The following is a 55,057-nucleotide window of genomic DNA, read 5'->3' as shown; positions in this document are numbered from 1 at the left end:
GGCCTGCAGCTCATGGCCGGAACGTCCGGCCACCTCCGCGACCGCACCTACAAGCCGGGCGAGAACGCCAGCTACGGCACCCGGCTGGAGCAGCTCGCCGTCATCGCCGCCCTGGCGCTGTGGGCCTCCCGGTGGGCTCTCACGCCACCCGGGGAGCCCGCCGCGGAGACCGTCGCCGGCGGCGCGCCGGCCGGCCGGGGCCGCGGCCTGCTGTTCCTGGGCGTGCTCGGGATCTGCTGCATGATCGGAGAGGGGGCGGCGGCGGACTGGAGCTCGGTCTACCTGCGCGACAACCTCGGCAGCTCGGCCGGGTTCGCCGCGGCGGCCTACGCCGCCTTCTCCGTCATGATGACCGCCGGCCGCCTCGCCGGAGACCGGCTGACCATGCTGCTGGGCCCGGTGACGCTGGTGCGCGGCTGCGGCCTGCTGGCCGCCTCGGGGTTCGGCGCCGCCCTGCTGATCAACCATCCGGTGGCCGCGGTGATCGGGTTCGGCTGCTTCGGCGCGGGCCTGTCGTGCATCGTCCCGCAGGTCTTCTCCGCCGCCGGGCGCCGCGATCCGGCCCGTGCCGGGCAGGCGCTGGCCCGGGTGGCGAGCCTGTCCTACGTGGGCTTCCTCAGCGGCCCGGTGCTGATCGGCGGCCTGGCCGAGCTGGTGGGCCTGCCACGCGCCCTGGCCGTCCCCGTGCTGCTGGCGGCCTTCGTGGCGCTGGCGGCGTCCGCGCTCCGGCCCGGTCCCCTTACAAAGTAGATCAGCTCAGCGGTGCGTGGTCAGGCGACGAACCGGTCGTAGCCGAGCTTGGCCACCATCGCGATCACCACGCACAGCAGGACGGCGCGCACGAACCCGGCCCCCCGGCGCAGCGCCATCCGGGCGCCGACCTGGGCCCCGGCGATGTTGCAGACGGCCATGGCCAGGCCGAGCAGCCACAGCACATGCCCCTGGTAGGCGAAGACCAGCAGGGCGCCCAGGTTCGTGCAGGAATTGATGATCTTGGAATGGGCCGAGGCGCTCACGAAGTCCATGCCGAGGACGGTCGTGAAGGCGATGATCAGGAAGGTGCCGGTGCCCGGGCCCAGGATGCCGTCGTAGAAGGCGATCCCGGCACCGGTGACGGCGATCGCGGCCAGGATCCTCTCGCGGGTGCGCAGATGAGGCTGGGGGTGGGTGCCGAACGCCGGGCGGAAGGTGACGAACAGCGCCACGCCCACCAGCGTGACCATGACCAGCGGGATGAGCGCGTCCTTGGAGATCGCCGCCGCCGACGCCGCGCCCAGCCCGGCGGCCACCACCGCGCCCAGCCCGGCGGGGACCACCACCCCGGTGTCGAGCTTGGTGGTCCTGGCATAGGTCACCGCCGCCGAGGCCGTGCCGAAGATGGCGGCGAACTTGTTGGTGGCCAGCGCCTGCACCGGCGAGAGCCCTGCCATGAGGAGGACGGGGAGCTGCAGCAGCCCTCCCCCGCCGACCACGGCGTCGATCCATCCCGCTCCGGCCGCCGCCACAAGCAACAGGATGATCTGCACCATATCCATGCCAAGCCCCCGAATTACGTGTCCGCCGGGCAGAGCGTACCGACGCCTCCCCCGCAGCGGGGAGACGGTCCCTCCCCGGCGGGAGGCGAGCGCCCTGGCGGGCTGGGAGGATCGGGGCGTGAGACGCATCCTGACCCCGCTGACCAGCCCGTCCACCTACCTGAGGTGGACGTTCCTGATCCTGGGCGGCGCGCTGGCCATGCCGTACGTGATGGTCGGCACGGTGGTCTCGGGGCTGCTGGGCCTGCCGGAGGCGCAGAGCTACACGCTGGTGTCGGCCCAGCCGGTCGTCTTCGCCGGCGTGCTCCCCCTGATCGCGCTGACCGGGCTGTTCCTGCCGGTACGGGCGCTGGAGCTGACCGCGGCGCGGGGCCTGCTGGACGCCCGGATCGACTCCGGCCCGGACCGGCGGGCGCGCACCTGGGCCGAGCGGCGCCGTACCGCGGCCTGGTTCACCCTCCACCTGGGGATCGGCGCGGTGCTGGCGGGGGCGACTCTCGCGCTGGTGCCGTTCGTGGTCTGGCTGTGCCTGCTGCCCCTGCTGGGCGACCGGCTCGGGTTCTTCGGCACCGCGCTGGAGGCCGGGTGGAGCAGCGCGTGGGGACCGGCGGCGGCGGTGGCGACGTCGGTGCTGCTGGTCCACGCGGTGGCGGGCGCGGGGGCGCTGCTGGCGCGGCTCGCCCCGGTGCTGCTCGGCCCCACCCCGGCCGACCGGCTGGCGGCGCTGGAGGAGCGGACCCGGCGGCTGGCCACCCGCAACCGGCTCGCCCGCGAGCTGCACGACTCCGTCGGGCACGCGCTCAGCCTGGTGACCATCCAGGCGGGCGCGGCCGGGCGGGTGCTCGACCGCGACCCGGAGGCGGCGCGCGCCGCGCTGGCGGTGATCGAGGAGTCGGCGCGGTCGGCCCTGGAGGACCTGGACCACGTGCTCGGGGTGCTGCGCGAGGAGGAGAGCGGCGGGCGCGCCCCGGCCAGGACCCTGACCGACCTGCCCGAGCTGGTCCGCTCGACCGGCGCCGTCGCCGAGGTCACCGGCGACCTGTCCGCGCTGCCCGCGCTGGTGTCGCGGGAGGCCTACCGGATCGTCCAGGAGGCGCTGACCAACGCGATCCGGCACGGCTGCGGGACGGTCCGGCTGGCGGCGGCCGTATGTGACGACCATCTGGAGCTGGAGGTGCGCAACCAGATCAGGCAGCGGTCGGGGCGGAGCGGCGGACGGGGGGTGGCGGGCATGCGGGAGCGGGTGACCCTGCTGGGCGGCCACCTGGACGCCGGGGCGGCGGACGGGGAGTGGCGGGTGGCGGCCCGGCTCCCGCTGCGCGGCGCCCAGGAGCCCGTCCGGCACTCCCTCCGTGGATCGTGACCAGCTTGCCGAAGCGGGTGGGACGGAGCTCCTCCGATCCCCGCTCCCGCGCCGTCCGCCCCGCTCATCTCAGGGCTCTTTCGAGGAAGTCCAGGACGGTCGTGGTGTAGATCCCGGGGTCGGTCTTCAGCCCCGTCAGGTGGTCGGCGTCCGGCAGCACGTGCGTCTCGGCCCGGGGATAACGGCCCGCCAGCGCCTGCACCGACGAGGCGGGCAGGATGCGGTCGCGCCCGCCCGACATGAACAGCAGCGGGACGTGCGCGAGCGGGCCGTCCGCCGGTGGCGGCCAGGAGGCGCCGAGCATCGCGGTGGCCAGGGAGCCCAGGGTGCCGGCCACCGCCGCCCGGGGCCGCGGACCGCGCAGCGGGGACGGCAGTGGCAGCCCGCCCGCCTCCAGGAAGTTGCCGAACAGCTGCGGGAGGTCGTCTCCCGGGCCGCTGTCGCAGACGACGGCGTCCACGCCGAACCCCTCACGGGCCAGGGAGTACAGCGACGGGAAGGTGGAGAAGGAGAAGCCGTAGACGGCGAGGCGGGCCGAGCCGTACCCCTCGGCCCGCCTCAGGTGGGTCACCGTCGCGGTGATGTCGTCGGTGAACCGCTCGCCGAGCCTCATCCGGGCACGGTCGTGCCCGCTGGCCCCGTGGTTGCGATGGTCGAACAGGCAGACCGTGAAACCGGCGTCGTGCAGGAACTTCGCGTGCGCGAGGCTCGCCGATTTGCTCAGACCGATGCCGTGTCCGAGCACCACCACCCGGTCCGGCGCCCCCGGGCAGAGCCAGGCGTGCAGCCGCCCTCCCCCGCCGAGCGGGATCGCCAGCACCGTGGCGGCCAGCCCGAAGTCCTGCGGCCGCCGGTGGTGCCGCCGCCGTGGCGGGTGGAAGAGGCGGTAGGCCAGCGCGGCCCCGTACAGCGGCGCGACCGGCAACACCGCCGCCGACAGGACCCGGGCGGCGGGCGACGGACGCCCCGCCGCGGCAGGCCGCCCGGAATCCGGCGCCGGCGCCTCCCGTCCGGGCCGCCGCGCTCCGGCGCGGCCCATGCCGCGGACCACCATGTAGTGGAAGGGGCGGATGACGGCGAAGTAGAGAGGTCCCGTCCAGTGGAGGTGCTTGACGACGGTGACCATGCGGAACCGCCTGCGGCCGGGCCCGGCTGTCTCGGCGAGGATCGCCAGGTAGGCCGCCAGGTGCGAGTCGGTCGCCTCCAGCAGGAGATAGCGGTCCTCCACCCCTTCGACGACGGTGAAGAACCCGATCTTGCGTCCCGGCGTGAACGGGATCTCCGCCGGCGCCAGGTCCGAGCCTGGCACGACATCGCGATGGGCCAGACGGAGCAGGCGCGCGAAGACCCTGCGTGCGAGATAGAGGGCCCGCAGCCACCCCGGCTCCCATCCGATGGAGTGCGCGACGAACTCCCGCAGGGTCACCTCTCCCTCGACGCTCTGCACGTCCACGAAGTCCGCGTCGTCGAGCAGGGATCGCAATGCGGGCGGGTCGATGGGCTCAGACATGATCCTCCTTGACCGGCGGGGATGGGCCCCGGCCGCACCGGTGGCCCGGTGCGGCACAGCCGAATAATAGAGATCATAATCTAGAATTAGTCCCCTATTACAGGAGGGGGCATGTGTCGGGGCTTGAGCAGCAACCGAACGGCCGGTCACGTCACGGGGCGGACCGACCAGGCCGGAAAGGGGCAACGGCCGGTACGACGGGGCCCGTTCCGCCGTTCGGAGAAGGCGGGTTTCGGCGCTCCGCCGTCGAACGGGGGTCGCCTGAGCAATGGCCGTGAATCCAACGAAGTACCGTCCGACCTGCGCTGCTCCATACGGGGTGGCATGGGCGGTTGATCCCAGGGGGTGGCCTGCGCCGGACGGCGGGCCACCCCCTGACGCTTACGGCCCGGTCCGGGTGACCGGCCCGGCCAAGCCGTACGTGCCGGACGACGCCACCGCGGCGCGGGTGAAGACCGCGCCCCCCGGACGGCCGCCGACAACGAGCTACTCGCCGAGCGGGGCCGCCGCCGGCGCGCCGGGCCCGGCCTGGCGGGCGCGCAGGGCGCGGAGCTTGTGGCGGTTGCCGCAGCGTTCCATCGCGCACCAGCGGCGGGCGCCGGGGCGGGAGGTGTCGACGAACACCAGCGGGCAGTTGTCGCCGGCACACTCGCGGATGCGTTCGGCGAGCGGCCCGGACAGCAGTTCGATCATCTCCCGTGCCAGGGTCGACAGCGCCTGCGTGGCCCGCACCGGCGGCGCCCATCCGGCGGTGGTGCCGTCGGCGGCGAGTTCGGGGGTCAGCGGCGCCGCGGTCGCGGCCCGGTTGATGGTCGCGACCGCCCTCGCGGGAAGCGGGCGGCCCGCCGCCCGGGCGTGGGCCGCGTCCCAGATCGCCTGGCGCAGGGCCTTGGCCGCAGTCAGCTCGCGGGCGGTCACGGGAGCCGTCATGACTGCCGCCAGTGGCGGCTGGGTCAGCCATTCAGCGAGGTCGGCAGGCTCGTGGAGGCTCTCGAATATCGCGTACCGACCCTCGCCGCCCGTGTGGGCGAAGTCCAGGCAGACGGCACCGGCGTCGAACCGGAACGACCCGCCCTTGGGGTCGCGCAGCACCCGTCCGGTTGCATTCACTCGCATGACACCACTATAACTGGTGTCTCAACGAAACCTCTATAACCGGTTTCAGCATCCAAGGAGGAAGTACATGGGCGTACGGCACATCAACCCCGAGGGGCTTCATCGCAGCCCGGCCTTCAGCCAGGCCGTCGTGGTCGAACAGCCGGCGAAGACGATCTACATCGGCGGGCAGAACGGCGTCGGCGCCGACGGCAAGGTCGTCGGTCCCACAGTCGGGGATCAGGCCAGGCAGGTATTCCGCAATCTCGTGACCATTTTGGAGAGCGAGGGGGCGAGCCTGGCGAACATCGTGCACTGGCGCATCGCCGTGGTCGACGGTCACACGTTCGACGAGGGCGTGGCCGCCTTCCAGGAGGTGTGGAACCGGGCCGACCCACCGCCGGCCATCACGGTCCACGTCGTGGCCGGCCTGGGCCCCGGGTTCCTCGTCGAGGTCGACGCCGTCGCCGTCGTGTGACGTCCCCTGAGGGCGGGGGCTACTTCCAGGGGCGGGACCATCCACCGATCGCCGGCCTGGCGGGCGGGCTCGCCAGCACGCCGGAGCTGCTGATCGCCGCACGGGCGATCCAGGGCTTCGGCGCGGCCGTGGTCGCCCCGGCCACGCTGACGATCCTCACCACCACGATCCCCGCCGGGCCGGCGCGGGCCAGGGCCATCGCCACCTGGGGCGCGGTCGGGGCGGTCGGCGGGGCGGCGGGGCGGCGGGATCGCTCGCCGGCGGGCTGCTCACGGACTACCTGTCGTGGCGCTGGATCCTGCCGATCAACGCGCCGATCGGGGCGGTCGCGATCATCGCCGCGCTGCGCCTGCTCGCCGAGAGCCGCGACGTCGGTACCCGCGGGCTCGACCTGACCGGGGCGATCACGGTGACGGTGGGACTGTCTGCGCTGGAGTTGGGGATGCTGCAGACCCCCGCGTACGGCTGGGGTTCGGCGCGCGCGCTGATCCCGATGGGCGTGGGCGTGCTGGCACTTGCCACGTTCGTCCTGGTGCAGGCCAGATTCGCACGGGCGCCGCTGATGCCGCTGCGGATCTTCCGAGCCCGCTCGGTGCCCGGCGCGCTCCTCGTGCAGTTCCTGCTGGGCGCCGCGGGCTTCGCGGTCTGGTACCTCCCGTCTCTCTACATGCAGCAGGTCCTGCGCTACAGCGCGCTCCAGGCGGGCCTGGCGTTCCTGCCGCACACCCTCGCCATCATCGTCGCCTCCAAGGCCACGCCGTGGCCGGCCGGGTCGGCCTGCGTCCGCTGCTGGCCACAGGCGCGCTGAGCTCGGCTGCGGGTTTCGCCTGGCAGGCCACCATCACACCAGAAAGCGGCCTGCTCACCGGCATCGTTCTGCCGGGTGTGCTCATCACCGGCGGAATGGGACTCGCCTCCGCCCCGATCGCCATGGCCGCCACGGCCGTCGTCGGCCCCGGCGAGCACCGTGGCGATGGGGCTGAGCATGAGTTGTCCCCCTCGACGGCAGCGCTCCACTAACGGCGCTAGTTATGGTAGCGACGATATTTCTATCATAGACATGATGTCTAGCGTTGCTATGATGCTGCCATGTCCGCCATCACCAAACGCCGCGAACGTGAACGCGCCCAACGCCATCAGCTGATCATCACGGCCGCCCGCGAACTGGCCGAGGCCGAAGGGTGGGAGGCGGTGACAACGCGAAGGCTGGCTGAGCGCGTCGAGTACAGCCAGCCCGTGCTCTACAGCCACTTCAACGGGAAGGAGGCCATCCTTCGCGCCGTTGCCATCGAAGGCTTCGATGAACTCGCGGCCCGCCTGCGCCGTGCCCGGCTGGCCACCCCCGAGCCGCCTCAGGCACTGCACGCCGTCTGCCGCGCCTACCTGGAGTTCGCGACCGAACAGCCCGCCCTCTACCAGGCCATGTTCGTCCTGCCGACCGATGTGAAGTTCGCGCACGCCGAGACGCCGCCCCCACTGCGCGCCGCCTTCGACGAGTTCGTGAGCTGCTTCCGCCCGGACGACCTGCGACGCGAACTGTTCGCCGAAGTCACCTGGAGCGCGTTGCACGGCATGGCCGCCCTGTCGGAAAGCGGCCGCATCCCCCCGAACGGCCAAACGGAGCGACTCGACTTCCTCGTCACCCAGATCGCCGGCACACCAGGTGGACCGGCCACGCTGTGAGGGGCGATCGAAAGGCCAAGGATCTGAGCCGAGCCACTAACTGTCCCGTAAGGGGATCCCCCGCCGGAACACCGGGCGATCAGACTGGACGCTCAGGTCAAGGTGTTCCGGATAGCTGTTCCGGTGCTGGGGGCTGTACGGAACACTTGAGGGCGTGAGTCGCCGAGTTCGAGGCCGGCCTCCAGCGGGGATTCTTTCGGCGACGTACCGGACGACGGTCAGGCGCTCATCCTGCAGACACGCCCTCGGCACCGCCCATCGGACGCCCGCGCACGGCCGGCGGCGCATACCCGACAGTGCGGCCCTTCGAAGATCACGATACGGTCTGCTGATGAGCGAGCCCGCAGAGGCCCTGTCGCTGTGGCAAGTCGGTGACGTCATCGACGGCCGGTACGAAGTGACGCGGGTGCACGAGCACGGCGGGATGGGGCTGGTTTACCGGGTCCGGCACCTGCTGTGGGGCACAGATCTCGCGGTGAAATGCCCCCGCCCGGAGCTGTTCCGCGGCGCGGCCGACCGCGAGCGGTTCATCACCGAGGCCGAGGTATGGGTGTCGCTGGGGCTGCACCCGAACGTGTGCGCCTGCCACTACGTCCGCACGATCGGCGGTATTCCCCGGGTATTCGCCGAGTACGTGCCTGGCGGCAGCCTGCGTGACTGGATCGACGACCGCAGGTTGTACGGAGGCACCGAACGCGAAGCACTCACCCGCATCACGGACCTGGCGATCCAGATCGCGTGGGGCCTCGAGCACGCGCACAGCCGTGGCCTGGTACACCAGGACATGAAGCCCGCCAACATCCTGATCGACGAGGAGGGCACCGCGAAGGTGACCGACTTCGGGCTGGCCAGGGCTCGTGCGGTCGCCATGACGATGCCCGCACACGAGAGCACGCCCGGCGTCAGCGTGCTGGTCCCCACCGGTGGCCTGACACGTGCGTACGCCTCGCCGGAGCAGAGCTCGGGCGAGGCGCTGGGCCGGCGCACCGACATCTACAGCTTCGCGGTCTCGGTGCTGGAGATGTTCACCGGCGGGATCACCTGGATGGCCGGGCCGGTCGCGGGAGAAGCGCTGTCGGCCTACCGCGCCGACGGGCCGGGGGAAGCCGGACTGCCTGCCATGCCCGGCGAACTCGCCGACCTGCTGGAGCGGTGCCTGCGCCTCGATCCGGCCGATCGGCCGCGCTCGATGGCCGAGGTCGCCACCGGCCTGGCCGAGGCCCATCAGCGGGTCTCAGGTAGCCCGTATCCGCGGGCCGTTCCGGTCGCGGCGGACCTGCGTGCCGATGAGCTCAACAACCGAGGCGTGTCGCTGCTCGACCTCGACCGCACGGACGAGGCGCGGCAGGCATTCGCGGCGGCGCTGGCCGTCGACCCGCAGCACCTGGAGGCCACCTACAACACGGGCCTGCATCGGTGGCGCCACGGTGAGATCACCGACGAAGAACTCATCACCGGGCTCGAGGCGGTCCGCACCGACGCAGGAGACTCCTCGCAGGCGCGCCACCTGCTCGCCCAGGCACACCTCGAACGCGGCGACCTCACCTCGGCCGGCGAGCTTCTCGGTGAGTCAGGAGCCGAGGCCACCGGGGAACCCGAAGCCCAGGCGGTCCTGCGGACCATCCGGTCCGGGCGGCTCACCGACGCGCGCTGCGTGGAGGCCAGGGCGATTCCGTGGGCGTTGTATCGGGACGACGAGCTCACTGATCCGGATGGTCCGTACAAGATGGGCCCTTATGTCCTGACCAGCCTCACCCCCGACGGCCGGCTGCTGCTGACCGGGGGCCGCGACGGCATGCTGAAGTTGTGGGACCTGCGCGGCGGGGAATGCCTCCGGTCGATCGAGGCGCATGTCGAGAACGGGTACCGCAAGGAGCTGTGCTCGATCGCCCTCACCCCGGACGGGCGCTTCGCCGCCTCTACCGGCAAGGACCACGTCTTACGGCTGTGGGATCTCGGCACCGGCCGATGCTTGCGCGGGTTCGCCCTCAAGCAGCCGCCCCAGTTCGGCTACGTGACCCATCCGGTCGCGCTGAACGCCGACGCGAGCGTCGTGTACGTTTCGAACGCCGACGGGCCGATCCAGATCTGGGATGTCGACAGCGGGCAGATCACTCGGACCCTCAAAAGGCACACCGGCGGTGTACGTTCGATCGAACTGTCCGCCGACGGCCATTTCCTGCTCTCCACCGGCAAGTCCAACGGGGAGGTCCGGTGCTGGGACCTGCGCGCGCCGTTACCGGCAGATCCGCGCGGAAGACACCTCGACGGCCACCGCCAGCTGCCTCGACCCCGCCGGGCGTCTCGCGGCCATCGGCGCCAAGGACCGCACGATCAGCCTGTGGGACCTCCGCACCGGCCGTTCCCTGCTGACCATGAAGACCCCGCACGAGGTGGAAACCCTTTCGCTGAGCGCCGACGCGCGCTTCGTGCTCTCCGGCTCGTCCGACAAGACCGTCCGCGTCTGGGACATCGCCGGCGGGCGATGCCTGCGGACCTTCCGTGGCCACCGATCCGCGGTGCGGGCGGTCCGGCTCAGCGCGGACGGCCGCTCGGCGACCTCCGCAGGCCAGGACAACGCCGTCCGCCGGTGGGACCTCCCTCTCGGCTGGACCGCCGCTCCGCAGCCGAGCAAGCCGAGGCGGCACGCCGAGCTCAGCCGCCTCGGCGACGAGGTCGAGGCTCTGGTCAACGAGGCGGCGCAGGAGATCGCCGCCGCCCGCTATCCCCGCGCGCTCGACGTGCTCACCCGGGCACGGGTGATCCCCGGCTACGAGCGTTCGCCTCAGGTGCTGGACGCCTGGCGGGCTCTGAGCCGCCACGCGGTCCGCACCGGCCTGCGGGCGGCGTGGCCCACGACGACCTTCCCCGGATACGACGTCGCGCTGTCCGCCGACGGCACGATCGCGGCCGTCAAGGACTACGACGGGAGGATCCAGATCTGGGACGTCGCCGGCGGAACCTGCCTGCGCGTCATGGACGGACCTCCGACCGCGACGAACGACATCGCCCTGAGCGCCGACGCCCGGCGGGTGCTGTCCGCCGGGCACAACGGCAAGCTTCAGCTCTGGGACACCGGCACCGGTGAGTGCCTGCATGTCATGTTCGCGAGCACTCACGGCGCGACCTCCGCGCGCTTCTACGACGGCGGGCGACGCGCGCTGGCCGCGGTCAACGAGAAGCTGCAGTTCTGGGATCTGGCCAACGGCCGCCTCCTGCGAACGATCGAGAAATGCGGCCTGGCGCACTCGATCTGGGTCAGCCCCGACGAACGGGTCGCCGCCACCGTTGGCCGGAGCAACAAGATCATGCTGTGGAATCTCCGCAGGGAGCGACGGCTGCGAGCTCTGGAGGGGACCGACGAGCGGGTGACGTCGGCGTCCATAAGCGCCGACGGGCGATCCGTGGTCGCCTGCGCCCGCGGGAACATCCGATTGTGGGAGATCGCGTCGGGGCAGTGCGTACAGGTCCTCGAGCACCCCGGCCATCCCATGCATGCCAGGCTCAGCCCGGACGGGCGCTCCGTTCTGTCGGCGGACGACGACGATCGTCTCCGGGTCTGGGATGTCCCCAGCGGGCAGCTGCTGCGCGCCCTGGAGACACACCAGGGACGTCCGGTGGGTCTGGCGTTCGCACCCGATGGCGACTTCGCTCTGTCAGCAGGGAGCGACGGGACCGTCCAGCGCTGGGAATTCGATTGGGAACTGTCGGTCCCGGCCGACAGCGGGAGCGACAGACATCGGGCGCGGCTCGGCACGGTGTTGAGCAGGATGTGGAGACGATGACGCGACCGGCAACCATCACGCTGAAACTCGTCAGGGGCAAGCTCGCCCGCACCGAGTACATCTTCGACGAGCGAACCACCTGCGTGCTCGGCCGCGCCGACGACTGCGCGCCGCGACTGCCGGACGACGCCGATCACCGTACCGTCTCCCGGCATCACTGCCTGCTCGACATCAACCCCCCGGACGCGCGCATCCGCGACTTCGGCAGCCTCAACGGGACCTATGTCAACGGCGAGAAGATCGGCCAGCGCGCGGCACACCAGACCCCTGAGGAAGCCGCGGCGCTGCCGTTCCCGGAGCACGACCTGTCCGACGGCGACGAGATCCGGATCGGCGAAACAGTTTTCCGGGTCGGTGTCCAGCCCGCCGCGGGTGGCGTGCAGCGCACGCTGGAGCTGCCCCGGTGCAAGGTCTGCGACCGGGAGGTGGGCAGCGAGGTCGGCGCTCGGTCCGGTGAGTACGTCTGCGCCGCCTGTCAGGCCAGACCGGCAGCGGTGGCCGCGATGTTGCTGAAGCTCGCGTACGCCGGTCGCCGCGATCTCTCCTCCATCGCCGGGTACACGATCCTGCGCGAACTCGGCCGGGGCGGGATGGGCGCGGTCTTCCTCGCCCGCCACCAGGGCACCGGCGAAGAGGTGGCGCTGAAGGTGATGTTGCCGAAGGTGGCCGCCGGCGCCGACGTACATGCCCGCTTCCTGCGCGAAGTGGACCTCACCAGGGCGCTGCGCCACCCGAACGTCGCCGCGCTGTACGACGCCGGATCCGCCGACGGCACGTTCTACTTCACCACGGAGTTCTGTACGGGAGGCAGCCTCGACCACCTCCTGGAGCGCAGAGGTGGGCGGCTTCCGGCCCCGGAGGCCGTCCGCCTCGCGTTGCAGGCTTTGGAAGGCATCGGGCACGCACACGAGCAGGGCGTCGTCCACCGCGATCTCAGTCCCCAGAACATCCTGCTGAGCGAGGCGGCCGACGGCTCGCCGGTGGCGAAGGTGGGCGACTTCGGGCTCGCCAAGGCCTTCGACCAGGCCGGTCTCAGCGGCCTGACCCGGACCGGCACTGCCGCGGGCAAGCCTTGGTACATGCCCCGCCAACAAGTCATCAACTTCCGCAACGCCGCGCCGGCGGTCGACGTCTGGGCGCTCGCCGCCTGCCTCTACCACGCGCTGACCGCGCGGTACCCGAGGGATTTCCCGGCCGGCAGGGACCCGTGGCAGGTCGTCCTACAGTCACCGCCCGTCCCGATCCGCCGCCGCAACCCGGAAGTCCCGGCGGCATTGGCCGCCATCATCGACAAGGCGCTCCAGGAGAAGCCCGCGATCGGCTACCAGAGCGCGGCCGAGCTCCACGACGCGCTCCGCACCATGACTCCGTGACCTCACGCCTCTGACTTCCCTACCTCGTGGCATCCGGGGCGCCTGCGCCGGTGGGGCGTCGCCTTGCTTGGGGTGCCGTTAAGAGTCGCCTTGCTTGGGGTGCCGTTAAGAAACGTGTCACCAGCCGCAGGCCATTCGGAACCAATCCTTCGCTGGGGGGAAGGAGAATCGGTGGATCGCCATGTCGGATGGCGCAGAGGTATGCGTGATACATATGCATGAGGATGGGACGAGGAGCTACGGGGCCATAAGAGTTTCCAGGGTGGACGCCGATTTCAGACGCCGGTGAGTGGGTGATCGGCGGCCTGCTGCCGCAGCGCGGGCAGGGTGCCCCCGCGCCCCCTCGGGGGCACTCCAGCGCGATCATCGCCTCGAACAGCACCGGCGTCCGTCCTTGATCCCGCGCGTACGCAACTCCCGCCGGAGCGGATCGCCGCCTGCGGCACCGTCGGCGCCAAGCGCGTCATCACGCTGCCGGCTCCGGTCGAGGCCCGCAGGTTCCGGGTGCGCGTGCTCCGGTCGCGCACCCTTCCGCCTGAAGGAGATCCGCCTGTTCGCGTAGTGCGGTCAGCGGCGGTAGGCGACACCGAGGTGGTCCAGGCGGCGGCGGTGGGCGAGCAGGCGTTCGGTGAACCCGGCGTACTCGCCCGCCGTGCCCCAGGCGACCTCGGCCAGGGCGCACAGCCGGGGGAAGGCCATGTACTCCACGTGGGCCGGGGTGGGCAGGTATTCGCTCCAGAGCTGGCCCTGCGTGCCGAGGACGTGCCCGGCCGCCTCGGCGTCCAGCCCGGCGGGGACCGGCCGGTAGGCGTAGACGTGTTCCAGGGTGGTCAGCCCGCCGATGGCCAGCGGTTCCCCGTCCGGTCCCGCCTGGTAGAAGTCGAAGTAGGTGTGCGTGTGCGGGCACATCACCGCGTCGTGCCCCGCCCGGGCGGCGTCGATGCCGCCCTGCTCGCCCTGCCAGGACATCACGGTCGCGCCCGGCGCGAGGCCGCCCTGCAGGATCTCGTCCCAGCCGATCAGCCGCCGCCCGCGCTCGGCCAGGAAGTCGGCCATGCGGCCGATGAACCAGCTCTGCAGCGCGTGGGCGTCCGACAGGCCCAGTTCGCGCAGGCGCGCCTGCGTCCACGCGGACTCCTCCCACTCGCGTTTGGGGCACTCGTCGCCGCCGATGTGGATCCACTCGCTCGGGAAGACCTCCAGCACCTCTTCCAGCACGTGCCGGCAGAACGCGATGGTCTCCTCGGACATCTTCAACACCTGCTCGTGCACGCCCCAGGCGGTCGCCACCGGCAGCGCGCGGTCCGGGTCGTCGCCCAGTTCGGGGTAGGCGGCGATGGCGGCGCGCATGTGGCCGGGCATGTCGATCTCGGGGACGATCGTGATGCCGCGCGTCCGCGCGTGGGCCACGAGGTCGCGCAGTTCGCTTTTGGTGTAGAAGCCGCCGTGCGGGACGCCGTCGTAGCGGCCCTCGGAGTAGTGGCCGAGCATCGACTCCGCGCGCCAGGCCCCCACCTCGGTCAGGCGCGGGTAGCGGTCGATCTTCATCCGCCAGCCCTGGTCGTCGGTCAGGTGCAGGTGGACGACGTTGAGCTTGTGCAACGCGGCCAGGTCGACCATCCGGTGCAGGAAGGCCACCGGGTACCAGTGGCGGGCCACGTCCAGCATCACACCGCGCCAGCCGAAGCGCGGCGCGTCCTCGATCTCCACGTACGGCACCGTCCACGCCGCTCCCCCGGCCAGGCCGGTGGCGAAGATCTCCGCGGGAAGGAGCTGTCGCAACGTCTGGACGGCGAGCGGCAGGCCGCGTCGGCCACCCGTGATCACCACGCCCTCGGTGGAGACCGACAAGCGGTACTCCTCGTCGGCGAGCGCCGGGTCCACGCGCAGCCGGATGGTGTCGGGGCCGGGCTCGGCGGCCGGGGTCAGCTTGCTGCCCGCGGGTCTGCCCACCAGCTCGCGCAGCAGTTCGGCGGCCTCACCGGCGGCGGGGTCGGCGATGAGACCGGTGTTCTCGGTGAGCTGCCAGGTGCCCGGTGTCGTGGTCAGGCGGGCCGGGCGGGGGATGAGGTGCACGGTGACTCCAGGTCAGGCGGATCGACGGGGTTGGCGCAGCGCACGGCGCCGCCGAGCTGGTCCGGTTCGCCCGTCCAGCCGTGCACGGCGATGGTGTGGCGCTCGCCGGGCAGCAAGGTGGTCAGGCCCTGATCGGCGGCGGCCTCCGGGTGCAGCCGGTCGGCGTGCGGGTAGCAGGTCGCGGATCAGAGTGCGCGCGGTGATCATAACCTGGCAGCCGGTGGCGGTGGGGACCACCTCGACGTCCATGCGGGGCGGCGGGCGGGCGGAGTCGCGGTCGGGGCAGGCGGGCCGCCACATGCCCGCCGTGACCAGCGTCGACCCCCAGTCCCAGCCGAACGGGCACGCCATCTTGCGCACGAAGTTGAACGGCTCGGTGCAGGTGGTGGGCCGGTCCCCCACCTTCTTGCGCACCGCCTCGGCCTCGGTGTAGGCCGAGGTGAACCGTACCGGCGCGCGGGTGCGAAAGGTCCGGCTCCACGACAACCCGGGGAAGGCCACGGCCGACCGCATGGTCATCGCGATCAAGGCCGGGCTCGGTCCGCGTACCCTGGTGGCGATCACCTGGGTGCGCTCCAGCACCGGCACGCGTTCGCCAGGTGGGGCCTGGCGGAGCGGCGGTCGGCGCGGCCCGTTCCGACTTGCGGCCTACTAATGATGGCTGTTTTCATTTGTCTGAGTACGTTGTCATCAAGGGAGCGGCATGCGGGTACGCGGCAGTGACACCTCCAGGCTGAGACGGATCAACATGGTCACTGCCCTGCGCGCGCTGCGCGGGCACGGTGCGATCGGCCTGACCGAGCTGGCCTCGCGGGCCGGGCTGTCCAGGCCCACCGTCGAAGGGCTGGCCGAGGACCTGCTGGCCTCGGGCTGGCTGGCCGAGTCGCCGCCGGAGACCGGCCAGATGGGCAGGCCCAGGAGGCTGTTCCGCTTCCGCGCGGAGGCCGGGCACGTGCTCGGCGTGGACGTCGGCTCCTACTCCGTGCGGGCGCTCGTCTGTGACCTGGAAGGCCAGGTCATGGGCCGGTCCGTCACCCGGCTGACGTCGCAGGCGAGCCGCGCGGACAGGCTGGACGGGGTCAGGAGCGCCGCCCGCGGGGCGTTGAAGGACGCCGGTCTCGAAGCCGGCCGCCTGACGGCCGCCTGCGTCGGCACTACGGGCGTGGTGACGCGGGAGGGGGTGGTCAAGCTCTCCGTGGCGCTGCCCGAGTGGACGGGTGTCGACCTGGTGGCCGAGCTGGGCGACGACATCGGCCCCGTGGTCCTGGTCGAGAACGACTGCAACCTCGCGGCTCTGGCCGAGCGGTGGATGGGCGTCGCGACGGGCGCGCGGGACCTGGTCTTCGTGCTGTCGGGCGTGCGTACCGGCGCCGGCCTGCTGATCCGCGGCGAACTGTACGGTGGCGGGCGCGGCATGGCCGGGGAGATCGGCGCGTTGCCTCTGGTCGGCTGGCATCGCGCCCCCTCGCACCTGGCCGGATTCTCCGGGCTCCCCGCGGGGACGGCCGCCGAGGAGGTGGCCGGGCTGGTCTTTGCGGCCGCCAGGCAGGGGGATCCCGCCGCGCGCTGGGCGGTCGAGCAGTATGCCCATGACCTGGCCGAGGGCATCGCCGCGCTGGTGCTGACGATGGACCCCGACCTGGTCGTGATCGGCGGCGGCGTCTCCCGGTCGGGCGATGTGCTGCTGGAGCCGTTGCGCCGCCATCTCGACCCGCTCTGCCTGGAGCCGCCGGAGCTGGCCGTCTCGACGCTGGGAGACCAGGCGGTCGTGCTCGGCGCGGTACGGCACGCGCTCGACCACGTGGACGCCCGCCTCTACGACGTGGACGCCACGCTGCCCGAAGCCCAGCCCTGCTGAAGGGGGCGCGCGAGGGGGGACGTGTGGCCTCTTGACGGGAAGGCGCTTTCCGCTACATATTTAGCCTCGCTTCATTAGTAAGTCGAGCAGGCGCTCGACGCGCAGGAGAAGAACGCTTCCATGCCTATGAGCCGCCGCTTCCAAGTCACCCGCCACGGCCTCACCCTCGACGGCGAACCGTTCCAGGTGCTGTCGGGCGCCATGCACTACTTCAGGACGCTGCCCCAGCAGTGGCCCGACCGTCTCGCCAAGCTCCGGGCGATGGGGCTGAACACGGTCGAGACGTACGTGCCGTGGAACCTGCACGAGCCCCGTCCGGGCGAGTTCACCTTCACCGGCCTGGCCGACGTGGAAGGCTTCCTCACCGCCGCCGAGAAGGCCGGGCTGTACGCGATCGTCCGCCCCGGCCCCTACATCTGCGCGGAATGGGAGAACGGCGGCATCCCGGCCTGGCTGGAGTTCCGGCAGCGCTGCCACGACCCCCGCTGGCTGGAGCCCGTCGACCGCTGGTTCGACGAGCTGATCCCGCGCATCGCCGCGCGGCAGGTCGGCCGGGGCGGCAACGTCCTGATGGTGCAGGTCGAGAACGAGTACGGATCCTACGGCGACGACCATGTCTACCTGCGTCACCTGGCGAGCGGCCTGACCCGCAGAGGGATCGACGTGCCGCTGTTCACCTCCGACGGGAGCTGGGGCCTCATGGTCACCGGCGGCACCGTGCCGGAGATCTACGCGACCGCCAACTTCGGCAGCGACCCGGCCGGTCACTTCGCCGAATTCGCCAGGAACCGCGACGACCCCGAGTTCTGCATGGAGTTCTGGAACGGCTGGTTCGACCACTGGGGCGAGGAGCACCACGTGCGCGACCCGGAGGAGGTCGCCAAGCTGCTGGACGAGCTGCTCACCCGGGGCGCGTCGGTCAACGTCTACATGGCGCACGGCGGCACCAACTTCGGCTTCATGGCCGGCGCGAACGCGGGGGGCGAGCAGGCCGACGGCCGGTACGAGCCGACGGTCACCTCCTACGACTACGACGCGCCGATCTCCGAGCACGGCGAGCCGACCGCCAAGTTCTGGGCCTACCGCGAGGTCCTCGGCCGCCACACCGCGCTGCCGCCCGAGCCGTCCCGCGAGCCGGTCGCCACGCTGCCCGCGCGGGAGATCGCGTGCGAGGCCCGCCTGAGCCTGCTGGACTGCCTGGACGTGCTGTCCACGGGCACGGTGCGCAGCGCCGTTCCGCGCACGTTCGAGGAGCTCGGCCAGGCATACGGGCTGGCGGTCTACCGGGGCCACGTGCCCGGACCCCGGCCGGAGGCGCTGCCGCTGACGGTCGCCGGGCTGCACGACCGGGCGTGCGTGCTGATCGACGGCGTCCACCGGGCGACCCTGGAGCGCGACGCCGTCACCTCGCTTCCCCTGGCCATCCCGGAGCGCGGCGTGGACGTGACGCTGATCGTCGAGGCGATGGGCCGCGTCAACTACGGCCCGGTCCAGGGCGAGAGCAAGGGCGTCACCGGCGGCGTGCGGCACGAGCGGCAGTTCGTCTTCGGCTGGGAGATCGACCCCGTCCCGCTCGACTCGGTCGAGGGGCTGCCGTGGGGGCGCGACACGAGCGCCGCGGGGCCGTCGTTCCACCGCGCGACCCTGCACGTCGAGGAGGTCAGGGACGGCTTCATCGCCCTGCCCGGCTGGGGCAAGGGCTACGTCTGGGTCAACGGCTTCAACCTCGGCCGCTACTGGTCGCGCGGCCCGCAGGTCACCCTCTACCTGCCCTGGCCGCTGCTGCGCCGGGGCGCCAACGAACTCGTCGTGCTGGAACTCGACGAGGCGCCCGCGCAGCCGCGGGTCGAGATCCGCGCGGCCCCCGACCTGGGAGAGAGCCGCAGCTGACCGGTCTCAGGCCGCCCGGCCTGGAGGCACAGGAGAAGGAGCACCATGGCACGTGGTTCACGCCTGGCGGGGACGGCCCTCGCGGTCGTCCTGGCCGGTGCGGGCTTACCGGCCCTCGCCCCCGCCGCGCACGCGGCGAGCAGCGCCTACTACGTCGATCCGAACGGTGATGACAGCGCCGACGGCCGCAGCCCCGCGACGGCCTGGAAGACCCTCGGCAAGGTCAACGCCCAGACCTTCCAGCCGGGAGACACCGTCGGCTTCAAGGCCGGCGGCCAGTGGAACGGCCAGCTGGCCCCCAAGGGGTCGGGCACGGGCACCGCCCCGATCACGTTCACCTCCTACGGCACCGGCGCGAGACCGCTCATCGCGGGCGGGGGCGCGGTGGACGCCACCGTCAAACTGCAGAACCAGCACGACGTCGAGGTCAGCGGCCTGGAGGTGACCAACACCGGCTCCGGGACCACGCCGCGCATCGGCATCGGCGTCAGCGCCGCCGACGCGGGGGCCGTGCCGGGCATCACCATCCGCGGCAACTTCGTGCACGCCATCCAGGGCGCCACCTCGGGCAACCAGTCGTCCAACCCGTCGGCGGGCGGGATCATCGTCAGCGCGCGGGGCAAGGACGTCCCCACCTACTACCAGAGCCTGCGCATCGAGGACAACGAGGTCGCCGACTCCCGCTCGTACGGCATCGTCACCTGGTCGCAGTGGATGCAGCGCGAGGGCTGGAACTCCCTGTGGGAGGACCTCATGGGCATCCCCGCGGCCGACTTCCGGCCGTGGACGCCGAGCACCGGCGTCGTCGTCCGCGGCAACAACGTGCACGACATCTCCGCGGGCGGCATCACGGTCATGCAGGCCGCCGGCGCCCTCATCGAGCACAACCGGGTGGACAGGACCGCGCAGAACCACGGCAACGTCGGTATCTGGTGGGCCGGGACCGACGACACGCTGGTGCAGTTCAACGAGGTGTCCGGGACGAAGTACTGGGGCCTGGCCAGCGACGGCAACGCCTTCGACGCCGACGCCTCCGCCCACCGCAGCCTGGTGCAGTACAACTTCAGCCACGACAACGAGGGCGGCTTCTTCATCGCGGTCTCCACCGGCAGCGGTCCCGCCGAGGCGACGATCCGCTACAACGTCAGCCAGGGCGACGCCAACCAGGTGTTCGCGCTGTCGACCAACGCCACCAACATCGACGTCTACAACAACACCATCTGGGTGCCGCTGACGCCCTTCATCCGCGACCACCCGGACCGGGCGTCGTTCAGCCTGGTCAAGGTGTGGAACTCCACCGTCGGCAGCGTCAGGTTCCGCAACAACGTCATCCACAACGGCGCGAACCTGCCCTACAACGACAGCGGCAAGGTCGTCTACGACCGCAACCTGTTCCACGGCGGACCGGTGCCGGCCAAGGACAAGGCCGCGCTGACCGGCGATCCGCTGCTGACCTCGCCCGGCTCGGCCACCTCGATCACCGCTCTCGGCGGCTACCTGCCGACCGCCGCCTCGCCGGCGCTCGCCCAGGGTCTGGAGGTCGCCTCCGACGGCGGCAGGGACGCGGTCGGCACCGCGCTCCCCTCCGGCATGCCCGACCTCGGCGGACTGCAGCGCACCGCCGGCCCGGGCGCGAACGAGGCCGCCCCGGCCGCGGCCACCACGTTCGGCGCCGGGCAGTCGACCACCCCGGCGGCGCTCGCCGACGGGTCCGACTACGTGACGTGGGCCAGCCCGAGCACCGGCGTCGCCCTGCCCGGCAGCATCACGCTGACCTTCCCCAGCGCCCGCCGGATCTCCGAGGTGGTGCTGGCCACCCACTTCGGCCAGGGCCAGGGCATCACCAAGCTGGACGTCCAGACCTGGAACGGCTCGGCCTGGACCACCCAGGCGGCCGACGCGGCGATCACCTGGGCGAGCAACACGGCGACCGTCGAGCGCCGGGCCGTGCCCCTGCCCGCGGCCGTCACCACCACCCAGCTGCGCCTGGTCGTCAAGGCGGCGAACCGCACCTGGGGCAACCTGTCCGTCAACGAGATCACGACCCGCTGACCCCCGCCCGACGACCCCGGCGGGCCCACGCCCGCCGGGGCCCTCGGCGACCCTCGGCACGGCCGCGGACCTCCGCGGATTTCGTCCTTGACAGTCTCCGGCGTGAACTAATAAAACCAAGCACCATTAATAAGTCGGAGAGGACACTCATGGTCACACTCGCCGTCATCGGGGCGGGACTGCGCGGGCTCGGCTACGCCCGCCGCGCCCTGGAGAGCGGCCGGGCCCGCGTCGTCGCGGTGGCCGAACCGGATCCGCACCGACGACAGAGCCTCGCGGACGAGCACGGCATCCCGGCCGGGAACGTCTTCGCGGACTGGCGCGACCTGCTGGCCGGCGACCGGCTGGCCGACGCGATCATCGTGGCCACCCAGGACCGCATGCACGTCGAGCCCGCCGTACGCGCCGCCGAACTCGGCTACCACATCCTGCTGGAGAAGCCGATGGCGCCGACCGAGGCGGACGCCACCGCCATCGCCGAGGCCGCGCAGCGGCACGGCGTGCTGCTGGCCGTCTGCCACGTCATGCGCTACACGCCCTACACCAGGACGCTCAAGGCGCTCATCGACGAGGGTCGCATCGGCCAGGTGATGAACATCCAGCACCTGGAGCAGGTCGGCTGGTGGCATCAGGCGCACTCCTTCGTGCGCGGCAACTGGCGCAACGAGGCCGAGTCCGCCCCGATGCTGCTGGCCAAGGCCTGCCACGACCTGGACTGGATCATCCACGTGAAGGGCGCGCTGCCCGAGCGGATCTCCTCCTTCGGCAACCTGGTGCACTTCCGCGCCGAGCAGCGGCCCGCCGGCGCGGCCGACCGCTGCCTCGACTGCCCGATCGAGTCCACCTGCCCGTACTCGGCCAAGCGCATCTACCTCGATTGCCTGGGCGACCCGTTCAAGGAGTTCTGGCCGCTGTCGGCGGTCACGCACGACCACACCGAGGCCGGAGTGCTGACCGCGCTGCGCGAGGGACCGTACGGCCGCTGCGTCTACGCCAGCGACAACGACGTGGTCGACACGCAGGTCGTGACCATGGAGTTCGCCGACGGCACCTCCGCCACCTGCACGGTCACCGCCTTCGCCGCCCTTGAGCACCGCAAGACACGCGTCTTCGGCACCCACGGCTCGATCGAGGGCGACGGCGTGACCTTGCGCCTGCACGACTTCCTCACCGACAAGGTGTCGGTGATCGACACTCACGCCGGCGCGGACGCCTCGGCCGCCACCGGTCACGGCGGCGGCGACGAGGCGCTGCTCGACGCGTTCGTCGCCGCGGTCGCCCACGGCGACCCCTCGCTGGTGCTGACCAGCGGTAACGAAAGCCTCGCGACGCACCGGGTGGTCTGGGCGGCCGAACGCGCCAGGCACACCGGGGCCGTCGTCCCCCTCACCCCTCCCGTGAAAGGCCCCCATCATGCGTAAGTTGACGGCAGTCCTCACCGTCGGAGCCCTCGCCCTGGGCCTGACCGCGTGCGGCAAGAAGAACAGCGACCCGGGCACCGTCCAGGAGGTGCTGACCTACCGCTCCTCGTGGGGCGCCGACGAGCCGCAGGGCAAGATCATCAAGGCGCTCTTCGACGACTTCGCCAAGCAGTCGGGCACCAAGGTCGACGTGAAGTTCGTCGGCCGCAAGGGCAACGAGAACCTGTCCACCGAGATGGCCTCGGGCCGGGGCCCCGACCTGTTCGACACCTCCACCGACAACCTGGCCACCTACGCCGCGCAGAACCTGGTCGCCCCGCTGGACGACGTGCTGGGCGCCGAGGTGCCGGGCGAGGGCAAGACGGTCAAGGACGTCCTTCCCGAGTCGGTGCGGCAGGCCTCCTCCAACGACAAGGGCCTGGCGTTCGTCCCGCACACGGTGATCTCCACCGCCGTCTGGTTCGACGCCGCCAAGCACCCCGACCTGGCCAGCGCCCCGCCGCAGAGCTGGGAGGACTTCATCGCCTACCTCGACCGGGCGAAGAAGGACGGCCGCACCCCGATCGGCCAGGACGGCACGATCAACTTCTACAACGTGTACTGGTTCTACAGCGTCCTCGTCCGGGCCGGCGGCGCCGGCACCCTCAAGGCGCTGGCCACCGACGCCGCCGCCTGGGACAGGCCCGAGGTCCTCGCGGCGGCCCAGAAGGTCGCCCAGCTCGCCGAGGGCGGCTACTTCCAGAAGGACTTCATGGCCACCAAGTTTCCCGCCGCCCAGGACGCCTGGGCGCAGGGCCGCTACGACCTCAACCTCAACGGCACCTGGCTGGCCAGCGAGACCAAGCCCAAGCTGGCCGCGGGCGTCAAGATCGCCTCCTTCCAGCTCCCGGCGGGCGGCAAGAACTCCGTCGAGGTCGGCACGCTCGGCTGGGGCGTCAACGCCAAGGGCGCGAACGTGACGGCCGCCAAGAAGTTCCTGGCCTTCGCGCTGCAGAAGAAGTACGTCGAGCAGATCTCCACCAGCGCGCTGAACATCCCCTCGCGGGCCGACGTGCCCGCGCCCGAGCACCTGGTGGCCGTGCAGAAGGCGGTCGCCGAGGCCGCGGCCACGCACCGCACCTACGACGACGCCGCCGCCGACAAGACCTGGTGGAACGACCGGTTCCTGCCGCTGCACGACAAGCTCATCTCCGGCAAGATCGACGCCGCCGCGTTCGTCGCCGAGGGCAAGAAGTCGACCGCCGACTACCTCGCGAACAAGAACTGAGCCGATGGGAGCGGGAACCCTCACCCAGGCGCCCCCCGTGGCGCCGCCGGTCAAGGCCAGGGCTCTGCGTCCGGGGCGCGAACGGGCCTTCTGGCCCTTCCTGCTCCCCGCGCTCGTCGCCTACACCGCGCTGTTCGTCGCGCCCTCGCTGTTCGGGTTCTGGGTCAGCCTCAACGCCTGGGCGGGGCCCGGCTCGGAGATGACCTGGCGCGGCCTGGACAACTACCTGGCGCTGCTGAACGACGACGCCTTCCGCACGTCGTTCGTCAACACGTTCGTGCTGGCGCTGGCCGGCGGCGGACTGGTCTTCGGCTTCACGTTCCTGTCGATGATGGTGCTGCGGCACATCAAGGGCCGCGCCTTCATCCGGTCCGTGATGTTCCTGCCGATGATCATCTCGATGATCGCGGTGGGCGCCGCCATCGGCTTCCTGCTGAACCCCGAGGGCGTGGTCAACACCGCCCTCGGCTGGCTCGGCCTGGACCCGCAGCCCTGGCTCGGGCCCGACCTGGTCTTCCGCTGCATCGTGGGCGGCCTGGTCTGGTCGAGCACCGGCTTCTACGTGGCGCTGATGATGTCGGCGGTCGACTCCATCCCCGCCCACATCTACGAGGACGCCCAGATCGTCGGGGCCACCAGATGGGAGCAGTTCCGGCACATCACGCTGCCGCTGACCTGGGACGTCTTCGCGGTGTCGGCCGTGCTGTGGGTGGTCAACAGCCTGAAGATCTTCGAGATCGTGCTCGCGTTCACCACCGGCGGTACGCCGGGCAGCCCGCCGCTGCAGGCCAGGACGGTGGCGGTGCAGCAGTACTCCCTGGTGGCCGGGAACGCCATACCCCAGCTCGGCAACGCCGCCGCGATGGGCGTCGTGGTGCTGCTCGTCACCGCCGTGCTCATCGCCCTGACCCGGCGCATCACCAGGCGCGAACGAGTGGAGCTGTCATGAGGCGCCTGATCGGCGACGTCCTGCTGCCGCGGGCCACCGCGATCGCCCTGTGGGCGTGGGTGGCCTTCAACCTCGCGCTGGTCCTTTGGGTGGGCATGCAGTCGCTCAAGGACTCCGGCGAGGTGTGGCTCAACCCGTTCTCGCTGCCCACCGACCCGCACTGGGACAACTACGCCTCCGCCTGGCAGGCGGCCGAGTTCTCCGCCGCCGCGCTGAACAGCACGGTCCTGACCCTGCTCGGCTCACTGCTCATCGTGGCGCTGTCGGCACCCGCGGCGTACGTGCTGGCCCGCTCCAACCGGCGGGTGGCGGGCCCGCTGACCGGCTACTTCGCGATGGGCCTGAGCATCCCGCTGCAGACCCTGGTCATCCCCATCGTCGTGATCAAACTGTCGCTCTACACCTTCATGGAGGACTGGGTCACCGGCTGGTGGGACAACCGGATCACGCTGCTGGTCTTCCAGGTGATCCTGTCGCTGCCGTTCGCGGTGTTCGTGCTGACCGGGTACATGCGCTCGCTGCCGCACGAGATCGAGGAGGCCGCCGAGATCGACGGCGCGGGCCCGCTGCGCGCCTTCGTCCGCATCGTGCTGCCGGTCGCCAGGCCCGGCGTGATGACCGTGCTCGTCCTGAACATCATCGGCCTGTGGAACGAGACGCTGCTCGTGCTGCTGATCTCGCCGCTGCCCGAGGAGCGCACGCTGCCCGCGGCGCTGCTCAACCTCTACAGCTCCATGCAGTACAGCTCCGACTGGGGCGGCCTGTTCGCCGGGATCGTGATCCTGATCTACCCCATGATCGTGCTCTACCTGTGGCTGGGGCGCCGCATCGTCGAAGGCATGACCGCCGGAATCGGCAAATGACCCCCCGAAAGGAACAGAATTTGCGTACGCGGTTCGGGTGGGTGGGGCTCGCCCTGCTCGCCATGATGGTGTCGCCGGCCGTACCCGCCCAGGCGCGGACGGCCGGCCCCGGGCAGACCTTCTACGTCGACGCCGCATCGGGCGACGACGCGGCCTCGGGACAGAGCCCGGACACGGCCTGGCGGAGCCTGGACAGAGCCGGTCAGGTGCGGCTGGGCCCGGGCGACCGGCTGCTGTTCCGCGCCGGGCAGCGGTGGGCGGGCCGGCTCACCGTGCAGGGCGCGGGCGCGCCGGGCCGCCCGGCGTTCGTCGGCTCCTACGGCACGGGCCCCAAGCCGGTCATCGACGGGCAGGGCCAGGTGGACGCCGCCGTCCGGATCAGCGACGTGCACGACTTCACCGTCGACGGCCTGGAGGTCACCAACTACAGCGCCGACACCTCCCTCTACCGCAGCGGCGTCAACCTGTCCGCCAAGGACGCGGGCCGGCTGGAGAACGTCACGCTGCGGAACCTGAACATCCATGACGTCAACGGCCAGGGCGGCCACAGCGTCGCGGCGGCCGGGCTGCTCATCTCCATCCGGGGGAACACGACGCCGACGTACTTCCACAACCTGGTCGTGGAGCGGAACGAGATCTCCAAGATCGGCTCCTACGGCCTCATCATGTGGTCCACGTGGTCCCGTCGTAGCGGCATGACCAGCCTGTACCCCGTGGAGACCGGCATCCCCGACAGCGAGGTCGTCACCTGGACGCCCAGCACCGGCGTCCGCATCCGGGACAACCACGTGCACGACGTGACCGGCGGCGGCATCACCCCGATGCACACCGCCGGCGCCGTGATCGAGCGCAACCGGGTGGAACGCGCCGTACGCGGCAGGACCAAGACCACCGGCGGCAACGTCGGCATCTGGTGGCAGGGCAACGACGACATCGTGGTCCAGCACAACGAGGTCTCCCACACCGGGTTCAACGGCCCGGGCAGCGACGGCCACGGTTTCGACGCCGACGCCGACAACAACCGCAGCCTCGTCCAGTACAACTACAGCCACGACAACGACGGCGGCTTCTTCCTCGCTGTCTCCTTCCCCGCCGCCCCGACCAAGGACACGGTCGTCCGCTACAACATCAGCAGGAACGACGGCTACGAGGGCCTGGCCGCCTCCACCTCCACCACGGGCACCCACTTCCTCAACAACACCCTCTACATCACCGACCGCGCCGTCGAGGTCAAGCCGCCCTACAGCGGCGCGGGCACGTACCGCTTCGAGCGGGCCGTGCGCCTGTACAACAACGCCGCGGACGTGGTCGTGCGCAACAACGTCTTCGTCAACCTCGCCGGGGCCGGCTTCGACAACAAGAACAGCATCATCTACGACCACAACCTCTACTGGGGCACCGCGCAGCCGCCGACCGGCAACGACCACGCGGCCGTCGTCGCCGACCCCAAGCTGTCCGCACCCGGCCGGGAGAACCCGGCGAGCTACCGGCCGCTCGACGGCTCGCCCGCCTTCGACGCGGGCGTGAGCGTGCCGGCCGAACACGACTACGCGGGCACCCCGATCCCCGACGGCGCCCCCGACCTCGGCGCCTTCCAGCGGGAGGTCGCCCCCGGTCAGGTCAGCGGCACGCTCGTGCCGAAGGGCCACCTGGAGCGGCTGGCCGACCGCGACCCGGCGACGGCCTGGCGGAGCGTGCCCAAGCCGCGCCTGCCCGGCGTGGTCGAGCTGACCTATCCGGTCGCGCGTGCCTTCCGCACGGTCACGCTGTCGGCCGCGCACGCCGCCTCCCGCGCGATCACCGATGTCGAGGTGCTGACCCACGACGGCGGCCGGTGGGTCAGCAGGGCGAGCGCGGAGCCGGTCTGGAAGACCGACGACGACACCGTCGAGCAGCAGGTGATCACCCTGCCGGAGACCGTCACCGCCACGCGGGTCCGCCTGGTCGTCAAGGCGGCGGGCAGTCCGATCCAGATCAACGAGATCGCCCTCGGCGTGCCCGCGGCGAGCGAGCCGTACCGGCCGGGGCCGACAGCGGTGGCGAGCACCACCTTCCCGACATCACCGACGAACAGCGTGGACGCGCTCGTCGACGGCGATCCGAGCAGCCCGTGGGCATCGGTGAGCACCGGCGTGACCTTCCCCGGCGAGTTCGTGGTGGACTACGGCAAGGACAGGCAGATCGCCGCCGTCACCCTGCACACCGCCTGGGCCAAGGGGCAGGGCGTCACCGACGTCTCGCTCGACACCTGGGACGGAACCCGGTGGGTGACACAGGCGGCCCACCACCTGACGGGCTGGCAGGAACTGAGCGCGAAGGTGGAGACCAGCGCCATCACCCTGCCGAGCCTGGTCACCACACGTAAGATCCGGCTGACCGTCCACGACGCGAACCTCCAGTGGGGCAACATCGCCCTCTATGAGATCGTCGCCTCCTGACCCACGTGCGGCCCGCGCCTCGGCGCGGGCCGCACCCCCGACCGGAAGGACGGCAGCCGTTGCCCGCACAGACGCCTGGTGAGCCTTCAGTCCCGCCGGCGCGTCCGGCCGCGCCCGAACACGACGCCCCGGCCCGCCACCTGCGCGTGGCCACCTTCAACATCCACCACGGACGAGGACCGGACGGCCGCCTCGACCTGCGGCGCGTCGCCGACGTGATCCGCGGGGGCCAGGCCGACGTCGCCGGTCTCCAGGAGGTGGACCGGCACTACTCGGAGCGCAGCGAGTTCGTGGACCAGGCGACCTGGCTGGCCGCCGAACTGGGCATGGACGTGGCCTACGGCGCCAACCTGGACCTCGACCCGCCCGCCCCCGGAGACCCGCGCCGCCAGTACGGCACCGCGATCCTGTCCCGCTTCCCCATCCGCGACTCCGGCAACACCTCTCTGCCCGGGTTCCCCGGCAGCGAGCAGCGCGGGCTGCTGCGGGCCACGATCGTCGTCCACGGCGTGCCCGTCCGGATCTGCACCACCCACCTCCAGGACGACGACGCGGCCGAACGGCTGGAACAGGCACGAGCCGTTCAGGCGCTGATCGCCGGACGGCAGGGGCCGGTGATCCTGACCGGGGACTTCAACGCCCTGCCCGGCACACCTGAGATCCGCGTGCTGGCCCCATCCTTGAGGGACTCCTGGTCCCAGGCCGGCGCGGGAGCGGGCCACACCTATCCCGCCACCGGCTCCCGCATCGACTACGTGTTCGCCTCACCGGAGGTCGAGGTGAGATCGGCGACGGTGGTGGCCGGCGACGCCTCCGATCACCTGCCGGTCTTCGTGGACGTACTGCTGCCGGAGGGATGAGACGGATGCGGGCCTGGAGGCCGGCGCCCAGCCGCAAGGCATGCGAGGTGGACGGTGGTGCTGGTCTACCGGCAGCTGCGGGGCAGCCGTCAAGCTCGGCGGTGAACCCTCCGACCCGCGTGTGGAATCGAGGAAGGCCGCCTCGGATCCGGACGCGGCTTCCGCCGCCTCACCAGCGGCTGCACGCCGGCCGGAGACTGCTTGCCGGCCGCTCCTGCCGCTCGACACCACGTTGATCAATCCACGTGTGCCACGATCGCGCGGCGGGCCAGGAGGTATGCCTGCGGGAAGCCCCGCTTGGGATCCTCCTCGGGGGAAACGACTAGCCTGGCTACCTCTGTGAGCCCGGCGCTGAGGAGCAGCTCGGCAATGCGGTCAGGCGAATACCTGTAGGCGAGTGACACGACATGGTCGAATGATTCGGCCAGCTTGGTGCCGTCGTCGTAGGCCGGGAAGCCGAGCAGCAGATGGCCCCCGGGCGCGAGCACGCGGTGGAACTCAGCGAACGTTTCGGAGAGCCGTTCGGGCGGGGTGTGGATGATGGAGTAGTTGGCGAGGACACCGGCCAGAGCAGCGTCCTCGACCTTGAGAGCATCCATCACTCCGACCTCGAAGCGCAGTTCTGGATGCAGGCTCCGAGCAAGCCCGATCATTTCCGGCGACAGGTCCACACCGAAGACGGTCACTCCGAGGGAATGCAGATGTGCCGTGACGTGGCCGGGGCCGCATCCCACGTCTGCCACCAGGCCGCCGCCGTGGGTTTGGATCAACTCGACGAAAACGGGGATCATTGCGTGGTTGAGTGGGTTGGAACGGTAACGCTCAGGGATGTCCTCGGCATAGCGAGGGGCGACGGCGTCGTACGCTGCGCGGGTGGCGGTGAGAAGGTCCGGCTCTGTCATGGGCAGCCATGTTAGAGCCTGGCCGGCACATTATGATCTTGTTTCCCTGCATCTGACAGCCGCGAGACGCGGTGAGCACGTTGTCGTTGTAGAACGTGTGGTAGGGGTCGCCGGACACGGTGAGGCGGACTTCCTCGCGGTCGCCGAGCTGGACGGTCCGCAGCTCGCCGAATCGGTGGCTCACGCGGCCTCACCCGAGCGGCGCTCGTCGGCGGCCCGCGTGACATCCTCGGCGACGATGCGCTCGTCGGCCTCCCGCGCGGCGACCGCGCCGGCGCCGTACACCGCGGCACGGGCGGCCGGCGTGTGGGTCGCGGCGATCTCGCGGAGCGCTCCGGCAAGGGGCTCGCGCCTATCTCCCGGCACGGCCGGTGGAAGGAAGGCTCCCCCGTCGTCGCCGGCCACATCCAGGACGCCGAAGGGTGGGCCAAACCCCCGACCGCGGCGCGCATTGGCCCATTCCGTGGATCCAGTACGTCGCCGACGACTGCCGCGATCAAGCAGTCACCTCACTGGCCGATCTCGACCTCGAGCGCACGAACCTACGCCGCCGGCAGGTCGCCACGGCCATGCTGGAGCATCTGCGACTGGTCTGTTTCACCCGGCAAGACACCAAGGACGCCGGATTCATCGAGACCGAACACTACGGCGTCCGCTTCCCCAGCCGCGGCAGTCACATCGACCTGACGCGGGTCTCCCAGCGCTGGCTACGCGACCTGCTGACTGGATGGACACCCGGTCGACCGCCAACCCACCCCGCAGCGGAAACTCGTTCGAGGTGGATCGGCGAGGGTGCGTCGAACTCAGTGCCTATCTGCAGGCCCAAGCGCCGCAGGGTGGTCACGACGCTGATCCTCACCGGTCTCCGCGCCGGCGAAGTGTTGAACCTGCGACTGGAGTGCATCAGCCGGCTGGGCGGACCACCGATGCTCTGGCACGACCAGACCAAGGTCGGCAACTACGACCAAGCCATCCGCATCCCTGAACGGCTCCATGAACGGAGAGCCGTTCTGCGCCACCAGATCAACCCGCGCCCTCATCATGACCGTTCCGTGGTGCCGATCGTCGGGTCATTCGGCAGAGCAGGTGGTACCCGGCTTGGGCAGCCTCAGCTCGGTCAGGTACGTGGTCGCGTATCGGATCGGACACTTCTTGCCCGACAGGTACAGGGCGTGGCCGGGCCCGTCGTAGGCGACGGCCACCGATCCCGGGATCATCCCGGTGAAGCTCTCGGTCCACGCGTAGTCGCCCCACGTGCTGCCGGCACCCAGGAACGGCGGCAGGCCGCGAGTCTTCAGTGGTCGGGACGGGTTGGCGACCTGCAGCGGCCAACCGGTGCATCCGAGCGCGTCGAATGAGGCTCCCCCGAAGTTCGGCGAGATCTTCTGCGCCTGACGGCGGAACTTCTGCAGCTGCGCGTAGCTGCTGTAGCCACGCTCATCCGCGCACGTCATCGCCAGCGCTCCGGGCGCGGCCCAGATCCGCGCGTTGCCGAGAGCGGCGGCGAACCCGGACCCGTCCCCGCCCCGGGCCTTGTCGACCGCCTCGGCGAAGGCCAGCCACCGCGAGTTGTTCGGTCCCGGGTCGCCGTAGATGACGAAGCCGAAACTCCTCAGGTGCCATCCGGTCAGCTCACCCTTGCCGAGCTCGGGCGACGTGACCGGGATCGGCCTGCGATCGGCGTCTCGAATGAGCTTGCGCCAGACCGCCCCGGCGTCCTGTCCGTGCAGCGCGCAGGCGGGGGTGTCCGCGCACCAGGTGGTGAATCTGGTGAAGAGCTGTTCCCGGACGGGCAGAGCCCGCAACGCCTGGTCCGGCCAGCCGTCGACCTGGTTGATCGTCCCGTCGAGGTACATGGCCCGGATGCGCTGCGGAAACAGCCGCGCATAGGCGGCGGCGGGCACCCCTCCGTAGGAGTTGGCCATGAAGCTCAGCCGTTCCTCGCCCAGAGCCCCGCGAATCGCGTCCATGTCTCTGGCCACCGACAGGGAGTCCATGTGGGCGAACAGGCCGGTCTTGTCCGCGTCCTGGCAGGCTTTGAGGGCCTTGGTCATCGCCGCGGCCAATGCCTTGTACTGCTTCGGGCCCTGTGGCTCCGACAGTGTCGTTCCAGGCTCCATGCAGGACGGGGGAATCCGATCCCGCCACACGCTGTTGCGCGGCCTGTAGGCGACGAGGTCGAACCTGCGGCCCAGTTCGGTGAGGTCGGCCGCGGCGCGCTTCAAGTCGTCGATCCCGTTGGCTCCGGGACCGCCGGGGATACCCAGCACGCTGCCGATCCGGCGCGCAGGCTCGGTGGCGGACAGCCGGGCCAGATCCAGTTTGATCTTCGACCCGTCCGGCTCGGCCCAGTCCACGGGCACCTCGATCGCGGCGCACCGCATCCCGGCGGATATGCCCTGGCCTGCGCAGTCCCGCCAGGTCGGCTGTGCCTCTTGAGCGGCGGATGCTGCCGGGGTCATTCCTGCCAGCGCCGCCACCGCTACACCGATGACCAGCCCTCTGGTCCTGCCGCGCCTGCGCCGCTGCTTGGTTGTCATCACGGTGATCACTCTGGTGACACCGACCGGATGGCCACCACCGGGACGTCCTCCGTGTTGGTTTCGGGATGTCCCCCACGGGCTGGCCGGCTGTTCTCGCGCGTGCGTGTCCGTCAGGCTGGACGGCGTGCGGCGTCTGGCGAGGAGCAGCGTGGACAGGCAAGCAGAGAGGTGCGTGTGCTGATCACTACTCCGGTGCGGGAGCGGTCGCAGCGTGAGCTCGGTTACGCGCTGATGTTGCCGTTCATGGTGGGAGCCGGCCTGGTCCATCTCGTTCTCGTGCTGCTGAGCGTCATCCTGACGGCGAATCTCGTTGGAGTGCCGATGCTGGCCCTGAGCGTGATGGCGGCCAGAGGGCTCGGCACGGCAAATCGACGGCTGGCACGAGCGTGGGCCGGGGTGCGGGTGCCCGATCCCGGCCCGTTCCGTGCCGGGCCGGGCCTGCTGAACCGGCTCGGCTCGGCGCTCGGTGACGTGACGGGATGGCGCGCCGTCATCCATAGCCTGCTCCGGCTGCCGGCGGCCGTGGTCGCCTGCGCGGCCGCCGCCGGGTTGTGGGGAGGCGGCCTGCTCCTGCTCGGCTGCCCCCTGTGGGGGCAGTCCTCCGCCCTGGCGCACCTGTCTCCCCCCGGCTGGCCGGTTGCGGCGCTGGTGAGCGCCGCCGGGCTGGCGCTGCTGCTCCTCGCCCCGTGGGGCGTCCACCTCGCCCTGGCCCCCGAGCGCATGCTCGCCCGTACGCTGCTCGGGCCCGGGCCGGGCGACGCCCGGATCCGCCGGCTGGAGCAGGCACGGGCGCTGGCCGCAGAGGAAGCGGTCGCCAGGCTCCGCCGGATCGAGCAGGACCTGCACGACGGGACGGCGGCACGGCTGGTGACGCTGGCCATGAGCCTGGGCATGGCCCAGGACGAGCTCGAGCAGGCCGACCAGCCCGAACGGCTCCAGCGCGCCCGCGTCCTCGTCGACAGCGCCCACCGCAACGCCAAGGAGACGATGGCCGAGCTGCGTGACCTGATCCGCGGCATCCACCCGCCGGCGCTCGACCAAGGGCTGGAGGTCGCCCTGGCCACGCTCACCGCACGGAGCCCGATCCCCGCCCGGTTCGAAGCCGACCTGCCGGAGCGACCGGCGCCGGCCATCGAGGCCGTCGCCTACTTCTGCACGACGGAACTGCTCGCCAACGTGGTCAAGCACAGCGGCGCCCGGCACGCCGCCATCGAGGTACGGGTGCGTGATGGCCTGCTCACCCTGCGGGTGCGCGACGACGGCACCGGCGGCGCGGCGATCGGCACCGGATCCGGATTACGCGGCCTGGCCGCCCGGGTCCAGACGTTGGACGGCATGATCGACATTCACAGCCCGGCCGGAGGACCTACGGTGATCACAGTCGAGCTCCCCCTGCACATCTGAACGGAGCAGTGCATGCGCATCGTGATCGCCGAGGACGCCGTGATGCTCCGGGAGGGCCTGTGCATGCTGCTCACCTCCCGCGACCACGAGGTGGTGGCCGCCGTGGGAGATGGCGACGCGCTCCTGGCGGCCGTGGCGGAACACGGTCCCAACATCGCCGTGGTCGACGTACGCATGCCGCCCTCCCACACCGACGAGGGCCTGCGGGCCGCGATCCAGATCCGCCGTGATCATCCGAGTGTGGGCGTGCTGGTGTTCTCCCAGTACATCGAGACGCGTTACGCGGCCCAGTTGCTCGCCGGCGGCGCCCATGGCGTGGGCTACCTCCTGAAGGAGCGCGTCGCCGACGTCAAGGACTTCCTGGCCGCGCTCGACCGGATCGCGGCCGGGCAGACCGTCCTCGACCCCGAGGTCGTCACCCAGATCATGGGCGCCAGCCACCGCACGGAGACCCTGGGCACGCTCACCCCGAGGGAACGCGAGGTGCTGGCCATGATGGCGGAGGGACGTTCCAACAACGCCATCGCCGCTGCGCTGTTCCTGTCGTACGGCTCGGTGGAGAAGCACGTGACGCAGATCTTCACCAAGCTCAGCCTGTCTCCGTCGGACAACGACCACCGCCGGGTACTCGCCGTCCTGCGCTACCTGCAGGCCTGACCATCGCCATACACGCTCCCGCAGCCTGCCCCTCAAGCGCCAAGAGGCATCCTTCGGCCCCAGTCCCGGCAGGCAGAACGATCATCCGCCTACGGGCCGACTACATTCTCCGGACTGGATGCCCGTTCGCTGATCGGCTCGAGTGGTCGACGGGATCATTCCGCCGGCTGCCGTCGGTCCCGTCGAGATCGCCCTGTCCTGGTCGCCCCTCAGCGCCGGGTGGAGGTCTGGTCCGCGTCCCGCCGGTAGGCGTAGTGGATGAGCCCCTTGTGGAACTTGCCCACCTTGTCGTACAGCGCCCGAGCCGGAGCGTCTTCCAACGTGTTCCAGTAGAGACCTGGGAAGCCGTGCTCCTTGGCGTCCCGCGCCACCCACTCGATCACTGCCGTCGCGATACCCCGCCGCCGGACCTCCGCGTCCACGAACAAGTCCGCCAGATAGCATTTCCCTGCGTACCAGACACTGGCGTGGAACAGGTAGTGCGCGATGCCGACCATTCTGCCGTCCAGCCGAGCGGCGATCCCGCGTATCTGCTCGTCGTCGAGCAGGCGTCGCCAGGTCCGTTCGTAGTCGTCGTCGCTCCGTTCGACCTTGAAGTATGTGTCTTTGCCACGGGCCAGCAGTTCCCAGCAGGCGCGGTCGGATTCAGCGAGGAAGTTGATCTCCACCATGGCGCCCATCCTGCCGTACGGTCAGGTCTGCGTTGGGCGCGTATCAGAAGCCGGTCAGGTTCGCGTCGAACGTGGCGGCCGGCCCGAGCCGGGAACAGCCGGCGTCGGCAGATCCACGGTCCGGGCTTGCGCGCGGAGCTTCCGCATTTGCTGAAGCTTCTGGCGGGCGCCGGCGAGACTCACCTGGAGCCCCTCGACCTCGCCGAGCCGGCCGTGTTCGATGGCTCCGCGTATCCGGTCGTGCAGATTCGTGATGATCTCTGCGAGCCGCATCGCTTGCGCTGGATCTGGCCGCAGCATCGGACATCTCAGGCAGGCGTGCCCGTGCCGACAGGGCGTTCCGTAAAGCCTGACGCACGATCCCGGCTCGACCTTGCGGCGGGTGAAGTTCTCTGCACCAGTCAAGTCGATCTTGAGCCTTGCCAGGTCTGCCCTTAGAGGGTGTCCGAAAAGTTCCTGAATGGGCATGTTGGTGGTGTAGTGGCCCGTTGTGGAGTACGGGAGGCCGACGATGTCGAGGAAGCGCGCTGCGTATCCGACGGATCTGTCCGATCCCGAATGGGAGGCCCTTGTCCTGCTGGTTCCGCCGGTCAAGCCGGGCGGACGCCCCGCGGTGCATGGGCGACGAGAGGTCGTCAACGCGCTGGCCTACTGGCTGCGGGCCGGCTGTGCCTGGCGGCTGCTGCCGCACGATCTGCCGCCCTGGCAGACGGTCTACCACTACTGGCGCCTGTGGCGGATCGAGGGTCGCTGGGAGCAGATCATGACGGTGCTGCGGGAACGCGAACGCGTCCGGCAGGGCCGGCACCCGCTGCCCAGCGCGGGTGTTCTCGACAGCCAGAGCGTGAAGACGACCGAAAAGGGGGGCTCCACGGCTACGACGGCGCCGAGAAGGTCAACGGGCGCAAGCGTCATCTGCTCGTCGACACGCTCGGGATCGTCTGCAAGGCGCACGTGAGCGCGGCGAACATCGGTGACCGGGACGGGGCCGCGGTGCTGTTGACCGGCCTCGGCGACTCCTTCCCACGCCTGGCCTACGGCTGGGTGGATCAGGGCTACCGGGGCCCGTTCCTGGCGCGGGCCAAGCAGGTTACCGGCATCACTTTGCAGGTGGTCGTCCGGCGCGACGGCGGTATGCGGAGCACCTGGGCGCCGGTGGGCGCGCCGCCCCGGATCGTGCCCCGGTCCGCGGTGGTCCCGCGCCGCTGGGTGGTGGAGCGCACGTTCGCCGGGCTGGGCCGCTACCGCCGCCTGGCCAAGGACTACGAATACCTGCCCGTCACCTCCGAGAACACCATCTACCTGACGATGGCCCTCACCCTGCTCCACCGCCTCGCCCGAACAACAACCTGACGCTTTTCAGACACCCTCAAGGGGGGATCTCATAATTGAGTGGCCGGTTCCGGCGATGCTCACTAGCGTTGCCGCGTGCCCGGTTATGACATGCTCATCGAGCAGGCCATCGCGGCGTCTGCCCGTGCGGGAGGGCCAGGCTGGGACTTCAGCGGGCGTACGAAGGGTGGAAAGCCGTCGTGGTCCTATAGCCACCGGGCCTCGAAGCTCCTCTCGGTGGCGCGCCGACCGCTGGATGTCGACACGGGCGGAGGCGAGGTCCTGGCCTCGCTTGCTCCACTGCCTCAGCACACGGTCGCGACGGAGGCGTGGCAGCCCAACATCCCAGTCGCGGCCGAGCGGCTGCGGCCATACGGGGTTGTGGTGCTGGGCGGCGCCGCCAACCGGATCCCGACACGCGACGCTGCTTTCGACCTCGTGCTCAACAGGCACGGCGGGTTGAACACGGCCGAGGTGGCTCGCGTTCTTGTGCCAACCGGTCGGCTGCTCACGCAGCAGGTGGGCAGCCGTAACAGCCTGGCTCTGAACAACGCCTTGGGAGCGCCGCCTCCCGTCGATCCGGACGGCTGGACCCTGACCATCGCGGTGGAGCGCTTGCGGAGCCAAGGGTTGGACGTGCTGGACGCGCGCGAAGAGATGATCGACTACGTCTTTCACGATATCGCCGCTGTCGTCTTCCAGCTGCGGGCTGTTCCCTGGCAGATTCGCGACTTCGACCTCGATCGCTACGACGGCGCGTTACGCCGGCTTCATGACCGCATCCGCGCCGAGGGCGCTTTCGTAACGCGCGATCACCGCTTCCTCATTGAGGCGCGACGGCGACCCAGAAGGCGAGGCTGGAGCGTGTTGGTCAGGCGCGGGCTTTGAAGACCAGGGAGCGGATCGCCTCGGCCACATCGTTGCCGGTGTGGACGACCCGCTCGTCCAGCGGGAGCGTCACCCAGTAGACGTCCCGCTGCGCCATAAAGGCCACCCCAGCGACCTGGCCGTCATCGACGCTGTGAACGACCAGATCCCGGCGGCCGGGCTCGCAGACGACGAGGAGCGGGTGCCACCGGAATACGGCAGAAACGGGCCGCAGGCTTGATCATCGATCGGAATCACTTCACAGTTGCCACAACCGCACGGTGCCGTCATTGCTGCCGGTGGCCAGGATCTTGCCGTCGGGGCTGAACGCCACCGACACGACCCAGTCGGTGTGGCCGGTGAGGGGGCGGCCGATGGGGGTGCGGGTGGCCACGTCCCACAACCGCACGGTGTCGTCACCGCTGCCGGTGGCCAGGATCTTGCCGTCGGGGCTGAACGCCACCGCGGAGACCCCGCCGGTGTGGCCGGTGAGGGGGCGGCCGATGGGGGTGCGGGTGGCCACGTCCCACAACCGCACGGTGTCGTCACTGCTGCCGGCGGCCAGGATCTTGCCGTCCGGGCTGAACGCCACCGCGGAGACCCCGCCGGTGTGGCCGGTGAGGGGGCGGCCGATGGGGGTGCGGGTGGCCACGTCCCACAACCGCACGGTCTTGTCTCCGCTGCCGGCGGCCAGGATCTTGCCGTCCGGGCTGAACGCCACCGAGTAGACGCTGTCGGTGTGGCCGGTGAGGGGGCGGCCGATTGAGGTGTTGGTGGCCACGTCCCACAACCGCACGGTGTCGTCACCGCTGCCGGCGGCCAGGATCTTGCCGTCCGGGCTGAACGCCACCGCGGAGACCCCGCCGGTGTGGCCGGTGAGGGGCTGGCCGAGGAGGGGGGCGGTCTCTTTCCGGGTGAAGGTGTAGTAGGCGGCCGGCAGGGCGGCGGCCAGCCCTGCGACGCCCAGCCCGGTGAGCAGGCGGCGGCGGGACAGGACCCGGTCCGGCGCGGCAGCGACGTGCTCTCGCGGTGCGGATGCGGGCGCGGACCGATCCCCGAGACCGGGAGAGCCGGGTGCGTGGAGGGCCGGCGCGTGGGGTGCCGGTCCGGTGGGCGCCGGGTCGACAGGTGGGGAGACGTGAAGCCGGGTAGCCGGTGCGGACGTGGGGGGCGGGGCCGGCGCGGGCGCCTGGGCGGTGGGGGCGGCCAAGCCGGTTTCGATGGCCTGGCGCATCGCCGCGGCATCCCGGTGGCGCTGTTGGGGGTCTTTGGCCAGCGCGGTCGCCAGTATCTGGTCCCAGAAGGGGGCCAGGGCCGGGATCAGTTGTGAGGGCGGCTGCGGGGTCTTGTGCAGGTGCCCGAAGAGCACGACGGCGGGCGAGTCCCCGGTGAAGGGCGGCCGACCGGTGAGCAGCTCGTACAGCACGCATCCGGTGGAGTACAGATCCGAGCGGGCGTCGGCGGGCTTGCCGTCGGCCTGCTCGGGCGACATGTAGGACGGGGTGCCGATCCGCGTCCCGGTGGCGGTCAGTCGGGTGGCCGTCTCCGACATGAGCTTGGCGATCCCGAAGTCCATCACCTTCACCCGCACCCGGCCGCCGGCGCGGTGGACCATGATGTTGGCGGGCTTGATGTCGCGGTGCACGATCTTCCGTTCGTGGCTGTGCTCCAACGCCTCCAGGACGGCCGCCACGATCTGCCCGGCCTCGTTCGGGGTCGGCGGCGCCTGGCGCAGCAGATCGGCCAGGGTTCCGCCCTCCACCAGCTCCATCACCAGATACGGAACCGGATCCCCGTCACCGGTGTCCTCACCGATGTCGTAGACGGTCGCGATGTGGGGATGCGACAAGCCCGCCGCCGCCCGCGCCTCCCGGCGGAACCGGGCCCGGAAGTCCTCATCGCGCAGCATCTGCGCGGGCAGCACCTTGACCGCCACGATCCGCTCCAGCTCCCGGTCACGCGCCCGGTGCACCACCCCCATACCGCCGCGCCCCAACGGCTCCAGCAGCTCATACCGCCCTGACAGCGTCCTCACCACAACACCCCGATCCCTCCGCCCCTCTATGATCCACACCAAACTACGGGCAAGAGCGCCTTTGGCCGGAAACAACGAACGGGCCGGTCTGTGCGTGGAGAACCGGCAGGCGATGAAGGTGGCCGTGAGGACGAGGCAGAGAGGATGCCATCGTGCTGATGTCGGCCTTCACCAGCAGGCCCCCGGCAGGTAGGTGTTGACGTCGACATCCATGACCCGGGTGAGGTCGCAGCCGGCCGACGACTCCTCGAAGGCCCGCTCGACGATGGCGCCGCTGCGGACGCCCGCCACCCGGCTGCGCTGCCCCGGCGTGTAGAGCTCCCGCTGCTGTTTCTCGGTGAAGCAGGACATCAGACGCGTGTACTTGTCGGCCACCGGCAGCCCCGCCAGTTCCATGCCCCACCCCACTCTGCGGGCCAGCGAGCCCTGCCGCGACGCGGCCCGCAGGTGCCCGCCCGCCACGTCCAGCAGTGGAGAGGCGATCGGCGGAACCCACAGCCGAGAGGCCTGCCGCAGCATCACGTAGCGGCAGTAGCCGCCGAAGGACTCGTCTCCGCCGTCCCCGTTGAGCACCACCGTCACTTCCCGGCTGCTCATTTCGGCCACCAGGAAGCTGGGGATCGCCGAGGAGTCGAGCCCGGCGGGAGCTTGCTGATGCCCTCGAAAATCGACCAGGGGCCGGGACGTAGGTGAACCCGGCGTTGTGCACCCGAACACCCGCCAGTTCGAGCGCGTCCCGGTAGGGGCCGCCCGAGTGCAACGTCACCACGGCGACCGCCACACCGCTGCGGAGCAGCCCCGTCGCCAGGAGGAACACCTGTTTCTCGGTGCCACCGACCATCAACTGCCCGATGAGCAGCACGACACGGCATGGTCCGCCGGACGCCGTCTCCGTCGACGGACCCACCCTTTGACCACTCTTCACTTCCGCGATCTTACTTTGAGTGATCATGACTGGTGGGCGGAGGGCGACCATGACCGACGTACGTGCCGCAGGAGGATGGCGAACGCGTTACGTACGGCAATGCCCATGGCGCCGCTGGAGACCGGTGCCGGCGGGCCGCTGCCCTGAGGGCCGGGCCCGACGCGCTGAGCGCGGTGCTCTTCCAGGTGAGGGCGGCCCGCCGGGCCGGTGCCCGCCTGGCGGGCGGCCGGCTCTCACCCGGCCTCCAGCGGATCCCAGCCGTGGGCGTAGCGCAGCAGGGACCGGGCGAGGTCCGCGTTGCCCGCCGCCCACACGTCGTCGAACAGGAACCACTGCTGGTGACCGAAGAAGTCGTTCATGTGGATCGACATCTGGGCCAGGTGGGGGGAGTGCCGGACGAGGGTCCGGTCGGGGTCGCGGCCCTGCTCCAGCTCGGCGGTCTCCAGCAGCCGCATGGAGTCCTCGTGGAGGGGGCGGTGCTCCCCGGTGAGGAACTGCTCCATGTCCGGCCACCGGTTGCAGCGGCTCAGCGCGGGGCCGATCCCGCCGTCGCCGGGGGCCGTCAGCGCGCGGAGCACCGTCAGCTCCCGTGGCCAGCCGCTGCCGGGGTCGAGCGCCCGCAGGTGGGCCGCGAGCTCCGGCAGCCGGATGCCGGGGAAGGACCACGGGGTCAGCCAGCTGATGCTCTCGCTGTCGCAGAAGGTCAGCAGGACCGCGTAGGTGATGCCCGCTCCCCCGGGCCGGGCCGGCGCGAGCTCCTCGACCGGGACCGGCGAGGTGAACGGGGCGGGCTCCGCCCCGCCGACGGTCTCGGGCAGCGGCCAGCCGTCGTGCGTCAGATAGGCCAGGCGGTCGGCGCGGGCCCGCACGAGGGAGTCGTCGAGGAAGAAGTAGGCGAGCTCGACCTCGTCGTCGTCGGTCAGCACCCGCACGCTCCGCTCGTCGGCCCGCACCTCGCCCTCGACGTAGAGGTGCCGTTGCAGGAGGTCGCGGAGCTCCTGCCAGGTGCCGGGGGCCGCGATCCCGTCCCGGCGGGCGGCCTCGAAGATCGTGCCGAACCCGTAGACCGGCCCGCCCAGCTCGGCCGCGATCCACGCCTCGGTGTCGTGCCCCTCCTGCACCACCGCCGCCCAGCCGCGGCGGAACCAGTCGAGCATCGTGGCGTCGGGCAGACGGCGGACCCGCTTGCTGAGCGGGCCCTCGTAGTGGCTGCGGTAGACGAAGAGGGTCATGCCGCCAAGATTCCAGAGACCTCCGACAAATCCTCGGGCGGGCGGCGGAGGCCGGGTACGGCGGAGCGCCCCGGCCCCGCGGCGGGCTCCGGTCAGGCCGTGCGGAGCCAGACGGCGGTGTCGGACGGCAGCTCCCCGGCGTCGCCGAGCGGGCCGCTGGCCAGCAGCACGGCGTCGTGGGGCGGCAGTCCCACCGGCCCGGCGCCAAGGTTGACCACGCAGGTGAGGCCGGACTCGCGGGTGAAGGCCAGCACGTCGTCGCCGGCGTCGATCCAGCTCATGGTGCCGTCGCCGAGCTCCTCGCGGCGGATGCGCAGGGCGGCGCGGTAGAGGTTGAGCATCGAGCCCAGATCCGCTCCCTGGGCCTCGACGGTGACCTTCTTCCACGCCTCCGGCTGCGGCAGCCACGACGACCCGGCGCCGAAGCCGAACGGCGCCTCGTCTCCCGACCAGGGCAACGGCACGCGGCAGCCGTCGCGGCCCGGGACGGTGTGCCCGGAACGGTGCCACATCGGGTCCTGGCGGAGCTCGTCGGGGATGTCGTCGACCTCGGTGAGGCCGAGTTCCTCGCCCTGGTAGACGTAGACGCTGCCGGGCAGGGCCATGGCCAGCAGCGCCGCCGCCCTGGCCCGGCGGTGGCCGAGTTCAAGGTCGGAGGGCGCCCCGTCCCGGCGGTCGCCGTGGTCCCAGGAGGTGTCGGCCCTGCCGTACCGCGTGACCACTCGGGCGACGTCGTGGTTGGACAGCACCCAGGTCGCCGGGGCGCCGAGCGGCCGGTGCGTGGCCAGGGTCTGCCGGATCGACTCACGTAGCGCGGCCGGGTCCCACGGGCAGCCCAGGAAGTCGAAGTTGAAGGCGGTGTGCAGCTCGTCGGGGCGCAGGTAGCGGGCGAAGCGCTCCTGGTCGGGGAACCAGACCTCGCCGACCAGGAGCCGCTCGCCGTACTCGTCGGACAGGCGCCGCCAGCTCCGGTACACCTCGTGCACCTCGGGGAGGTCGGTGTAGCCGTCGGGGTCGCCGCCGCCGAAGTCCTTGACCAGCACGGCGGCCGAGTCGATCCGGATGCCGTCGACGCCGCGGTCGAACCAGAACCGCAGCACGTCGTGGAACTCCCGGTGGACCTCCGGGTTGGTCCAGTTGAAGTCGGGCTGCTCGGGCGCGAACAGGTGCAGGTACCACTGCCCGTCGGGGACCTGCGTCCAGGCCGGGCCGCCGAAGATGGACTTCCAGTCGCCCGGCTCGTCCCTGAACCAGAACCGCTCCCTGGCCGCCGACCCCGGTCCGGCGGCCAGCGCCTCCTGGAACCACGCGCTCTGGTCGGAGCTGTGGTTGGGCACCACGTCGATGATGACGCGGATGCCCAGCTCGTGGGCCTCCTCGATGAACTCCTCCGCCTCGGCGAGCGTGCCGAAGGACGGTTCGATGTCACGGTAGTCGGCGACGTCGTAGCCGCCGTCGGCCATCGGCGATGGATACCAGGGGTTGAGCCAGATCGCGTCGACTCCCAGGTCGGAGAGGTACGGCAGGCGGGCCCGCAGGCCCGCGAGGTCGCCGATCCCGTCGCCGTTGCCGTCGGCGAAGCTCCGCAGGTAGACCTGGTAGATCGCGGCTCCCCGCCACCACGTTTCAGACATGCTGGGACAACTCCTTGCGATTGAAGGTGGGTGACGAGGTCAGCCCTTGAGGCTGCCGGCGGTCAGGCCGGCCATGATGCTGCGCTGGAAGACGAAGAAGACGATGATGGCGGGCAGACTGGCGATCACCAGTGCGGCGATGAGAACGTTCTGCGGCATCTGGGCCGACAGTGAGGCGATGCCCACGCTGATGGACATGTTCTCGCTGTCCGGCAGTACGAGCAGCGGCCAGACGAAGTCCTTCCAGCAGGTGACCACCGAGAGGATGGACACCACGCCGATGATCGGCCGGGACACCGGCAGCACGATCGACCACAGGATCCGCACCGGGGAGGCGCCGTCGATCTGGGCCGCCTCCAGCAGTTCCCTGGGGATCGAGTCGAAGAAGCGCTTGAGCAGGAAGACGTTGAACCCGTTGGCCGCCGCGGGCAGCCAGATCGCCCACGGCGTGTTCAGCAGGTCCCAGCCGAAGATCGGCAGATCCTTGACCGTCAGGTAGGCGGGCAGCAGGATCACCATCGGCGGGATCATCAGCGTGGCCAGCATCATGCCCAGGACCAGCTTGCCCAGCACGGGCCGCAGCTTGGACAGGGCGTAGGCGGCCGTGACGTCGACGGCCAGCGTGAACAGCAGGGCGCCACTGGCGTACAGGAGCGTGTTGCCGAGGAACCGGGCCAGGTTGAGCTGGTCCCACGCCTCGGCGTAGACCTCGAAGTCGAGCGACTCGGGGAAGAAGCTGGGCGGCATCTGGGCCAGCTCCTCGGGCGACCTCAGCGCGCCGGTGACCATCCAGTAGAGCGGGAAGACGAAGGCCGCGGTGAAGCTCACCACCACCGCGACCAGCACGATCCAGTAGATCACTCGTCCGCGGGGGGATTTCAGCGTGTGCGGGGAGACCACGCCGCGGAACTGCGGCCTGACCTCTCCGGGCCGTTTGCGGGCGCCGCGCCGGGCTCTGGTGGAAGTGGGTCCGGGCCGCGGGGCCGGAGTCGGGCGGCTCGGTTGAACGGTGACGTTCGACATGGGTGCTACAGCCTCCCTAGCTCTGGTTGTCCCGCGAGATACGCAGGTAGAAGGCGGAGAACACCATCAGCACGACCATGAGCATCAGCCCCAGCGCGCCGCCGGCGCCGAAGTCGCCGAAGTTGAAGGCGTACTGGTACATCAGGTAGGCGACGGTGAGCGTCGCGTTCTCCGGGCCGCCGCCGGTCATCAGATAGGGCTCGATGAAGACCTGCATGGTGGCGACGATCTGCAGCAGCAGCATCACCAGCAGGATGAGCTTGGTCTGCGGGATCGTGACGTGCCAGACCCGCTTGAAGAGGCCGGCCCCGTCCAGCTCGGCGGCCTCGTACAGCTCGCCCGGGATGCTCTGCAGCGCCGCGAGGTAGATCAGGGTCCCGGTCCCCATGTTCATCCAGGTGGAGACGGCCACCAGGGAGATCAGCGCGGTGTCGGTGGAGTCCAGCCAGCTCAGCGCCGGGATGTTCACCAGGTCCAGGATCTGGTTGAACAGGCCGGGGCCCGGGTCGTAGAACCACTTGAACAGCAGCACCCCGACGGCCGGCGGCAGCATCACCGGCAGGTAGACCACGAACCTCAGGTAGGCCTTCGCATGCCGCAGCTCGTTGAGGATGATCGCCGCCGCGAACGGCACGACATAGCCGAAGACGAGCGCCAGGCCGGTGAACGCGGCGGTGTTGATCCAGGCGTCGGCGAAGGCCGCGTCATCGATCACCGTGCGGAAGTTGTCCAGCCCCACCCAGGTGGGCTCGTCGACGAAGTTCGTCTGCTGGAAGCTGAGAATGATCTCCCGCACCATCGGGTACCAGGAGAAGAACGCGAAGCAGATCAGCGCCCCGCAGAGGAATCCGTAGGCCGTAAGGTTACGCCGCAGGCCGCGCCGGAACCCCCCCGGGTCCCGGCGCCGTGATCCCTTCACGGTCATTGTGGTCATCGGTCGACTTCCGATCTCGACGTCTGGCGGGGTGCCGGCCGACGGGCCGGCATCCCGGGTACCGGAGGGGTCAGCTGGACTTGGCCAGCACCTTGTTGGCCTTGGCCTCGGCATCGGCGAGCAGCTTGTCGATGTCGGCGTCCTGCCTGGTCAGCACTGCCGACATGGCCACGTCGAGGATGGCGTACAGCTCCTGGGCCCTCGGCGGCTCGATCTTGTTCTGGATCGTCGCGGAGGCCTCCGCGTAGGGGGCGAAGTGCTCCACCGGCACGGTGGCGAACTTCTTGCGCGTCTCGACGATCTGCTTTCCGGGGGCGGTGTCGCCGTACAGGTCGGGGGTGGGCAGGCCGACCGGACGGCCCTGGCCCTTGTTCCGCTCGTAGTTGAACTGTCCCTGGTCCGGGGTCAGCTCGTGGAACTCCAGCCAGAGGAGACCGGCCTTGATCTTCTCCGGCGTCGCCTTGGGGTTGAACAGGTAGCCGTCGCCGCCGCTCAGCGAGGCCTTGGCCTCCGGCAGCGCCGTCACGCCGTAGTCGTCGAACTTGCCCTTGAAGTCGTTGTTGACCGACTGGACGACGTCGGGGGCGCCGATCATCATGCCGAGCTTGCCGCCGCCCATCATGCGCATCAGGTCCTCCCACTGCAGGAGCTGCTTGGCGCCCATGCTGTTGTCGGTCCAGCGCATCTTCTTGAGGTTCTCCAGGACGGCCTTGCCCTCGGGGCTGTTGAAGGCGGCCGTCCTGCCGTCGGGGCCGACCATCTCGCCGCCGCGGCCGTACAGGGACGCGGTGAAGTGCCAGCCGCCGGTGTTGCCCGCGCTGTACTCGCCGAACCCGACGTGGCCGGGGCCGAGCGCGGCGATCTTCTTGGCCGCCTCCTGCACCTCGACCCAGGTCTTGGGCGGGCTGTTGGGGTCCAGGCCGGCCTGGGCGAACAGCTTGCGGTTGTAGACCAGGCCCGTGGAGTAGTTGGTCCTGGGCAGGCCGTAGGTCTTGTCACCGCTCTTGAAGACGCTCATGACGTCGGGCCGCAGATCGCCCAGCCTGGTGACGCTGCTGACGTAGGGGCTGATGTCGGCCGCCTGACCGGCAGCGATGATCTTCTGGACGTCGGTGAAGTAGACGTAGAAGACATCCTCCATCGTGCCGCCGGCCAGCTTGGCCTGGAAGGTGTCCGGGTTGATGCAGGGGAAGGCGTCCTTGCTCTCGATCGTGATGTTCGGGTGCAGCTTCTGGAACGCGGCGACGTCCTCGTCCCACGCCGCGCGCTCCAGCGGATTGCTCTTGGGGGGCTGGCAGCCCACGGTGATCGTGACCGGGGCGTCGGCGGCCGCGGTGCCCGGCTTGGTGTCGGCGGCCTTCTGGGCACCGCTGTCACTGCCGCAACCTGCGGCGGTGAGGACGATGCCCGCGGCGAGCAGCATCGAGAGGTTGCGGGGTTTCATAGGGGACTCCTTGGCGGGTCGGTTGCGAGAAACATATAGAGACGTGCAGGACCGAGCAAGAGGCCGTCATGCATGATGCAAAAAAGTGACAGGAAGCTATCCGCAGCCGCCCGACCTCCGATCACCGCCCGGCCGACCCCCTACCGGCACCGGGCCGCCGCACCGGCCGCCGCGCCGGGCTCCCGCGCCGGGCTCCCGGGCCGGGCGCGGCCACCGCGGCCGTCAGGCCGGTACGGGCCTGCGGCCGGCCGGGGCGGTGGAGGCGCGCACCACCAGCTCGGGCTCGAACAGCAGCTCGTCGCCCGGCACGGCGACCGCGTCGATCTGGGCGACGAGCAGGTCCACCGCCGCGCGCCCCATCGCCTCGATCGGCCGGCGCACCGTGGTCAGCGGCGGCTCGGTGCAGTTCATCAGCGCCGAGTCGTCGTAGCCGATCACCGAGACGTCCCGCGGCACCCGCAGACCGGCCCGCCGGGCGGCGCGCACCGCCCCGAGGGCGCGCAGGTGCCCGGCCGCCATCCGCGCGGCGGCCACGTCGTCGCAGGAGACCTGCGGGAAGCCGAGGTGCCCGGCCGCGGCGTTCACCAGGACGGCGGGCAGGCGCCGCACCAGGATCCGCCCGTAGTCGCCTCCGAGACGCCGGGCTTGCCGTTGAGGACGCGGCTCACCGTCGCCTCGCTCATCCCGAGCTTCCCGGCCACCTCGGCAAGCCTGCGCATCATGGCCGCAACTATACGACAATCTTCGCAAGCGTTTGCAACGTTTTTGCGACCGGATGCCGCATCGTTCGGGCGCATGCTCCTCGGGGCGCCACCGGACGGGTTCTCCCCACCCGGCCGGCTGTGACCACCCGGCCAGAAATAGGGTTTCCGGCACTCTTTCGGAGGGCCGTCCACCGCAGGAGGGGGTAGGGCCGACCCAGGCCGCCAGGATCTTCCTTGCCGAAACGGCTTGACTCAATCATTTTTTTACAGCATTACGATAGGACATTTCAGATGTCCGGCTGCTGTTCCGCAGTGGGACAGTCGCCCGATTCCGCTTCCCTGCGGGGGTGGCGGCATCACTCCCCCTCGGCCATGGCGGCGGCCCCGGCGCCGGCCGCCGATCCGCCGCCCGGCCACACCGTTTGAGACCGGCCCGGGGAGGAAGTCCCTACCTTCGGAGGCCACGAGGACGGGAGAGACATGACGGAACGGCTGGTGGTGATCGGAGGCGACGCCGCCGGACTGAGCGCGGCGTCGCAGGCGCGGGCCAGGCGCGGTCCGCGGGACCTGCGGATCGTCGCCTTCGAGAAGGGCCGGCACGCCTCCTACTCCGCGTGCGGGATCCCCTATCTGGTGGGCGGGGAGGTCTCCGGTCCGCAGGATCTGATCGCGCGGCGGCCCGAGGTCTTCCGCGACGACCTGGCCATCGACCTGCGGCTGCGCAGCGAGGTCACCGAGATCGACCTCGACCGCCGGGCGGTGGCCGTACACGACCACCAGGCCGGGCGCCGCTACTGGGAGCCGTTCGACCAGCTCGTCATCGCGACCGGCGGCCTGCCGCACCGCCCCGACCTGCCCGGCGCGCGGGCCGGGGGCGTGTACGGCGTGCAGACCCTCGACGACGGCATCGCCCTGCTGCGGGCCCTGGAGACCCCCGAGCCCGGCCGGCCGCGCAGCGCCGTGGTGGTGGGCGCCGGATACATCGGGCTGGAGATGGCCGAGGCCCTGGTCCGGCGGGGGCTGGAGGTGTCGCTCATCGACGCGGGCGAGCAGCCGATGGGCACGCTCGACCCGGACATGGGCGCCCTGGTCGCCGACGCCCTGCGCGGCCTGGGGGTCAAGGTGTTCCTCGGCGAGCGCGTCGAGGGCTTCTCCGAGTCCGGCGGGCGGGTCGTGGCGGTCCACACCGGGAGCCGGCGCGTCCGGGCGGACCTGGTCGTCCTCGGCCTCGGAACCCACCCGGACACGGCCCTGGCCGAGGCGGCGGGCGTCCCGGTCGGCGGCACCCGGGGGATCCGGACCGACCGGCGGATGCGCACCGCGGCCGAGGGGGTCTGGGCGGCCGGCGACTGCGTGGAGACCTTCCACCTGGTCTCGCGGCGGCCGGTCGCGATCGCGCTCGGCACCCACGCCAACAAGCAGGGGCGCGCCGCGGGCATCAACATCGGCGGCGGGTACGCGAGCTTCCCCGGCGTGGTCGGGACGGCGGTGTCGAAGATCTGCGAGTACGAGGTGGCGCGGACCGGCCTGACCACGGCCGAGGCGGCCGAGGCCGGGTTCGAGACGGTCGAGGAGGTCGTGGAGTCCACCACCCGCGCCGGCTACTACCCCGGCGCGCGGGAGATGCGGACCAAGCTGATCGCCGACCGCCGGACCGGCCGGCTCCTGGGCGCCCAGATCGTCGGGCGGGAGGGCGCGGCCAAGCGCATCGACGTCCTGGCCGTCGCCGTCTGGCACGCGATGACCGTGGAGGAGATGACCGGGCTCGACCTGTCATACGCTCCCCCGTTCGCCCCGGTGTGGGATCCCGTGCTGATCGCCGCGCGCAAGACGGCCGAACGCGTCGAGCGGCTCGGCGGGCGTGACTGACACCGGGCTCCCGCCGGTCCCGGCGCGCGGGAGACAACGGAGAAGGAAATTCCGGATTCCCGTTTTCAGCGAGGCAATTAAGCCATCACACTGCAAATTTGACTAATAGTCATGATTTTTTGCCAATCTCCTGTTAGATCAAGATTGTCGCCTTTGAGTAATTTCGACGATCTTCACGACGACAGGAGAATACGTGTTACGACCCCCGCCCTCCTCGCCATGGCGGCCGCTCTGACCATGGCGTTCCCCCTCACGGTGGCACTCCCGGCCCAGGCCGCCGATCCCCCTCCGGGCCAGGTGGAGACCCGTACGGGGACCGAGACCCCGGCCCTGGTGAGCGGCCTCGACGAGCCGCCCAGAAACGGCGACCCCGTCGCCGTCGCCCGCGACCACCTCCGCGACGGGCGGTACCGGATAAAGAATGTGGACACCGAGCTGACCCCGCTCGGCGTGGTCCGCGACGGCTCCGACGAGACGGTGCGATTCGAGCAGCGGCACCGGGGCGTCCGCGTGTTGGGCGCGCATTACCTGGTGCGGATGAGCAAGGACGGTCAGGCCCACAAGGTCACCGAGGCGGGCGGGCGCTTCCTCACCGGCCTGAGCGTCTCGACCGCGCCGAGGTTCCCCGAGCGGCTCGCGCTGGACGTCGCGCGCTCCCGCGTGGCCCGTGACGGCGGCGGCGACGGGAGCGCCCTCGCCGTGAAGTCCGGAGGGCTCGTCGTCGTCCCGGTGGGCAAGGGCCTCCTGGCCTGGCAGGTCGTCGTCAGCGGGACCGACCCGCGGAACCGGCGGCCGGTGCTCGCCGACGTCTACGTCAACGCCGCGACCGGCGCTCCGCTGTCCGCCTCCAGCCGGATCCGCACGGCGGCCGAGGGCCCGGTCACGGCCTCGGGCTCGACCGTCCGGGGCAGGACGGTGCCGCTGAACGCCTACCGGCGGGCCGACGGGAAGTACGAGCTGCGCGACCGCGCGCGGGCGATGTGGAACGGCACCACCGGGGAGATCGTCACCTACGACGGCCAGGAGCGCGACGTCTCCGAGTTCGGGGGCACCCTGCCGCCCGACCCCCCCGTCGCCTCCTCCGACACCCCCGCCTTCACCGGCACGGCCGCCGAGATCGGCGCGGTCGACGCGCACTGGGGCGCGGGCCAGGTCTACGAGTACTACCGGCGGCTCGGCCGCGACGGGCTCGACGCGGGCCTGCTGGGCGAGGCCTACTGCCGCACCGCGCCGCCCCGCGAGTGCGCGATCCGCGACCTCAACGACGGGCGTACCGCGCCCGCCGACTACGTGGGCGCCACCGGGCGCATCGACGGCGCGGGCGTCCACCTGAACTCGACGATCTTCAGTGGCGCCCTGTGGGACGTCCGCGAGAAGCTGGGCGCCAGGGCTGACAAGATCGCGCTCAAGGCGCTGTCGGAGTACATGCCCCCGCTCGACGACTTCACCGACGGCCGGCGTGCGGTGCTCGCGGCCGCCGCGCGGATGCGGCTCGGCGTCAAGGACCTGCTGACGGTCGCGCGTGCCTTCGACGCCCACGGCATCAGGGCGGGCTGGGAGCGCCGCGTCCCCACCGACCACGACGTCCTGCTGCGTGCGATCACCGACGCCTACGCCCAGCCGGACGCGGCCGGCGACCGTTACGTGATCACCAACTCCTCGGCCGACCTGTCGGAGCCCCCCGCCGTGTACACGGGCCGGGTGCGCGGTGGCAGGGCCGAGCGGCTCTCCGCTCCGGACGGGCAGTACACCTTCGATCCGGCCACCGACGGCAGGACCGGGGTGTGGGTGACCTACGCCGACACCGGCACCGCCTGGAAGATCCAGGTGTGGAGCCGGCAGCTGGACCGCTCGCGGCCGCCCACCCTGGTGCACGAGGGCGACCAGGACGTCCTCAACGTGGCGGTGGAGGGCGGCAGTTCTGGGACCCCGCGACGGGCGGCTACGACCTGCGGGTCAGGAAGGGCCAGGCCGCACCGGTCAACCTGACGCCCCAGGAGGGGGTGTTCAGCAGGGCGCCGACGATGCGCGACGGCCGGATCGCCTACGTCAAGCTGTATCTGCGGGAGGGCCCCCGCCGCATGCTGATCGCCACCCGCGACCTCGCCTCGGGGCAGGAGACCGAGCTGCCCGCCCCGCCGAGCCCGCCCGACGTGATCGGGCTCACGGCCGCCCCCGTGCTGACCGGCTCCCACCTGGTCTGGCTGCAGGACGCCCAGCAGGACGGCAGGCAGGGCATCATGCGCGCGGGCGCCGACGGCAGCGCCCCGGCGGTGGTCCTCCCCGACGACGCGTCCGCGCCGGAGCTGCTGGACATGGACGCCACGGACGCGGCCATCACCTACAGCGTCTACCCCGACCTGTCGGTGCCCGTCAACGAGAACCTGCCGAAGATCACCCAGGTGCCGACGGCGGGGGGCGCCGGTGCGGGTCACGTGCAACCGGGGTGAGCAGGCCCAGTTCGCGGCCGTCGAGGGCACCCAGGTGATCTGGGTGGACGGCACAGCCGCCCGCCCGGACCTGGCCACCCGGGCGCGTCCGAGAGGGGGCTGCTGAGGCCGGGGGTTCCGCCCCCGCCGGGCGCGTCCGGGAGGGGCCGCCGAGGCCACGGCGCGCGCCCCTTGGACGACGGGAGGCCACCTTCCCGGCACGCGCTCACGATGACGGCCGGCGATCCGACCTGCGGGCTCCAGCCTCCGTGACGGCCCCTTCCATCCCTTCCCGGGGCCGCGCAAGCCCCGGGAAGGGAAATCTGGAGGGGCATGGTTGGGCTGGTCCAGAGCGGGAAAGGGCGAAGAATCCCAACCCGATCCCGACAAGGAGTCACAATGCTCACATTGACCGACACCGCGGCCCAGGTGATCCGGGACCTCAGCTCTCAGGTAGCCGAATCCAGCGACACCGGCGTCCGTATCTCCTCACAGGCAGACGGCACGGGGTCCCTGCTGCTGTCGGTGGTGGACGGACCGCAGACCGACGACAAGGTGGTCGAGTCGGAAGGGGCCAGGATCTTCCTGGATCCCACCGCGGCGGACATGCTCGACGACAAGGCCCTCGACGCGGACATCGACGAGGGAGGGTCGGTGGCCTTCATGGTCACCGAACAGCACCCCTGACCTCGGCCGAGACGTGCGCGGCCCCGGCCTCACCGGCCGGGGCGCAGGCCCCGACGCCCCGAACGCCCCGGCGTCCCGGACCAGGCGCCGGGCCGCCCGGGGCGCGGCGGGTCAGCTACCGGCGCTGCTCACCGCGAGCGGCTCGCGGGGCGCTCCGGCCTTGGCCTTCTCCATCCGCTCGCCGATCTCCTGGAGGACCTTGCGCCCCATCGCCTCGCGCACCTTCGGGAACCAGTCCTCTTCCTCCTCCTTGACGTGGTGACGCACGTTCTCCATCAGGACGGTGACCTTGGCGTCGAACCGCTCGTCGGCGGGGTCCATCCCCTTCAGCTCGGAGAGTATCCAGACCACCACGTGGTGCTCCTCCACGCTCTCCAGGATGTGGTCGGTGGTGCCGGGAGCGCCCTCGCGGGCCGCCGGGTAGAAGATCTCCTCCTCGATGTGGGCGTGGACGGTGAGCTCCTCGATGATCTTGTCGACGATCTCCCGCTTCCTCTGGTGCGCACCGTCTCCGGCCTTCTCGAAGTCCTTGAACAGCTTCTCGACGGTCTTGTGGTCGTCCTTCAGGAGCACGATGGCGTCCATGTCTTCCTCTCTGGTGGGTCCCGGTTGATTCATGGGGTGTCTACGGGGTGAGCAGGATCTTGACGGCCCCGTCCTGCTTCTTCTGGAAGATCTCGTAGCCGTGCGGAGCCTGCTCCAGCGGGAGGCGGTGGGTGGCCAGGTCCATCACCCCGAGCGGGTCGGAGTCGTCGCTCACCAGCGGCATCAGGTCGTCGATCCAGCGCTTGACGTGGGCCTGGCCCATCCGCAGGGTGATGCCCTTGTCGAACATCCTCAGCATCGGCATCGGGTCGGCCATGCCCCCGTAGACGCCGACGACCGAGATCGTGCCGCCGCGCCGTACCGTCTCGATCGACTGGTTCAGGGCAGCGAGCCGGTCCACCCCCGCGGTGGACATCAGCGGGGCGGCGAGCGCGCCGGGCAGTATCCCGGTGACGGTCTGGGCGAGCTTGGCGACCGGGGAGCCGTGCGCCTCCATGCCCACCGCGTCGATGACCGAGTCGGGGCCCCGCCCGCCGGTCAGCTCGCGGATCGCCTCGGGGACGTCGTCGGTCACGGAGGCGTCCAGCACCTCCACGCCGTGCCTGCGCGCCATCGCGAGCCGTTCCTGGACCCCGTCGACCCCGATGACCCGGTGGCCGAGGTGCTTGGCGATCCTGGCGGACATCTGCCCGATCGGCCCCAGCCCGAAGACCGCGACCGTGCCGCCGTCGGGGACGTCGGCGTACCGGACCGCCTGCCAGGAGGTGGGCAGCACGTCGGACAGGTAGACGAAACGCTCGTCCGGCGGCCCCTGGGGGACCTTGACCGGGCCGAACTGGGCCTGCGGGACCCGCAGGTACTCCGCCTGCGCCCCCGGCACCTCGCCGTACAACCTGGTGTAACCGAACAGCGCCGCGCCCATGCCCTGGTCGCGGACCTGGGTGGTCTCGCACTGGGCGAACAGCTTCAGGTCGCACATGGGGCAGTGGCCGCAGGCGATGTTGAAGGGGATGACGACCCGGTCGCCGGGCTTGATGTGGGTGACCTCCGCGCCGACCTCCTCGACGATGCCCATCGGCTCGTGGCCGAGGATGTCCCCCTCGCCCATGAACGGCCCCAGGAGCTCGTACAGGTGCAGGTCGGAGCCGCAGATCGCGGTGGTGGTGAGCTTGACGACCGCGTCGGTCGGTTCCTTGATGGCCGGGTCCGGGACCTCCTCCACCCGTACGTCGCGCTTGCCGTGCCAGGTGAGAGCCTTCATGATCTTCTCCTCTCGGGGTGGTGCGGGCGGCCGGGGACGCGCGCCGCCGCGCATCGGTGCGCTCAGCGCATCCGGGGCAGGACCTCCTTGGCGTAGAAGTCGAAGAAGGCGTCCTGTTCCTCACCGATCTGGCTGATGTAGACCTCGGTGAAGCCGGCGTCGAGATACTCCCTGATCGCCTGCGCGTGGATCTCCGGGTCGGGCCCGCACGGCGTAGAGGCGGTCGCCTCCTCCTCGGTCACCGACTCGGCCAGCTCCTCGAAGTGCCTGGGCAGCGGGAGCAACTGCGACGCCTCGCCCTTGATGCCCTGGGTGGGCCAGAGCCGGTGCACGGTCTTGCGCGCGGCGGCCTCGTCGGCGGCGTGGCAGACCTTCAGGCCGCCCTGGACGGGCTTGCCCTCCCCACCGGCCCGGCGGAACTTCTCCACCAGCTCCGCGCTGGGGCCGGTGCTGATGTAGCCGTCGGCGATTCGGCCGGCCAGCTCCACCGACTTCTCCCCGAAACCGGACATGTAGACAGGCGGGGGCTCGTCGGGGAGCGTGTAGAGGCGGGCGGTGTCGAGGTCGTAGTGGGTGCCCCGGTGGGTCACCAGCCTGCCGCTCCACAGCTCGCGCATGAGCTCGACCGCCTCCTCCAGCATCTCCAGGCGTTCGGACGCCGGAGGCCAGCGGGAGTCGATGATGTGCTCGTTGAGGGCCTCCCCCGTGCCCACTCCGAGCTGGAAGCGGCCACCGGTCAGCGCCGCGCTGGTCGCGGCGGCCTGGGCGATGATCGCGGGGTGGACGCGGACCAGCGGGCAGGTGACCGCGGTGGTGATGGGCAGCGAGGTGGCCTCGGCCAGCGCGCCGATCACCGACCAGACGAACGGGCTGTTGCCCTGCACGTCCAGCCACGGATGGAAGTGGTCGGAGATCCACAGGGCCTCGAACCCGGCCTGCTCGGCACGTTTGGCCTGCCGTACGAGCTCCTTGGGGCCGTGTTCCTCACAAGAAAGGAAATATCCGAACTTGGGCATCTTCGCCTCCTCCTTCTCCCTGTCGAGGTGCAGCGACGCCCTCATACCCTCTGTGACGGGCCCAAACGGATCACTCCCACCTGGCCATCTCCCGCAGCGGGGTGAGCGCGTCCCGCCGGACACGCAGCCGTACCCGCCCGCCGTCCAGGTCGGCGACCTGCTCCCAGGAGGCGAACACGCTGTGCCGGTGGAGCCCGCGGACGAGCGCGCGGACCAGCCAGGGGCCGTGGTCGGCCACCGCGCGCTCGTAGCCGAACAGCTGCCCGGTGTGCCGGGGCACGATGACGAAACCGTCCACCGCGAAGGCGTGCTGGACCTGGCCGAGCATCGGGCCGTCCTGCTTGAGCCGTACGTCGGCGACCTGCCCGGCCACCTCGCCCGCCGCGTCGTGCACGACGCGGCCGATCAGCTCACTCATCCGCATGGCCGGCCCCCGGGATCCTGGA

The 55,057-nt window shown here is 70.9% G+C and carries 49 protein-coding genes and 3 pseudogenes (1 of these 52 running past the window's edge); 27 read left to right on the top strand and 25 right to left on the bottom strand.

Translation table 11 applies throughout. The features are described 5' to 3' along the window. Positions 1-750 (top strand): annotated as a pseudogene (locus ACWDS7_RS00535) (hypothetical protein); the annotation flags it as partial. Between the two features lie 20 nt (positions 751-770). On the opposite strand, the gene ACWDS7_RS00530 reads toward ACWDS7_RS00535, so the two are convergent. Then, positions 771-1,535 (bottom strand): TSUP family transporter, encoded by a 765-nt coding sequence (locus ACWDS7_RS00530; RefSeq protein WP_451927453.1) that lies wholly within the window; start codon positions 1,533-1,535, stop codon positions 771-773. A gap of 118 nt (positions 1,536-1,653) precedes the next feature. Between ACWDS7_RS00530 and ACWDS7_RS00525 the strand changes: the two genes are divergently transcribed. Next, on the top strand, positions 1,654-2,898 hold the full coding sequence (locus ACWDS7_RS00525) for a sensor histidine kinase (RefSeq protein WP_451927452.1): 1,245 nt from the start codon (positions 1,654-1,656) through the stop codon (positions 2,896-2,898). A 64-nt stretch (positions 2,899-2,962) separates the two neighbouring features. On the opposite strand, the gene ACWDS7_RS00520 is transcribed toward ACWDS7_RS00525, so the two are convergent. After that, positions 2,963-4,408 carry an alpha/beta fold hydrolase gene (locus ACWDS7_RS00520; RefSeq protein WP_451927451.1) on the bottom strand — a complete coding sequence of 482 codons (1,446 nt, stop codon included), beginning with the start codon at positions 4,406-4,408 and terminating at the stop codon, positions 2,963-2,965. Positions 4,409-4,894: 486 nt separating this feature from the next. Further along, a complete protein-coding gene (locus ACWDS7_RS00515; RefSeq protein WP_451927450.1) occupies positions 4,895-5,524 on the bottom strand; it encodes a CGNR zinc finger domain-containing protein in 630 nt (209 codons plus the stop codon). Positions 5,525-5,591: 67 nt separating this feature from the next. Between ACWDS7_RS00515 and ACWDS7_RS00510 the strand changes: the two genes are divergently transcribed. After that, entirely contained in the window at positions 5,592-5,981 is a 390-nt protein-coding gene (locus tag ACWDS7_RS00510) for a RidA family protein (protein WP_451927449.1), read from the top strand. A gap of 19 nt (positions 5,982-6,000) precedes the next feature. Here ACWDS7_RS00510 and ACWDS7_RS00505 read toward each other — a convergent pair whose 3' ends face one another. Beyond that, positions 6,001-6,180: a hypothetical protein gene (locus ACWDS7_RS00505; RefSeq protein ID WP_451927448.1), complete on the bottom strand. Its 180-nt coding sequence runs from the start codon at positions 6,178-6,180 to the stop codon at positions 6,001-6,003. Positions 6,181-6,186: 6 nt separating this feature from the next. On the opposite strand from ACWDS7_RS00505, the gene ACWDS7_RS00500 reads away from it, so the two are divergent. From ACWDS7_RS00500 to ACWDS7_RS00475, 6 genes and pseudogenes are all read left to right on the top strand, one after another. After that, positions 6,187-6,789, top strand: coding sequence for an MFS transporter (locus tag ACWDS7_RS00500; RefSeq protein ID WP_451927459.1), 603 nt, complete (start codon positions 6,187-6,189; stop codon positions 6,787-6,789). A gap of 281 nt (positions 6,790-7,070) precedes the next feature. Continuing rightward, positions 7,071-7,664 carry a TetR/AcrR family transcriptional regulator gene (locus ACWDS7_RS00495; protein ID WP_451927447.1) on the top strand — a complete coding sequence of 198 codons (594 nt, stop codon included), beginning with the start codon at positions 7,071-7,073 and terminating at the stop codon, positions 7,662-7,664. A gap of 331 nt (positions 7,665-7,995) precedes the next feature. Then, positions 7,996-9,876 (top strand): annotated as a pseudogene (locus tag ACWDS7_RS00490) (protein kinase domain-containing protein); the annotation flags it as partial. After that, positions 9,758-10,207 (top strand): annotated as a pseudogene (locus ACWDS7_RS00485) (hypothetical protein); the annotation flags it as partial. The pseudogenes ACWDS7_RS00490 and ACWDS7_RS00485, both read left to right, overlap by 119 nt. Positions 10,208-10,639: 432 nt before the next feature. After that, on the top strand, positions 10,640-11,449 hold the full coding sequence (locus ACWDS7_RS00480; protein ID WP_451927458.1) for a WD40 repeat domain-containing protein: 810 nt from the start codon (positions 10,640-10,642) through the stop codon (positions 11,447-11,449). Beyond that, on the top strand, positions 11,446-12,822 hold the full coding sequence (locus ACWDS7_RS00475; protein WP_451927446.1) for a protein kinase domain-containing protein: 1,377 nt from the start codon (positions 11,446-11,448) through the stop codon (positions 12,820-12,822). Before ACWDS7_RS00480 ends, ACWDS7_RS00475 begins: the two co-directional genes overlap by 4 nt. A gap of 567 nt (positions 12,823-13,389) precedes the next feature. On the opposite strand, the gene ACWDS7_RS00470 is transcribed toward ACWDS7_RS00475, so the two are convergent. Both ACWDS7_RS00470 and ACWDS7_RS00465 read right to left on the bottom strand, forming a co-directional pair. Further along, positions 13,390-14,898, bottom strand: a complete 1,509-nt coding sequence (locus ACWDS7_RS00470) for a beta-N-acetylhexosaminidase (RefSeq protein ID WP_451927445.1) — start codon at positions 14,896-14,898, stop codon at positions 13,390-13,392. Between the two features lie 12 nt (positions 14,899-14,910). Continuing rightward, positions 14,911-15,411, bottom strand: coding sequence for a glycosyl hydrolase 2 galactose-binding domain-containing protein (locus ACWDS7_RS00465; protein WP_451927457.1), 501 nt, complete (start codon positions 15,409-15,411; stop codon positions 14,911-14,913). Between ACWDS7_RS00465 and ACWDS7_RS00460 the strand changes: the two genes are divergently transcribed. The 10 genes from ACWDS7_RS00460 to ACWDS7_RS00415 all read left to right on the top strand — a co-directional run bounded on the left by ACWDS7_RS00460 (position 15,359) and on the right by ACWDS7_RS00415 (position 28,496). Then, positions 15,359-15,553, top strand: a complete 195-nt coding sequence (locus ACWDS7_RS00460; protein ID WP_451927460.1) for a hypothetical protein — start codon at positions 15,359-15,361, stop codon at positions 15,551-15,553. The two genes, ACWDS7_RS00465 and ACWDS7_RS00460, sit on opposite strands and share 53 nt — an antisense overlap. A gap of 48 nt (positions 15,554-15,601) precedes the next feature. Next, on the top strand, positions 15,602-16,756 hold the full coding sequence (locus tag ACWDS7_RS00455) for an ROK family transcriptional regulator (RefSeq protein WP_306870142.1): 1,155 nt from the start codon (positions 15,602-15,604) through the stop codon (positions 16,754-16,756). A gap of 120 nt (positions 16,757-16,876) precedes the next feature. Then, positions 16,877-18,646: a glycoside hydrolase family 35 protein gene (locus tag ACWDS7_RS00450; RefSeq protein WP_451927444.1), complete on the top strand. Its 1,770-nt coding sequence runs from the start codon at positions 16,877-16,879 to the stop codon at positions 18,644-18,646. 45 nt (positions 18,647-18,691) lie between these two features. Further along, on the top strand, positions 18,692-20,698 hold the full coding sequence (locus ACWDS7_RS00445; RefSeq protein ID WP_451927443.1) for a right-handed parallel beta-helix repeat-containing protein: 2,007 nt from the start codon (positions 18,692-18,694) through the stop codon (positions 20,696-20,698). A 149-nt stretch (positions 20,699-20,847) separates the two neighbouring features. Next, positions 20,848-22,119, top strand: a complete 1,272-nt coding sequence (locus tag ACWDS7_RS00440) for a Gfo/Idh/MocA family protein (RefSeq protein ID WP_451927442.1) — start codon at positions 20,848-20,850, stop codon at positions 22,117-22,119. Continuing rightward, entirely contained in the window at positions 22,112-23,386 is a 1,275-nt protein-coding gene (locus tag ACWDS7_RS00435; protein ID WP_451927441.1) for an ABC transporter substrate-binding protein, read from the top strand. The genes ACWDS7_RS00440 and ACWDS7_RS00435 overlap by 8 nt, the downstream gene beginning before the upstream one ends. A 4-nt stretch (positions 23,387-23,390) precedes the next feature. Beyond that, the gene (locus ACWDS7_RS00430) at positions 23,391-24,335 is read left to right on the top strand and encodes a carbohydrate ABC transporter permease (RefSeq protein ID WP_451927440.1); all 945 of its coding nucleotides are present in this window, start codon (positions 23,391-23,393) and stop codon (positions 24,333-24,335) included. Continuing rightward, the gene (locus tag ACWDS7_RS00425) at positions 24,332-25,198 is read left to right on the top strand and encodes a carbohydrate ABC transporter permease (RefSeq protein ID WP_451927439.1); all 867 of its coding nucleotides are present in this window, start codon (positions 24,332-24,334) and stop codon (positions 25,196-25,198) included. The genes ACWDS7_RS00430 and ACWDS7_RS00425 overlap by 4 nt, the downstream gene beginning before the upstream one ends. A 20-nt stretch (positions 25,199-25,218) precedes the next feature. Beyond that, positions 25,219-27,636: a discoidin domain-containing protein gene (locus ACWDS7_RS00420; protein WP_451927438.1), complete on the top strand. Its 2,418-nt coding sequence runs from the start codon at positions 25,219-25,221 to the stop codon at positions 27,634-27,636. A 59-nt stretch (positions 27,637-27,695) separates the two neighbouring features. Then, entirely contained in the window at positions 27,696-28,496 is an 801-nt protein-coding gene (locus tag ACWDS7_RS00415) for an endonuclease/exonuclease/phosphatase family protein (protein ID WP_451927437.1), read from the top strand. A 236-nt stretch (positions 28,497-28,732) separates the two neighbouring features. Here ACWDS7_RS00415 and ACWDS7_RS00410 read toward each other — a convergent pair whose 3' ends face one another. The 3 genes from ACWDS7_RS00410 to ACWDS7_RS00400 form a co-directional block, all read right to left on the bottom strand. Beyond that, the gene (locus ACWDS7_RS00410; RefSeq protein ID WP_451927436.1) at positions 28,733-29,398 is read right to left on the bottom strand and encodes a class I SAM-dependent DNA methyltransferase; all 666 of its coding nucleotides are present in this window, start codon (positions 29,396-29,398) and stop codon (positions 28,733-28,735) included. 180 nt (positions 29,399-29,578) lie between these two features. After that, positions 29,579-29,803 carry a hypothetical protein gene (locus tag ACWDS7_RS00405; protein ID WP_451927435.1) on the bottom strand — a complete coding sequence of 75 codons (225 nt, stop codon included), beginning with the start codon at positions 29,801-29,803 and terminating at the stop codon, positions 29,579-29,581. 665 nt (positions 29,804-30,468) lie between these two features. Further along, positions 30,469-31,938: an alpha/beta fold hydrolase gene (locus tag ACWDS7_RS00400; protein WP_451927434.1), complete on the bottom strand. Its 1,470-nt coding sequence runs from the start codon at positions 31,936-31,938 to the stop codon at positions 30,469-30,471. Between the two features lie 177 nt (positions 31,939-32,115). Here ACWDS7_RS00400 and ACWDS7_RS00395 point away from each other — a divergent pair, with 177 nt between their 5' ends. Beyond that, the gene (locus tag ACWDS7_RS00395) at positions 32,116-33,345 is read left to right on the top strand and encodes a sensor domain-containing protein (RefSeq protein WP_451927433.1); all 1,230 of its coding nucleotides are present in this window, start codon (positions 32,116-32,118) and stop codon (positions 33,343-33,345) included. A gap of 12 nt (positions 33,346-33,357) precedes the next feature. Next, positions 33,358-34,002: a LuxR C-terminal-related transcriptional regulator gene (locus tag ACWDS7_RS00390; protein ID WP_451927432.1), complete on the top strand. Its 645-nt coding sequence runs from the start codon at positions 33,358-33,360 to the stop codon at positions 34,000-34,002. Positions 34,003-34,211: 209 nt separating this feature from the next. On the opposite strand, the gene ACWDS7_RS00385 is transcribed toward ACWDS7_RS00390, so the two are convergent. Further along, positions 34,212-34,673 carry an N-acetyltransferase family protein gene (locus ACWDS7_RS00385; protein ID WP_451927431.1) on the bottom strand — a complete coding sequence of 154 codons (462 nt, stop codon included), beginning with the start codon at positions 34,671-34,673 and terminating at the stop codon, positions 34,212-34,214. Positions 34,674-34,727: 54 nt separating this feature from the next. Continuing rightward, positions 34,728-35,141, bottom strand: a complete 414-nt coding sequence (locus tag ACWDS7_RS00380) for a hypothetical protein (RefSeq protein WP_451927430.1) — start codon at positions 35,139-35,141, stop codon at positions 34,728-34,730. A gap of 43 nt (positions 35,142-35,184) precedes the next feature. On the opposite strand from ACWDS7_RS00380, the gene ACWDS7_RS00375 reads away from it, so the two are divergent. Continuing rightward, positions 35,185-36,026 (top strand): IS5 family transposase gene (locus ACWDS7_RS00375; RefSeq protein ID WP_451927429.1). Its coding sequence is split into 2 segments (ribosomal slippage): positions 35,185-35,536 and positions 35,536-36,026, totalling 843 coding nucleotides; the frame shifts between segments, so codons are not numbered across the junction. A gap of 90 nt (positions 36,027-36,116) precedes the next feature. Further along, positions 36,117-36,893 (top strand): methyltransferase domain-containing protein, encoded by a 777-nt coding sequence (locus ACWDS7_RS00370; protein WP_451927428.1) that lies wholly within the window; start codon positions 36,117-36,119, stop codon positions 36,891-36,893. Positions 36,894-37,131: 238 nt separating this feature from the next. On the opposite strand, the gene ACWDS7_RS00365 is transcribed toward ACWDS7_RS00370, so the two are convergent. From ACWDS7_RS00365 to ACWDS7_RS00325, 9 genes are all read right to left on the bottom strand, one after another. Next, positions 37,132-38,907 carry a protein kinase domain-containing protein gene (locus ACWDS7_RS00365; protein ID WP_451927427.1) on the bottom strand — a complete coding sequence of 592 codons (1,776 nt, stop codon included), beginning with the start codon at positions 38,905-38,907 and terminating at the stop codon, positions 37,132-37,134. A gap of 168 nt (positions 38,908-39,075) precedes the next feature. Further along, on the bottom strand, positions 39,076-39,624 hold the full coding sequence (locus tag ACWDS7_RS00360) for an asparagine synthase-related protein (RefSeq protein ID WP_451927426.1): 549 nt from the start codon (positions 39,622-39,624) through the stop codon (positions 39,076-39,078). Positions 39,625-40,065: 441 nt separating this feature from the next. Further along, the gene (locus ACWDS7_RS00355) at positions 40,066-41,064 is read right to left on the bottom strand and encodes a hypothetical protein (protein WP_451927425.1); all 999 of its coding nucleotides are present in this window, start codon (positions 41,062-41,064) and stop codon (positions 40,066-40,068) included. 92 nt (positions 41,065-41,156) lie between these two features. Further along, complete coding sequence (locus tag ACWDS7_RS00350; protein ID WP_451927424.1) at positions 41,157-42,698, bottom strand: glycoside hydrolase family 13 protein; 1,542 nt, start codon at positions 42,696-42,698, stop codon at positions 41,157-41,159. A gap of 39 nt (positions 42,699-42,737) precedes the next feature. Continuing rightward, positions 42,738-43,559 carry a carbohydrate ABC transporter permease gene (locus ACWDS7_RS00345; RefSeq protein WP_451927423.1) on the bottom strand — a complete coding sequence of 274 codons (822 nt, stop codon included), beginning with the start codon at positions 43,557-43,559 and terminating at the stop codon, positions 42,738-42,740. Between the two features lie 178 nt (positions 43,560-43,737). Continuing rightward, a complete protein-coding gene (locus ACWDS7_RS00340; RefSeq protein WP_451927456.1) occupies positions 43,738-44,646 on the bottom strand; it encodes a carbohydrate ABC transporter permease in 909 nt (302 codons plus the stop codon). Positions 44,647-44,725: 79 nt separating this feature from the next. Beyond that, positions 44,726-46,099, bottom strand: a complete 1,374-nt coding sequence (locus ACWDS7_RS00335) for an ABC transporter substrate-binding protein (RefSeq protein WP_451927422.1) — start codon at positions 46,097-46,099, stop codon at positions 44,726-44,728. A gap of 222 nt (positions 46,100-46,321) precedes the next feature. Beyond that, on the bottom strand, positions 46,322-46,708 hold the full coding sequence (locus tag ACWDS7_RS00330) for a substrate-binding domain-containing protein (RefSeq protein ID WP_451927421.1): 387 nt from the start codon (positions 46,706-46,708) through the stop codon (positions 46,322-46,324). Further along, the gene (locus ACWDS7_RS00325; RefSeq protein ID WP_451927420.1) at positions 46,681-46,821 is read right to left on the bottom strand and encodes a helix-turn-helix domain-containing protein; all 141 of its coding nucleotides are present in this window, start codon (positions 46,819-46,821) and stop codon (positions 46,681-46,683) included. Before ACWDS7_RS00325 ends, ACWDS7_RS00330 begins: the two co-directional genes overlap by 28 nt. A 462-nt stretch (positions 46,822-47,283) precedes the next feature. On the opposite strand from ACWDS7_RS00325, the gene ACWDS7_RS00320 reads away from it, so the two are divergent. The 4 genes from ACWDS7_RS00320 (at position 47,284) to ACWDS7_RS00305 (ending at position 51,788) form a co-directional block, all read left to right on the top strand. Next, the gene (locus tag ACWDS7_RS00320) at positions 47,284-48,672 is read left to right on the top strand and encodes an FAD-dependent oxidoreductase (RefSeq protein ID WP_451927419.1); all 1,389 of its coding nucleotides are present in this window, start codon (positions 47,284-47,286) and stop codon (positions 48,670-48,672) included. A gap of 219 nt (positions 48,673-48,891) precedes the next feature. Then, on the top strand, positions 48,892-50,661 hold the full coding sequence (locus ACWDS7_RS00315; RefSeq protein WP_451927418.1) for a M4 family metallopeptidase: 1,770 nt from the start codon (positions 48,892-48,894) through the stop codon (positions 50,659-50,661). 14 nt (positions 50,662-50,675) lie between these two features. After that, a complete protein-coding gene (locus ACWDS7_RS00310) occupies positions 50,676-51,122 on the top strand; it encodes a hypothetical protein (RefSeq protein ID WP_451927417.1) in 447 nt (148 codons plus the stop codon). A gap of 378 nt (positions 51,123-51,500) precedes the next feature. Beyond that, a complete protein-coding gene (locus tag ACWDS7_RS00305; protein ID WP_451927416.1) occupies positions 51,501-51,788 on the top strand; it encodes a Fe-S cluster assembly protein HesB in 288 nt (95 codons plus the stop codon). Positions 51,789-51,899: 111 nt separating this feature from the next. Here ACWDS7_RS00305 and ACWDS7_RS00300 read toward each other — a convergent pair whose 3' ends face one another. From ACWDS7_RS00300 to ACWDS7_RS00280, 5 genes are all read right to left on the bottom strand, one after another. Beyond that, positions 51,900-52,373: a hemerythrin domain-containing protein gene (locus ACWDS7_RS00300; protein ID WP_451927415.1), complete on the bottom strand. Its 474-nt coding sequence runs from the start codon at positions 52,371-52,373 to the stop codon at positions 51,900-51,902. 40 nt (positions 52,374-52,413) lie between these two features. Continuing rightward, positions 52,414-53,595 (bottom strand): zinc-dependent alcohol dehydrogenase, encoded by a 1,182-nt coding sequence (locus tag ACWDS7_RS00295; protein ID WP_451927414.1) that lies wholly within the window; start codon positions 53,593-53,595, stop codon positions 52,414-52,416. 62 nt (positions 53,596-53,657) lie between these two features. After that, a complete protein-coding gene (locus ACWDS7_RS00290) occupies positions 53,658-54,611 on the bottom strand; it encodes a TIGR03557 family F420-dependent LLM class oxidoreductase (protein ID WP_451927455.1) in 954 nt (317 codons plus the stop codon). 70 nt (positions 54,612-54,681) lie between these two features. Beyond that, entirely contained in the window at positions 54,682-55,029 is a 348-nt protein-coding gene (locus tag ACWDS7_RS00285) for a hypothetical protein (protein WP_451927413.1), read from the bottom strand. Further along, on the bottom strand, positions 55,022-55,057 hold the final stretch of the coding sequence (locus ACWDS7_RS00280) for a hypothetical protein (protein WP_451927412.1). 348 nt of this gene lie beyond the right edge of the window; 36 of the gene's 384 nt are visible here — the last part of the coding sequence; its start codon lies off the right edge, out of view; its stop codon occupies positions 55,022-55,024. The genes ACWDS7_RS00285 and ACWDS7_RS00280 overlap by 8 nt, the downstream gene beginning before the upstream one ends.

This window comes from Streptosporangium sp. NPDC003464 (assembly GCF_053588315.1).
Note: the sequence above shows the minus strand (reverse complement) of the source record. Positions and strands in the feature narration are given on the sequence as shown.

Coding starts and splice junctions, on each gene's coding strand:
- ACWDS7_RS00515 (WP_451927450.1), bottom strand. CDS start 5,524: ATGCGAGTGAATGCAACCGGACGGGTGCTGCGCGACCCCAAGGGCGGG.
- ACWDS7_RS00465 (WP_451927457.1), bottom strand. CDS start 15,411: ATGCGGTCGGCCGTGGCCTTCCCCGGGTTGTCGTGGAGCCGGACCTTT.
- ACWDS7_RS00350 (WP_451927424.1), bottom strand. CDS start 42,698: ATGTCTGAAACGTGGTGGCGGGGAGCCGCGATCTACCAGGTCTACCTG.
- ACWDS7_RS00305 (WP_451927416.1), top strand. CDS start 51,501: ATGCTCACATTGACCGACACCGCGGCCCAGGTGATCCGGGACCTCAGC.
- ACWDS7_RS00285 (WP_451927413.1), bottom strand. CDS start 55,029: ATGAGTGAGCTGATCGGCCGCGTCGTGCACGACGCGGCGGGCGAGGTG.
- ACWDS7_RS00380 (WP_451927430.1), bottom strand. CDS start 35,141: ATGCCCATTCAGGAACTTTTCGGACACCCTCTAAGGGCAGACCTGGCA.
- ACWDS7_RS00435 (WP_451927441.1), top strand. CDS start 22,112: ATGCGTAAGTTGACGGCAGTCCTCACCGTCGGAGCCCTCGCCCTGGGC.
- ACWDS7_RS00300 (WP_451927415.1), bottom strand. CDS start 52,373: ATGGACGCCATCGTGCTCCTGAAGGACGACCACAAGACCGTCGAGAAG.
- ACWDS7_RS00505 (WP_451927448.1), bottom strand. CDS start 6,180: ATGGCCCTGGCCCGCGCCGGCCCGGCGGGGATCGTGGTGGTGAGGATC.
- ACWDS7_RS00400 (WP_451927434.1), bottom strand. CDS start 31,938: ATGACAACCAAGCAGCGGCGCAGGCGCGGCAGGACCAGAGGGCTGGTC.
- ACWDS7_RS00385 (WP_451927431.1), bottom strand. CDS start 34,673: ATGGTGGAGATCAACTTCCTCGCTGAATCCGACCGCGCCTGCTGGGAA.
- ACWDS7_RS00475 (WP_451927446.1), top strand. CDS start 11,446: ATGACGCGACCGGCAACCATCACGCTGAAACTCGTCAGGGGCAAGCTC.
- ACWDS7_RS00480 (WP_451927458.1), top strand. CDS start 10,640: ATGGACGGACCTCCGACCGCGACGAACGACATCGCCCTGAGCGCCGAC.
- ACWDS7_RS00520 (WP_451927451.1), bottom strand. CDS start 4,408: ATGTCTGAGCCCATCGACCCGCCCGCATTGCGATCCCTGCTCGACGAC.
- ACWDS7_RS00315 (WP_451927418.1), top strand. CDS start 48,892: ATGGCGGCCGCTCTGACCATGGCGTTCCCCCTCACGGTGGCACTCCCG.
- ACWDS7_RS00455 (WP_306870142.1), top strand. CDS start 15,602: ATGCGGGTACGCGGCAGTGACACCTCCAGGCTGAGACGGATCAACATG.
- ACWDS7_RS00450 (WP_451927444.1), top strand. CDS start 16,877: ATGCCTATGAGCCGCCGCTTCCAAGTCACCCGCCACGGCCTCACCCTC.
- ACWDS7_RS00355 (WP_451927425.1), bottom strand. CDS start 41,064: ATGACCCTCTTCGTCTACCGCAGCCACTACGAGGGCCCGCTCAGCAAG.
- ACWDS7_RS00370 (WP_451927428.1), top strand. CDS start 36,117: ATGCTCATCGAGCAGGCCATCGCGGCGTCTGCCCGTGCGGGAGGGCCA.
- ACWDS7_RS00530 (WP_451927453.1), bottom strand. CDS start 1,535: ATGGATATGGTGCAGATCATCCTGTTGCTTGTGGCGGCGGCCGGAGCG.
- ACWDS7_RS00495 (WP_451927447.1), top strand. CDS start 7,071: ATGTCCGCCATCACCAAACGCCGCGAACGTGAACGCGCCCAACGCCAT.
- ACWDS7_RS00290 (WP_451927455.1), bottom strand. CDS start 54,611: ATGCCCAAGTTCGGATATTTCCTTTCTTGTGAGGAACACGGCCCCAAG.
- ACWDS7_RS00390 (WP_451927432.1), top strand. CDS start 33,358: ATGCGCATCGTGATCGCCGAGGACGCCGTGATGCTCCGGGAGGGCCTG.
- ACWDS7_RS00335 (WP_451927422.1), bottom strand. CDS start 46,099: ATGAAACCCCGCAACCTCTCGATGCTGCTCGCCGCGGGCATCGTCCTC.
- ACWDS7_RS00410 (WP_451927436.1), bottom strand. CDS start 29,398: ATGACAGAGCCGGACCTTCTCACCGCCACCCGCGCAGCGTACGACGCC.
- ACWDS7_RS00440 (WP_451927442.1), top strand. CDS start 20,848: ATGGTCACACTCGCCGTCATCGGGGCGGGACTGCGCGGGCTCGGCTAC.
- ACWDS7_RS00325 (WP_451927420.1), bottom strand. CDS start 46,821: ATGATGCGCAGGCTTGCCGAGGTGGCCGGGAAGCTCGGGATGAGCGAG.
- ACWDS7_RS00510 (WP_451927449.1), top strand. CDS start 5,592: ATGGGCGTACGGCACATCAACCCCGAGGGGCTTCATCGCAGCCCGGCC.
- ACWDS7_RS00445 (WP_451927443.1), top strand. CDS start 18,692: ATGGCACGTGGTTCACGCCTGGCGGGGACGGCCCTCGCGGTCGTCCTG.
- ACWDS7_RS00340 (WP_451927456.1), bottom strand. CDS start 44,646: ATGACCGTGAAGGGATCACGGCGCCGGGACCCGGGGGGGTTCCGGCGC.
- ACWDS7_RS00295 (WP_451927414.1), bottom strand. CDS start 53,595: ATGAAGGCTCTCACCTGGCACGGCAAGCGCGACGTACGGGTGGAGGAG.
- ACWDS7_RS00425 (WP_451927439.1), top strand. CDS start 24,332: ATGAGGCGCCTGATCGGCGACGTCCTGCTGCCGCGGGCCACCGCGATC.
- ACWDS7_RS00430 (WP_451927440.1), top strand. CDS start 23,391: ATGGGAGCGGGAACCCTCACCCAGGCGCCCCCCGTGGCGCCGCCGGTC.
- ACWDS7_RS00320 (WP_451927419.1), top strand. CDS start 47,284: ATGACGGAACGGCTGGTGGTGATCGGAGGCGACGCCGCCGGACTGAGC.